This is a genomic window from Deinococcus sp. HSC-46F16, from assembly GCF_024171495.1.
Classification (GTDB): Bacteria; Deinococcota; Deinococci; order Deinococcales; family Deinococcaceae; genus Deinococcus.
On the sequence record NZ_JALJZW010000002.1, the window covers coordinates 110269 to 165861 of the forward strand.

A 55593-nucleotide genomic window follows, 5' to 3' on the forward strand; every position below is an offset into this window, starting at 1 on the left:
GCCGCCGTGAATGCGGGCGTGCTCTTCGCCATCGGTCTGTACATCCTGTTTGAGGCTTACGGGCGGCTGAGAGAGCCGGTCGACGTGGAGACCACACCCATGCTGATCGTGGCGGTGTTGGGCCTGCTGGTCAACGTCGTGAGCGCCCGCATCCTGGTGGGCGGCAGCCAGAACAGCCTGAACATGAAATCCGCCTACCTGGAAGTCATGGGAGACCTGCTGGGATCGGTGGCGGTCATCGCCGGAGCGCTGATTATCCGCTTCACGGGCCTGACCTGGGTGGACCCGGTGCTTGGCGCCCTGATCGGGCTCTGGGTGTTGCCGCGCACCTGGACGCTGCTGAAGGCCAGCGTGAACGTCCTGATGGAGGGCGTGCCCGAAGGCGTGGACCTGGACACCCTGCGCGCCGAACTCACGGCCCTGCCAGGCGTCGAGGACGTTCATGACCTGCACGTGTGGAGCATCACCAGTGGTGAGAACAGCCTGACGGCACACCTGACAGTGAAGCAGGCCCCGCCCGGGCTGCTCGCCAGCGTTCAGGCGGTCGCGGCCAGGCACGGCATCGACCACGCCACCGTTCAACTCGAAGTGCCCAGCGCCCACGCGGGCGAGAAAGGACATCTGCACCCATGAGTGACACTTCTTCCTCTTCTGCCCCCCTCCAGGCCCCTGCCGGGCGTCCCGTCTGGCAGTTCATGCTGTGGGCCCTGCTGGCGGTCACCCTGCTGCTGGGAGGTGTCTGGGCCTACGCCCGCATGAAAAGTCCCTTCCCGTTCTACGGCACAGTGTTCAACGCGGAGGAGGCCGCACCGGCCCTGGTGGGCACCGGAGAGGATGGGCGACCCTTCGCCCTGAGTGACCTGCGTGGACAGACGGTCGCGGTGTTTTTCGGCTTCCTGCACTGCCCCAATATCTGTCCGACCACCCTGGCCTCGCTGGAGCAGGTCCGTCAGGCCCTTCCGGAGAAGGACCGGGCCAACTTCCGCACGGTGCTCGTGACCCTCGACCCCGCTCGGGACACGGTCAGCAAGCTGCGGGAGTATGTGACCTACTTCAGCCCGTCCGCCAAAGGCGTGTTCATTCCGGAACCGGGGCTGGCCGACGCGGCCGCCGCCTGGGGCGTGGGGTACCAGAAGGCCGACATCGAGAACGAGCTGACCTACCAGATCAACCACACCACCGGGGTCTATCTGATCGACCGGGAGGGACGGCGGCGGGTGGTCTGGGATTACACCCAGCTCACGCGGGTAGACCGGGTGACGGCGGATATCCGAGAAGTGATGCAGTAACGGTGCGGGTGCCCGCCCTGCGCTATGGTCAGGATGTGAGAACCGCCTCTCAAGATGACGTGTGTGAGGTCGCCTGCGTCCACCCCAAGGCGGTCGCCCGTGTGCGCGCCACTTTGCCTGACGCGGGAGGGGTGGAGGACGCCACCGCCCTGCTCAAGGTCATCGCTGATCCGACTCGTTTCCGCATCCTCAGCGCCCTGAACGTAGAGGAACTGTGCGTGTGTGATCTGGCAGCGGTGGTCGGCATCAGCGAGAGTGCGGCGAGCCATCAGTTGCGCTTGCTGCGCGCTCACCGGCTGGTCACCTTCCGCAAGGAGGGACGCATCGCCTACTACCGCCTGCTCGACCAGCACATCAACGGCTTGATCGGCAGCGCGGTGGACCACGTGCGCGAGTGAAACCTACGCTGACCGTGGTAGCCGTGGGTGGTCGGTAGCTGACGCCATCAGGGGGATTTATTTGGCATTAAGTGCCCCGGGGTTTCACTTGCCTGAGGCACGGGCCAGAGCAGGCCCCCACCGCGAGCGGTGGGGGCTTGCTCTGCTTGAACTCAGCTTCCAGTCACTGCCGGGCGGACGAAGCGCACCCGGTTGAGCAGCAGGGCATTCACCGTCACGATCACCGTACTGGCGCTCATCAGCAGCGCGGCCCACTCCGGGCGCAGCAGGATGCCGTAGCTCGGGTATAGCACCCCCGCCGCGAAGGGAATCGCTAGGACGTTGTAGATCGCCGCCCAGAAGAGATTCTGCTTGATCTTGCCGCGCACCCGCCGGGCGAGGTCGATGCTGCCCGCAACGTCGGCCGGATTGTTCTTCACCAGGATCACGTCGGCCGTCTCCACCGCCACATCCGTACCCGCCCCGATGGCGATGCCCACATCCGCCTGAGCCAGCGCGGGCGCGTCATTTACGCCGTCGCCTACCATCGCCACCGTGCGTCCCTGCCCCTGAAGCTCACGTACCTTCGTCGCCTTGTCTCCCGGCAGCACGTCCGCAATCACGGTGTCCATCCCCAACTCCCGCGCCACAGCCTCAGCCGTGCGGCGGTTGTCTCCCGTGAGCATCACGGTCTGCACCCCAGCCGCATGCAGCGCCTGCACCGCGGTCCGGGCCGACTCCCGGATGGTATCCGCCACCGCCACCACCCCCAGCGCTTGCCCATCCGCCGCCACGTACATGGCCGTCTTGCCATCCGCCGCCAACCGGTCCACCTGCTCCGGCAGGGCCCTCACCTCTACCCCCTCCCGCGCCATCAACTTGCGGTTCCCGATCAGGACCCGCCGGCCCTGCACCGTGGCGACCACGCCATGTCCGGGCACACTGTCAAACGTGTCAGGCCGCTGTACCACCAGTCCCCGTGCCTGTGCCCCCTTCACGATGGCCTCGGCCAGCGGGTGCTGCGAAGGTTGGTCCGCAGACGCCGCGAGGTGCAACAGGTCCGTCTCGCTGGTTTCAGGTGCAGGCACCACGTCCGTCAGGGCCGGCTTCCCTTCTGTGAGGGTGCCCGTCTTGTCAAACACCACCGTGTTCACGCCCGCCGTGGCCTCCAGGGCCGTCGCGTTCTTGAACAGCACACCTTCCCTCGCACCCTTCCCGACGCCCACCGTAATGGCGGTGGGCGTGGCGAGCGCCAGCGCGTCCGGGCAAGCGATCACAATGGCCGACACCGCCGCCGTGAGTGCGAACACCACACCGGCTCCCAGGAAGTACCAGGTCAGGAAGGCGATCAGGCCACTGCCCAGCGCCACGAATACCAGGTACTTCCCGGCGGTGTCCGCCAGCCGCTGCGCGGGTGCTTTACTCGCCTGGGCGTTCTGAACCATCTGCACGATGCGCGACAGCGCCGTGTCGGCCCCCACCGCCGTGGCCCGGAAGGAGAAGGCCCCGTTCTGGTTCACTGTGCCGCCCGTGACCCGGGCACCCGCCGTCTTCTGAACGGGGATAGGCTCGCCGCTGATCATGCTCTCGTCGACGTAACTCTCCCCCATCAGGACCTCCCCGTCCACAGGCACGCGGTCACCAGGACGCACCGCCAGAACGTCACCCACGACGACCTGCTCAAGGGGAATCTCCTGCTCCTGACCATCCCGGACGACGCGCGCCGTAGAAGGGGCCAGCTTCAGCAGGGCCTCCACCGCCCGCCCCGTAGCAAAGCGTGAGCGCATCTCCAGCCAGTGCCCCAGCAGCGACAGGGTAGTCAGCATCGCCGCCGCCTCGAAAAACACCTCGCTCCCAGCCAGAAAGAAGGTGGCATAGACCGAGAAGACCCAGCTCACCAGGATGCCCGTGGCGATCAGGGTCATCATGTTCGCCTCGCCCCGCCGCAGGGCACGCCAGGCCGCCGAGATAAACGGCCAGCCGCCCCACCACACGACAGGCGTCGCAAGAAGCAGCCCGAACCAGGCCATCGAGAGGCCGAAGGGCGGCATGGCGGTAAAGCCGAACGTCTCGCCAATCGGGGAGTACAGCACCACCGGCACGGTCAGGACCAGGCTGACCACGAAGCGGCGCAACATATCGTTCACCATGTGCGCGCCGTGCCCTGCGTGCTCGTCATGCTGGCCTTCCCCAGACCCGTCATGGCCACCGTGCGTCATGGCCGCGTGGTCGTGCGTCCCTGCCATGGACGCACTGGCCATCCGGTGAGCCTGAGCTTGGCTCGCCTGCCCCTGGTCTGGACCGGGGGTATGGACGTGATGGTCATGGGTGTGGGGCTCCTGGCCCACCGCCGGATGCCCGGGCTGGGCCGCAGACGGCGTGCAGTCCTCGCAGGCACAGGCGTAACCCGCCGCATGCAGATGCTGGCGTACTTCGGCTTCCGTGATGCGAGCGGGATCGTAGCCGAGGTGCGCGACCGCACGGGTCCGGTCGAGGTGCACGCTCTGCACTCCTGGAACCTGCGCGAGACTCCGCTCCAAGTCCGCGAACTCGGACCCGTCATAACAGTTCTGGAACGACACCTCCAGAATCCGGGAAGAAGGAGCGCTGCTGTGGCCGTGGTGTGCCCTGTGTGCTTGGGTCATGTCTCCCTACCTTTCTGCTGGGGTGCGCGTGCGCGGTTGCTGTCGCCGCTCACTCCCCCCAATGTCGTGTGTGCTGGCAACCCGCTACGAAAAGCCGCCGCGCGTGCGGATCCCGTCCAGTGAAGATGCGGTATGGCCCTGGTGCAGTTCGACGCTTACCCCCGGGGGGGCTTTCGATGGCCACCGCGTGGTCAGGAGCATCTCGGGTATCAGGGTCTCTGTCCCTGAACCCGGACCCTGGGCCGGGGGGTTCGGAGCCAGGGCTGGCCTCATGCGGCCTGATCCACCGTGTCCGGCATCCCACCCAGGACCACTCCTTCGGTTGTTGCGCGGATGGTCCCCCATGACTCCTCCCTGCCCAACGCTATACCCTCCCCTGGGGGGTGTCAAGGCCAATACTGAAATTTCCCGCTAGGTATGTCGGGGGATGGAGACCGATTGGTCAAATCCCACCAGGGGGGGTGAGGCTCGTTACGCCCGCTGTGCCGTGATCCGAGGGGAGCGTGACCGCGCACCACTCAACCCACAGCGCTAAGACCAATGGAGCACCGCAGGCAACCCTGGGAGGCATGCTGGGGCCAGACATCATGCCTGTGAGACTGGGTCCCTGCCCACCAGCATGCGCACCCTGGAGAACAGGGCCATGGATTGCGAAGGGTCGCCAACGGAGTCACGTCACGGTCCATGAACCGACCCAGACCTTGGCCCACCCTTCCCGTGTGGCCTGGGCCAGAACTCCATCACCGATGCCCCGCACACGCTGCGGCACGCCCTGGAAACCCAGACGTGAGCCGCACGGGGCCACACGCTCCGCCCGGCCTCTGGTTGTGCACCAGCCCCCGCTCCTGCCGACTACAGCAGACCCACACCACTTCGCCCGGTGACCACCCTATCCACCCAGACTTGACCCGTGGGACGGCAAATAAGGACTCCCACGATGGCTGGCCTTGCTAGGCTCGTTTTCCCAGGAGGAGCTCTTGTCAGTACGAGTGAACTTCGTCTCCCCACGGCAACACGGCGGCCGAATCACCCTTCACAGGAACGTGCTCGAGCAACTGGCCCGTTCGGATAGCGCCCTCACCGGATGTACAGCTCGCCCTTATCACCAGGGCCGTACAACGGGAACCCTCCTGGAACATCCCGAAATCTCACCCGTGCTGGTGGTCAGCAAACCTGGAACACCTCCAGCCGATCTGGAGCATGTGCTCTGGACAGAAGGTGGGGCGATCCCCTCCTCCCCCGAGGACGTGGTCCAGCTCAAGGCCCGTTGGCTCAAGCCGCGGTTTACCCGCCAGATGCCCTTGCCGGAGGGGCTCCGTGACCACGTCCTGGCGTCCTGGTCTGGAGCCTTCCACTTCGCGGAAGAAATGGAACTCGGGGATGGCCGCCTGCAACCCGGCCTGCGACCGCCCCAGATCGGGGCCCTGCATGCAGCGCTGGCCCACTGGACGGTGAGCTCCGAGCCGGCCACCATCGTCATGCCGACCGGCACCGGCAAGACCGAAACGATGTTGGCCCTCCTCGTCCAGCAGCGGATTCCACGTCTGCTGGTGGTCGTTCCCAATGACGCATTGCGCACGCAAATCAGCGAGAAGTTCCTGACGCTGGGCCTGCTCCGCACGGTCGGCGCCCTGGGAGACGGGGCGCTGCTGCCCGTGGTCTGCAAACTCGAACACGCCTTGCAGAGCGCGGCGCAAGCCCAGGACGTCTTCGGCCCCTGCAACGTGGTGGTCACGACCATGGACGTTCTTCGTCTGTGCAGTGACGAGGCCAAGCGCCGCATCGTGGCGCTCTGCTCCCATCTGTTCATCGACGAGGCCCACCATATCCCGGCCAAAACCTGGCAGCAGACGCGGGCTCTGTTTCTGGACCGCACCATTCTTCAATTCACCGCCACCCCATTCCGCAGTGGCCGCGAGCTTGTCCCAGGCAAAATCATCTTCAACTATCCCCTCCGCAAAGCGCAGCAGGAGGGATACTTCAAACCCATCCGGTTTCACCCGGTCTCCGCCCTCGACCCAGTACAGGCGGACCGCTTGATCATCGCCAAAGCCCTCGAGCTTCTTGGTACGGACCTTGAGCCCAGCCCCGCGCGTCCAGAAGGCCTGGATCACCTCGTGATGGCCCGCGCCAAGACGGTGGACCGTGCCCAGGCGCTGCACGCCCTATACAGCGAAGCCTGCCGTGGCAAGCCGTATGGAGCGGTGGTGGTGTACCACGGGATGCCGGCGACTCAAAAACGTGCAGCGCTCGACGCCCTGGCACGGCGGGAAGCGCGGGTGGTGGTGTGCGTGAACATGTTCGGTGAGGGGTTCGACCTGCCCAACCTGAAAATCGCCGCGATGCACGACATTCACAAAAGTCTGACCATCACCCTGCAGTTCACCGGGCGCTTCACCCGTGCCAGCCGGGCGCTCGGGAACGCGGCGCTGATCGCCAACGTGAGCCTGGCCGAAGTGCGGGACGAGCTGCGGGACCTGTACGCCGAAGATCCCGACTGGAACGTGTTGCTGGAGACCCTGAGCACCCAGGCCTCAGGGCGCCAGGAACAGGTGATGGATTTCCTGGACAGCTTCCAGAAAGAAGAGCAGGCGCTGCCGATTCAAAACATTTCCCCCAAGATGAGCGCGGTGGTCTACCAGACCAGTTGCGTCATGTGGACGCCGGAGCGCATCACCGACGAGGTCAAAGAACACCTGCTGTACGCACCGCCCGCGATCAGCCACCGGGAACGGGTGGCCGTCTTCGTGACCCGGCAGCAAACGCCGATCGCCTGGGGTGACATCCTCCAACTGCAAGACGTGACCTGGGACGTCACCATCCTGCACTGGGACCTGGATCGGCACTTGCTGTACGTGCACAGCTCGGATCTGGACAGCACGTCCGACAAGCTGGCTCAGGCGGTCACGGGTGGAACGGCGGTACGGGTCATGGGCGAACAGACCTTCCGGTGCTTACACGGGATTGAGCGCCTCACCCTGACAAACCTTGGGCTGAGCAGCACCATTCGCGGCGCGGTGCGCTTCACGATGTTCATGGGGTCCGACATTGTCTCGGGCCTTGCCGAAGCGTCCACCCGGGACCGCACCAAATCCAACATCTTCGGCTTTGGGTATGCGCATGCCGAACGCGCCAGCGCCGGGTGCTCCGCAAAGGGCCGACTCTGGTCCTACCAGATCGCGGACACCATCTACGACTGGATGACCTGGTGCCACGACCTCGGCGACAAACTGCTCGACGACACCATTGACGTGAGCCAGGTGCTCCAGCGCGCCATCAAGTGGCAGGTGGTGGATAGACGCCCCCCCGCCGTTCCCCTGGCCATGGAGTGGGATGAGGACATCCTCGCGCGCTCAGAGGACGCCATTACCTTCGACATAGGCGGCCAGACGTCCCACCTCTACCAAACCGGGCTGGCCATCACGACGTTCCAGGAGACCGGTCCTCTCCGGTTCAAGGTCTTCACGGAAGACCAAGCGGCCGAGTACGAGATCGAGTTCGGGACGGACGTGGCTTACCGGCCGGTGAGCGGTGTGGAGGTGCTCGTGACCATGGGCAAGGCAGAAAAGAACGCGCGTGTGCCCTTGTCCCAGTGGCTGCTCCGTTACCCGCCCACCACGTACTTCCACGACCGATCCGTGTTGTGGGGGCACTTGATCGCCATCCCCTCACCCATCCAGTCGCCCTTCCCCAAAGAGCGGGTCGAGACCTGGGACTGGAGCCGCACCAATATCCGCGCCGAATCGCAGGGACCCCACCGGGACCCCACGACCATTCAATTCCAGGTGATCCAGAAGCTTCTGGCCCAGGACTTCGAGCTCGTCTTCGACGATGACGATACGTGGGAAGCCGCAGACGTGGTGGCCATGAAGGTGCAGGACGACCGGCTGATCGTGCACCTCTACCACTGCAAGTACTCCAGCGAAGACGATCCTGGCGCGCGCGTCGCCGACCTGTACGAGGTCTGTGGTCAGGCCCAGAAAAGCGTGCACTGGCGTGCAGATGTGGAGGGGCTCCTGAGCCACCTGCTCAAGCGGGAGGGTGAACGTCAGTCGAGGCACGGCACGACCCGCTTCGACCGGGGAGATGCAGCGCTGCTCCATACACTGACCCGCAAGGCACGGCACCTGCGCCCGGAGTTTCATGTGGCCGTGGTGCAACCTGGTGTCTCCCGGCGCCGAATCTCCCCTCCACAGCAGCACCTCCTGGCGGTCACGGAACTGTACCTGCAGGAAACCTACGGCATCACCTTCGCCGTGATCACCAGCGAATGACGGTGCGCCTTCGCGATCTGCTCATCGTCCTCCCTGTCAACGTCTGTCCAATCAAAACCACGTGTGGTGGGCACCGCCCGGCTCCTATGCCGGATCAGCGCTTTGATCGGTTGCTTGGTGATGGCTGCCAGTGTAACCCCCCAATCTCTTGCTGCTGAGAGCGCGGCAGACCGGTGTAGCGCTGTCCACACCAAACAAGCTGACCCTGACGGGCCAGCTATGTTGTACGGCGATCACATCAGCTCCGGGTACGCAACCAATCCTTGAAATCGTGCATCTCCCCAGCTTGGGTCTTCATGATCTGCTCGGCCAAGTCCAACACCACAGGGTCTTGAGACTTCTGAAGGGCCAAATTAGCCATGTCGTTCGCGCTGCCGTGATGTGGGATCATCATTTCCAAGAACATCCGGTCCGGACTACTGGCCGTCCTCAACATCTGGGCCATGTCCATCATCCCCATGCTCCGCTGCATCGTGGTCTGCCGCGCCATATCCGCTCCGCCGATGGTCCTCAGGTGGGCCTGCATTTCGGCGATCTCCTTGCGCTGATCGCTGATGATCTTCTGCGCCCAGGCACGCACCTGCGGGTCCCGGAGTCTGGGCAACGCCGCCTGACTCATGTCAATGGCCGACGCGTGGTGCGGAATCATCATTGAAAGAAACGCTCGATCAAACGCCCGCCCACTGAGCCGCTCGAGATCCGCCATCATCGGGCGCATCATGGTCCGCATATGGGTGGCCATGGCGTCCGAGCTCATCGGCATGCTCATGGTCATCGGTTCGTTGCCGCCGGCCAGAGCCTGGGGCATACCGGACAGTAGCGCCAGCGTGAGGGTCAGGACCAAGGGCTTCATGCCGTCATCCCCGCCAGCAGCGCTTGGCAGGCCTGCTCGCAGCGGCGGCAGCTCTCGGCGCACACCGCGCAATGCTGCATGTTCATGTCCCGTGCATGCATCTCGCACTCGCTCCCGCACGCCTGGCACGCTACCAGGCAAGCCTGAAGCTGAGCGCGTACCACATTCGGATCAGGCTGGGTCAAGCGCGACAGCACCCGGCCCGTTGTTCCGCAGACGTCGGCACAGTCGAGGTTCAGGCGAATGCACCGCACCAGGTGTGCCAGGTGGCCTTGTTCACCCAGGCAAGCGTCGGCGCAGGACGTGCAGATCTGAGCGCACTCGAAGCAAGCTTCGATGCACGCGCGAAGTGCCTCCTGATCGAACAGGGTGCTGGGCTGCGGGTGGGTTTGCAGCATGGCCTGAAGATGGTGCGTCATGGCGGATCCTCCTGGAAGCGAGTGAGGCGGTGGACGAAAAGCGGCGTAAAGACCAACAGTGCTGCCCAACCACGTGCCAAACAGGGCGTGGCCTCAGCGGGCGCCGTCCCCGGCGGTTGGCCGTGAGGTCAACGTGTCAGCCGCGTGTAAAGGTTTCCTGAGAGCGGCGTTCTTAGGGAGATCACGCGAGTCCCATGCGGCCTTGCCGCGTCATGGGATAGCCACGGAGACTTAACACAACGGCAACACAACTCCTCTACCGTTGGGCACGTGAAGCCCCTGCGGATCCTTCTGCCCGGCGCACTCCTCGGCTCAGCCGTTGCCGCGCCCTACAGCCAGCAGACCAGCTTCGGCCGTCCGTCTCCCCTGATCCAAGCAGCGCAGCGGCAGACGGGCGTTCCGTTCAGTTGGCAACCCCTGCCCGGCGCCGGGCAGGGGTCATGGGAAGGCCCGGTGGTCGAAGTCGCGCCCTTCAACGAGTTGATTCCCAGCTGGAACGTGACAGGCCCGGCCACCAGTGCCGTCGCCGTGCAGGTTCGCGTACGGCGTCCAGACGGCCGCTGGACGCCGTACTTCAGCTTCGGGACTTGGAGCGCGGCAGGAGCCCGCGCGAGCGCCCGGGTCAGCCGCACGGCCGACGGCACGGTAAACACCGATACCCTCACCCTGCCCTTCCGTGCCACAGCCTTTCAGTACAAGGCCACGCTCGGTCCAGGCCTGAAAGCTCACCTGCTGTCCTTCAACACAGCAGATACCGCCCTGCGGTTCGGGGGGCAGGGACAGGCAGGACAGGCCCAGGTTTGGAACACCGTACTGAAGGTCCCCGGTCTCTCCCAGATGATCTACCCAAATGGTGGCCCTATCTGGTGCAGCCCGACCAGCGTCAGCATGATCCTGGGCTTCTGGAACCGGCCCGTGCGGGTGCCGGACGCGGCCCGGGCAACGTACGACCGCACCTACGACGGGTTCGGTAACTGGCCCTTCAATACCGCGTACGCCGCCACACAGGGCCTCCAAGCGCTCGTCACGCGCCTGGGCAGCCTGCGCGACGCAGAAGCCTACATTGCCCAGGGACTCCCCCTGGCGCTGAGCGTGCGCTTCAAGGCGGGCGAGTTGCCCGGCGCGCCCCTCTCCTGGTCGAACGGCCACCTGCTGGTCCTCACCGGGTTCGACGCCCAGGGCAACCCCGTGGTCAACGACCCCGCCGCCAGAAACGACGCCGGCGTCAAGCGGACCTACCCGCGCGCCGTGTTCGAGCGGCTATGGCTCAACCATGCGGGCGGCATGGCGTACGTGATGGCGCCCCGCCCCTGACGGTGATTGCGAAAGGTTCGACCATGCCTGACCTTCTCCGACTTGCCCTGCTCCTGGCCTGTTCCACTGGCGTCGCCGCGGCTCAGGCACCGCAGAACAACCAAGAGCCCCTCTCCATCGAGCGCATGCGCGCCCGCTCGTACCCTGGCAGTGCCCTGACGACCCGCCAACCACTCTCGCCCGGCGCCAACTACCGGCGCAGCGTCGTGTCCTACCAGTCTGACGGTCTGCGCATCAACGCGCTGCTCACGGTGCCCAGCGGGACCCCCCCGAAGGGAGGTTGGCCCGCCATCGTCTTCAACCACGGCTATATCCCCCCGCAGCAGTACCGCACGACCGAACGGTACGGGGCCTACGTGGACGCCTTTGCACGTGCGGGATTCGCCGTCCTGAAGCCCGACTACCGGGGGCACGGCGCTTCCCAGGGCGAGCCAGCGGACACGGCGTACTGGTCCCCCGAGTACACCACGGACGTCCTGAACGCGTTCGCCTCCCTCCAGAAACTCAAGGGGGTGAACCCGGAACGGATCGGGATGTGGGGTCACTCCATGGGCGGACATATCACCTTGCGGGCCATGGTGATCAACTCCGGCATCAAGGCGGGCAACATCTGGGCAGGCGTGGTGGGGCCGTACGACCTGATCTTTAGGGACCTGCCTCGTTGGGGAAGCGGCTCCACCCGGGATGATCCCCGGGCGCGGATGCTCGCCAAGTACGGCACGCCGGAGCGCAGCCCAGCCCTCTACCAGGCCATCTCCCCGAACTTCTTTCTCAAGGACCTGAGGGGGCGTCCCTTGCAGCTGCATCACGGCACGGGCGACACGCATGTGCCCATCAGCTTCTCGCAGTCGCTCGCGGCAGGGTTGAAGGCCGCGAAGCAGCCTTACACGTTCTTCTCCTACCCCGGCGATGATCACAACCTCAGCCGGAACCTTGGCGTGGCCCTCCAGCGGTCCGTGGAATTCTTCAAGAAGACCCTTTAACGCGGCCACAGCAGATACGGCCGCAGTCAGGAACACCCATGAACCAGCCACACGCCAAGCCCAGCGTTCCTCCTGTGCCCGGCCTCGTGCGCGCGGCGTGCCTTGTGGCGACCGCCCTCCTCTTCGGGACAGCCAACGCCTACACCGTCAAGCCAGGCGACACGCTCTACCGTCTCGCGCAGCTTCACGGGACGACCGTCGCCGAACTCATCCGCCTCAATAGCCTGACGAGCACCACCCTGGAGGTCGGGCAGACCCTTCGCCTTCCGGGCGTAAGCACCGCGACAGCCAACGCGTCTGTTCCGGGTACAGTGCCTTCCCGCATAGGTGGGGTCACCGTCAACGCGCCCGCCACCCTGCGAATGGGGGACGCGTTCATCCTGCGGCTGAGCGGTCCGGGAGCTGCGCAGGCCACCGTGCGCTTTCCCAGTGAGGCAGGCGAGGACGTACGTCTGCCGGGAGAGCGTCTGACGCCCATCCCCGCAGGAAATGAATTCATCGTATTGGGGCGCGTCGTCCTCGGGAAAAACACCCCCGTGGTGTACGAGATCCAGGTAGGGCAGGACGTGATGCAAGGCCGCATTCCCGTCACTGGACTGCCGCAGCCTCTGCAACGGCTCAACCTGCCGCCCCGCATTGCCAGCAAGCTCGAAGACCCCGCCCGAAAGGCTGAGGACGCCGCCGTCGAACAGGCCTATGCCCGGCGGACGGCGCAGGCATGGTCGCGGCCCTTCCAGCCCGCAGCGGCTGTGCGGGCGCAAAGCAGCGCCTTCGGACAACCGCGGACCTATGTCGCGAACGGGCCGGTCGCGTACCACTACGGCACGGATTACCTGGCCCCGGCAGGAACGACCGTGATGGCCGTGAACGATGGAACGGTCGTGGTGGCGGGCATGTACCCGGTGCGCGGGGGTCTGGTGGTCATCGACCACGGGGCGGGACTGACCAGCCTGTACTTTCACCAGCGTGCTGTGACGGTCAAGGTTGGGCAGAAGGTCACCCGGGGGCAGAAGGTGGGCGAGGTGGGCAGCACCGGACTGAGCACAGGTGCCCACCTGCACCTGGAGATGCGGGTGCGCGGTGAGGGCACAGACCCAGCTGGGTGGATGAATCGTCTCTGGCCAAAGTAAGCAGGAGCGGGAAGGTAACAGAGGAGGCTGAGCCAGTGGCCCCATGCTGGAATGGGGCATGGCCCGCGCCTCCCGTACCCTGAACCCCCTGCACTTCGAGGATCTGGAACCCCACCGGTTTGAGGACCTCGTCCGGCAACTCGCCTACGATTACCGTGTCTGGAGCAGTATCGAAGCCACCGGACGTGGGGGCGCGGACGACGGCATCGATATCCGGGCCTTCGAGAGCAGCGTCGTGCCCGAGGTGCTGGATGAAGAGGAGGACGAAGCTCCTCCTGGGTTGCCCACGCCAGGGCGCCTCTGGATCTTCCAGTGCAAGCGGGAAAAGCGCATCACGCCGAAACAGGTCGAGCGGTATGTCCAGGAGAGCATCACAGGGGAGCAAGTGCCCTACGGTTTCATCCTGGCTGCGGCCTGCGACTTCAGCAAGAAGTCCTATGACGCTTTCCGCGCTGCCCTGATAGGGACAGGCGTGCAAGAGTTCCACCTGTGGGGGAAGGCAGAACTGGAAGACATGCTGTTCCAGCCGAAAAACGACCCCCTGCTCTTCGCCTATTTCGGGATCAGTTTGCAGACGAGGAAACGGTCACGTCAAAGTGAATTGAGGGCTGTCCTGGCCTGGCGCAAACGGGTTGGCAGAATTCTTGGCAACCCAACGGACATCCTCCAGAAGGAGATCCTCTTTCGTGACGCGACGGATGAAGCGTATCCCTTGACCGAGGAAGTGGCAGACTTTGAACAAAATCCAAGGTGGGCGATTTACCGCGTTCGCTACTTTAACGCGCGCAACGCCCTCATCCTGGAGATCCGCTCTCACCTCGCTTTTCATGACCCTGAAACTGGCGAGTGGGATATGCTCCCTGAACCTGTTCCCAATGACCTCGACAACCAGCTCTGGGGAAAAGAGAGCGAGTCCAGTGATATGCACTGGCGTAGACAGCACGCCTGGCAGCGCACTGTTCCTGAAAAGCACCGAGCGGAACTCGTGGTCTTGAACACGATTTCGCTCGAACGAGTGCTGGCGGTGGACGAGCTGGGCGATCTGGCTCATCCCCTGCCGATCTTTTATGTTGAGCCCCTTTCCTCAGGGAAGCTGCTGGATGCGGAAGATGAGTTTCACCTCCTCACCTCAGCTGGATACGGCTTGCATAAGCCGGAATACGATGCGGATCCTGAAAAACGCATCCCCTACTTCAAGGAGTTCAAGCTTGAAGCAGGGGATGAACAACACACCTGACCCGTTGAGTCACCGTCTGCATGTTGAGCCCAGGGCAGCACCGGTGACCGGGGGTCTATAGGTTGAGCTCTTCCGACAATTTGCCAGTTGCCCGAGGCCGCCGATGGTGATCAGGAGAGGGGACAAGCCCCCGAACCCGGGCGCGGGCCACACCGCAAGGGTGGCCCGCGCCTATGGCCTGTACCGCTCAGGTGTACTTGAGCGCTTCCATCAGTTCCTCGACGAGCTCCACGCTGTCACCCCGGGTCGAGGCGGTGGCGACGTGCGCCTCGAGGTGCCCGCGCAGCACGACCTCGCCCGCGCCTGAAAGCGCACCCTGCACGGCCTTGATCTGCCGGAGTACGTCCACGCAGTAGGCATCGTCCTTCTCGAGCATGGCCACAATGCTGTCCAGGTGCCCACGGGCAATCTTGAGGCGCCGGGCTGCGCGTTTGCGCGCGTCCTCCGGCATGCACAAGTGGCTGGAGGACGTGCCGGTGTGGCAGGTGGTAGGGTCGGCTTTCGCGGCGGTCACGTTAAGCGCGGACCTGAGCCCCGTAGCCTTCCTCTGTGACGGCGGCGACAAGCGCCTGCGGATCAGCGTCGCCCTGCACGGTCGCGGTACCGTCCTGCAGGTTGACACGGACATCCTGGACGCCCGGCACACTCTTGAGCGCATTCTGAACGGCCTTCTCGCAGTGGCCGCACGTCATGCCGTTGACGGTCAGTTCGGTGGTCATGCCTCAACTGTAAACCCTATGGGGGAGGGTGTCAAGGCGGTCTGGCGCAGCCCCTAGCTGTCTTTCCCCTTGACAGTGGGCGAGAAAGGCTTGCTTCAGCTTGGACGCTGGCTTATGCTTTCTCCGTACCCCCCGGAGGGGGATAGGAGCGACGATGAGGAAAACGATTGAACTCGGCGTCCAGGGCATGACCTGCGCCTCGTGCGTGGGCCGCGTCGAGCGGGGCCTGAAGAAAGTCGAGGGGGTCGAGGGGGCCAGCGTGAACCTGGCCACGGAACGCGCGACCGTCACGTTCGACCCGGCGCTGACCACCCCGCAGGCGCTGCTGGACAAAGTGAAGGACGTTGGGTACGAGCCAGTGATCAGCGAACTCCAGTTGGGCGTGCAGGGTATGACCTGCGCGTCCTGCGTGGGACGGGTCGAGCGGGCCCTGAACAAGGTGGACGGGGTGCTGGACGCCTCGGTGAACCTCGCCACCGAACGGGCCACCGTGCGGTATTTGCCGTCCAGCGTCAGTCCGGGGCAACTCAAGGCCGCTGTAAAGGCCTCTGGTTATGAGGTGCTCGAGAGCGAGCCCGGCAAGGACCGCAGCGACCTGGAGCGTGAAGCACGTGAGCACGAAGTCCGCAGCCTGCGGCGTGCCGTCACCTTCAGTGCGGTCTTCGCCATCCCATTGGTGATCCTCGCGATGGTGCCGATGCTCTACATGCCGTTCCACATGTGGCTGATGGAGTACATGAGCGAGCGGACCATGACCTGGATCATGCTGGCGCTGGCCCTTCCCGTACAGTTCGGTCCCGGACTGCGCTTCTACCGCCTGGGCTGGAAGGCCCTGAACAATCGCTCCCCCGACATGAACTCGCTTGTCATGATTGGCACCTCGGCCGCCTTTTTCTACAGCCTGGCCGTCACGTTGGCACCCCAAATTTTCCCCGAGGGCACCGCCCACGTGTACTACGAGGCCAGCGCCGTGGTCATCACCCTGATCCTGCTCGGCAAGTATTTCGAGGCCCTTGCCAAGGGGAGGAGCAGCGAGGCGATGAAGAAGCTGCTGAGCCTCCAGGCCAAGACGGCGCGGGTGGTCCGCAGCGGGCAGGAACTCGAAGTGCCCACTGACGAGGTGCTGATCGGCGACCTGGTGTCCGTACGCCCCGGCGAGAAGGTGCCGGTGGACGGCGAGGTCATTCAGGGCAACTCCTTCGTCGACGAGTCCATGATCACCGGTGAGCCCATCCCCGTCTCCAAACAGGCGGGCGCGGCCGTCGTCGGCGGCACGATTAACCAAAATGGCGCGTTCCAGTTCAAGGCCACCAAGATCGGGGCCAACACCGCGCTGGCCCAGATCATCAAATTGGTGGAAAGCGCTCAGGGCTCCAAGCCGCCCATCCAGGGGCTCGCGGACAAGGTCATTTCGGTTTTCGTCCCGATCGTCCTCGGGATCGCCGCCCTGACGTTCCTGATCTGGCTGCTGGTCGGCGGGACCACGGCCCTCTCATTCGCGCTGGTCACCACCGTGGCCGTGCTGATCATCGCCTGCCCCTGCGCGATGGGTCTGGCCACACCGACCAGCATCATGGTGGGCACCGGCAAGGCGGCCGAGCTGGGCGTCCTGTTCCGCAACGGTGCGGCGCTCGAAGGCCTGCAGGGCGTGAATGTGGTCGCCGTGGACAAGACGGGCACCCTGACCAAGGGGAGGCCCGAACTCACCGACCTCGTGACCGCCGCCGGCTTCGGGCGCACCGAAGTGCTGCAACTGGTCGCGGCAGCGGAAGAGCAGAGCGAACACCCCATCGCCCGCGCCATCGTGGACGCGGCGAAGAAGGAGGGCGTCGCCATCCTCCCCCTGGAAAGCTTTGAAGCGGTGCCCGGGTACGGGCTGGAAGCGCGGGTCCAGGGCCGCCTGGTGCAGGTCGGTGCCGACCGGTACATGCACAAGGTCGGGCTGAACGTGGGTGACTTCGCGGCCCAGGCCGAGCGGCTCGGGGACGAGGGCAAGAGCCCGCTGTACGCGGCCATTGACGGGCAGCTCGCCGCCGTGATTGCGGTGGCTGATCCCATCAAAGACGGCAGCCCGGAGGCGGTGAAAGCGCTTCACCGGCAGGGCCTGAAGGTCGCGATGATCACCGGGGATAATGCCCGGACCGCGCAGGCCATCGCCCGCCAGCTCGGCATCGACGAGGTGCTGGCTGAGGTGTTGCCCAGCGGCAAGAGCGACGCGGTCAAAGAGCTCCAAGCGAAAGGCCAGAAAGTGGCGTTTGTCGGGGACGGGATCAACGATGCTCCGGCGCTCGCCCAGGCAGATGTGGGTCTCGCCATCGGGACCGGCACGGACGTGGCCGTCGAGACCGCCGACGTCATCCTGATGAGCGGCGACCTGCGCGGTGTGCCGAACGCCCTGGCGCTCTCCCGCGCCACCCTGCGCAACATCAAGCTCAACCTCTTCTGGGCCTTCGCGTACAACATCGTGCTGATTCCCGTCGCGGCGGGCGTGCTGTATCCCGCCTTCGGCTGGCTGCTCAGCCCGGTGCTGGCCGCGGCAGCGATGGGCTTTTCCAGCGTATTCGTGCTGAGCAACGCGCTTCGCCTGCGCTCCTTCCGCCCCCCCGTCCGCCCTGGCCCCGCCCCTGTCCGGGCGGCGCCCACCACCATGGCCCAGGCCTGAGCTGCCGGTTCACTGCCCCAAAGGAGACACCATGACCAAACTCACCGTAGGCCCCTGGATTGCGGCGCAGAAACTTCCCAGCCGGAACGCGGCGCGCGACCGCTTGGCGTTCCTGGAACGCACCCGGGTCCGGCAGGCCACGCCCACCGTCGCGGGCTTCCCGCTCGTCGGGCTTGGCGGAAGCTGTGGCAAACCGTGCTTCGCCCTCCCGTACACCCTCACCTGGGACGACCAGAACACCCAGGCGCTGGAAGCGCTTGCCGGGGAGTTCGGCTGTTATGTGGAGTACGGCGTGTACCCGCACCTCAAGCTGCACGAGAACGACCAGGAAATCGCAGCGGTGCAGGATTGGACGACCTTCGCCACCGTCTACCTGCGTCCCGGCTACGACCGCGCAGAGGAACTTCTCGTGCGCCTCGCGGACACGTTCCGGCCAGCGGGCAACTGACCCGAATTTCCCGGGGGCGGCACGCTCACGTGCCGCCCCCGCTCTCCACTCCAGAACCCTAGTGACGCCGAGGCGCCGACCTTCCACGCTTGACCTTGACATGCTGGAAGGGCTCAACCTGAACGGATGATGCACATCAGTGAGTTCTCACGGCAGAGCGGCATCCGTCCCCAGACGCTCCGGCGGTATCACGCTCAGGGTTTACTCGTGCCCGAGGTTGATCCGCACACCGGTTACCGCTGGTACTCCAGCAGCCAACTCCACACGGCCCGGTTCATCCAGAGCCTCAGGGGCGCCGGGTGCAACGTGGCCTTGATCAGGGCCATGCTGCACCCCAGCGATGTTCCAGACCTCCTTGGGCAGCTTGAGGCACACGCACTGACCCTCCGCTCCCAGGCCACGCACCAACAGTCCCTGGCCATGACCATCGAAGGGTTCCTGCGGCACTGCAAGGACGCGGCACTTCCCGGCGTCCACGAGCTCTGGAATTCCCTGTGGTTCACTCCGGCTGACGCCCGCCTCAGGGTCGCCTTCGTGGGCTTGAAGGGCGGCGTGGGCCGTACCACCAATGCCATCTACACGGCCACACTCCTGCAGGCCCTCGGGCGGAATGTTGCGGTCGTTGAAGTCTCCGGCCACGGCGACGGGGCGCTTACATGGGCCAGGCAGGCCAGCCAGCGGGATGAGCCTCTGCCGTTTCCCGTGTATACGCTCCGTCAATACCCGGATATCGCGAAGGATGCTGACGTCATTTTCGACAGCACACCGCGGGTCGAGGACTTCACGGCGGCGGCGCTGCTGGCCGACCGCCTGGTGCTGTGCGTGGACTCGGGCGGTTTGATGCACCACACGCTTCAGCTGGAGTTGTCGCTCCTCCAGAGACTGGGAGTCGGCTGCTCAGGTTCCGCCTTCGGGGTTCTCCTGACTGGGGCGGCCGATCCCCTGACGCCGCTTGAACCTTCTGAAGAACTGACGGCACAAGAGGTGCGGGATTGGCGCGAGGAGTGGAAGCAGATGCAGCAGCTTGTCGCGGAGCTCCTGCAAGAACTCAGCGCCATGAATCTCCCTGTATTGGGTGTCATTCCCCACCGGGAAGTGCACATGGCTGCGGGCTTTACCTGCCCCCAGTTTCTGCAAGATCACCACCGGGTGCTCGGCCGCTTTCTCGGGGTGGACCACCTCATGCCGTCCCACCGCTCGCCCTCAACATTGTCCCCGTAGGCAGCGGGCTCATGACTGGAGCACAGGCTGTTCATGGCCGTCCGGGGAATGCTCCCTCGCCGCATTGCTGAAAGTGACCGTGCCAGCAGGCTGCCACCACGCCTTCACGGAGACGCATTCACATGGAGCCTCTTGGCCGTCCATCGGGTCCCGTATGTTCAGGTGTGCAGGTGGCCTAGGCTCCACCTTTGACGCCCTACCCACTCAGGACTCAGTACAAGCTGAAGGGATGAATGGGTTGTCCCTGATACGTGACGCGGTAATCCAAATGCGGCCCAGTGCTGTTCCCGGTACTCCCCACCCGGGCGATGACCTGCCCGGCCTCCACCCGGTGACCCACCGAAACCAGATTTGCTGAATTGTGACTGTATCGGGTCTGCAATCCGTTTCCGTGATCCACCAGGACCGTCCAACCCCATCCGCTCTTGCTGTCGAAGTAGGACTGCGTCACCACGCCCGGCGCCGCTGCGCGAATAGGCGTACCCGTCGGTGCCGCGAGATCCACGCTCAGGTGTCCTTCCCGGTACGGCGTGGTGACGCGGCCCGAAACCGGCATGACCGCTGTGACGCGAATGGACACTGGACGGGCGACCGCTCCTGCGGCGGACCGGGGAGCCGCAGCAGCCCTAGGCATAGGCAGGAACAATTTCTGCCCGATCATCAGGGGCCGTTGCGGATTCAGACCGCGGTTGGCGGCGACCAGCGCGGCGACCGTCGTCTGTTCTCGCTGCGCGATGCCAGACAGCGTATCGCCCGCCCGTACGCTCCACACGCGCGCGGCGGTGGCCGGGAGCGTTACGCGGGTCCCGGCACGGAGGGGGCCCTGCGGCAGAGACGGATTGGCCCGCGCCAGAGCCTGCGTGGTCGTGCCGTACCGAATGGCCATTCGCTGGAGGGTGTCGCCCGCCTGTGCATTCACCGTCGCTGCAGCAGCAACACTGAACCCCATCAGGGCGAAGGTAAGCAAAAAAGGCAGACGCATGAACGTGGGTCAGCTTGTCCTGATTGTGTAAAGATCGTGTAAAGGCCTCGTGACGCTGACGGTTGAGAGCTCGCGGCCTCAATGCAGCGCGTGCCGCCTGACAGGCGGCACGCGTTAGTGTGTAAGACTTAGAGACCGCGTTTCAGCAACCACAGGCGGAAGTCATGCACCTCCGCCGCCTGATCCTGCGTGATCGTGCGGGCAAGCTTCAGCACGCGCGCGTCACTGCTCTTCTCCAGAGCCATCACTCCCATCTCAATGGCTGATATGTGATGAGGAATCATGCCTTGTACGAACGCAACATCAGGATTCTTGGCCTTTTTGACCATGTCAGCCATGCCGCTCATGCTCTTCTTCATCATGTTCGCCATAGCTGCGTCACTGCCGCCATAGCTCTTGAGCAGCGTGTTCATCTGCTTGATTTCGCTTTCCTGGGCTTTGATGACTGCATTTGCCCAACGTTTGACCGTTGCGTCTTTGCTGCGCGGCAACACCGCACGTGCCATATCCACGGCCATCTGGTGGTGGGGGATCATCATGCTGAGAAACGCCCGGTCGAATACCTTGCCTTTCAACTTCGCCGGAGCGCTCATGTCCATCGTCATGGACGAACCGCTCTGACCGGACATGCCGCCCATGTTGCTGTGATCCATGCCGCCCATGCTGCCCTGCGCGAGGCTCATGCCGGACATGCCCAGCACAGCCATGATAAGAAGGTTCCGTTTCACGGCTGGAAGATAAACCCAGCCTGTAAAGTTCGTGTAAAGTCCGCTCACCGCCCGCTCGGCAAGCTTTACAGCACCTTTACACACCCTGCATACCGTTGCCGGGGCGAAGACAGCTTGGCCCACGCGGAGGCGAAATGAACCCGGTATTCCTTCAGATCGGCAATTTCACGATTGCCTGGTACGGCGTGCTGATCACGCTGGGCATCGTCCTGGGGCTGCTGGTCGGCACCCGGCTGGCCCGTCAGCGTGGGCTGAACGTGGACCTTTTCAACGACATGGTGCTGTGGGCGATCATCTGGGGACTGGTGGGCGCCCGCATCGTGTTCGTGGCGACCTCGTGGGAACAGTTCGCGGGCACGCCCATGCCCCGGCTGCTGCTGGACATCATCAACCTGCGCCAGGGCGGCATCTCGATTCACGGCGGGCTGATCGGCGGGATTCTGGTGCTGGTGTATTACGCCCGGCGCTACCGGCTGAACTTCTACCGGTACGCCGACCTGTTCGTGCCCGGCGTGGCGTTCGGCATCATCGGCGGGCGCATCGGCAACATCATGAACGGCACCGACACGGTGGGCCGGGTGACCGGGTGGCCGGTCGGCTACCGCTGGCCCGACAGCGCCCGCGCCTTTCACGAGGGCATGTGCATTCCCAACCCCAACCCCGACATGGACCTCTCGCGCTACTGCCAGGAGATCGGCGGGCAGCTCGTGATGACGGCGCCCGTGCACTTCACCCAGCTGTACGGCGTGTTCATTGGCATCGTGCTGAGTATCGCTGCCTACTTCTGGCTGCGCTCGCACAAGGCGGGCTGGGCCTTCTGGCAGTTCTGGCTGTGGTACTCCATCCTGCGGGCCGGGCTGGAGGAGACCTTCCGCCTCAACCCCCTCGCGATCAAGACCTATCTCAACCAGGGCCTCGACGCCCCCGGCATCGGTTTGTGGACCGACACGCACCTCATCAGCGTGCCGCTGATCCTGCTGAGCATTTACATGCTGCTCAAGATCCGGCGGCAGCCCGATTCGGTCACTCCTGTGGCGGCCCCGGCAGTTCCCCAGCCCGACGTGCGCTGAGCAAACCGGAGAACAGACGGGGGGCGGTGGCGCGGGACAGGCCACCGCCCCTCGCCCTGTCTGCCCCACTCCGGCTGAGCGCCCCGGCAAGGCCCCTTCATGCGCCTCGCAACCAGGGCCGGGGCCGGGCGGGGGACACTCGGCGGGCAAGGAGGCACCAGCCATGAAGAACAAGGACACCCATCTGGACCACGTCGACCAGCTTCGCAAGGCGGCCAAGAAGGGCCAGCACAACCTCGAGCGCGAGATCACCCAGGCCGTGATGAAGCAGCACGCCGAGACCGCCGCCCTGATCGCCCGCCAGCAGCACGACATCCGCGAGCTGCAGGGCGAGGTCACGGCCCTGCGGATGCAGAAAAAGGGCGGGGGCGGCTTCCCCTGGACCCTGGTGCTGCTGGGCGGCGCGGGCTACGGCGCCTACATGCTCTACCAGAAGAATCCCAGCCTTCAGCAGCAGGTGCAGGGCCTGCTGAAGCGCGTCAACCCCGGCCCAGAAGGCAACATGGCCCGCGCGGGCGACGCCGTGAAGACGGGTGTGTCGGACATGACGCGCGGCGAGTCGCCCGCGGCCGCCTTCCAGACCGCCGGGGGCGAACTGCGCCGGGGCGGCGAGAAGCTGGTGGACCGCGTGGAGAGCAACCTGCGCGATGGGGAGCCAGGCCGCTGAACCCTGCCGGAACCCAGGAGCCGCAGCCGACGCGCTGCGGCTTTTTGCTGGCGACTGGAAGCTGGTGGCTTTCCCGTACACTTCTGAGCGGACAGGTGAACTTGAATGACACAGATTGAACGTCCGCTGGACGTGGTGATTCTCGCGGCGGGGCAGGGCACCCGCATGAAATCGGAGCTGCCCAAGGTGCTGCACCCGGTCGCCGGACGCCCGATGGTCGCGTGGGCGGTGCGGGCGGCGCAGGCCCTGGGAGCGCGGCGCATCGTCGTGGTGACCGGGCACGGGGCCGAGCAGGTGGAGGCGGCCCTGCAACAGCCCGGCGTGGCCTTCGCGCGGCAGCACGGGCAACTCGGCACCGGGCACGCGTTTCTTGCGGGGGCCGACGCGCTGTCTGACGAGGGCGACGCCGACATCCTGGTGCTGTACGGGGACACGCCGCTGCTGCGCCCGGAAACGCTGCGGGCGCTGCTGGACGACCACCGCGCCCACGCCTCGGCCTTCACGATCCTGACGGGCGAGTTGCCTGACGCGACCGGGTACGGGCGGATCATCCGCGACGCGGCGGGGAACGTGGAGCGCATCGTGGAGCAGAAGGGGGCGACTCCCGAGGAACAGGCCGTGCGCGAGTTCAACTCCGGCGTGTACGTGATGGACGGCCGCGCCCCCGCGCTGGCCCGGCGCATCACGAATGACAACGCGGCGGGCGAGTACTACCTCACCGATCTGCTGGCGCTGTACCGCGCTGAGGGCGCCAGTGTGCGGGCCTTCAAGCTGGACGACCCCGACGAGGTGATGGGTGCCAACGACCGCGCGGGGCTGGCCGAGGCCGAGGCGATCCTCCGGCGCCGCCTCAACGCCGGGCACATGCGGGCCGGGGTGACCATGCACGACCCCGACTCGGTGCGGATTGAGGACACCGTGCGAATTGGCCGTGACGTGACCCTGGAACCCGGCGTGATCCTGCGCGGCGACACCCGCATCGCGGACGGCGTGACCGTCGGCGCCTACAGCGTGCTGACCGACTCGGTGCTGGAGGAAGGCGCGGTCGTCAAGGCCCATTCCGTGCTGGAGGGTGCCCACGTCGGCCCCGGCAGCGACGTGGGGCCGTTCGCCCGCCTGCGCCCCGGCACGGTGCTGGAGGGGGGCGTCCACATCGGCAACTTCGTGGAGACGAAGGCGGCGCGGCTGGGGCCGGGCGTCAAGGCGGGGCACCTTGCCTACCTGGGCGACGTGGAGATCGGCTCGGAGACGAATGTGGGGGCCGGGACCATCGTCGCCAACTTCGACGGGGTGAACAAGCACCGCTCTACCGTCGGGGCGGGCGTCTTCATCGGCTCCAACTCCACCCTGATCGCCCCGCGCGTGATTGGCGACGCGGCCTTTATCGCGGCGGGCAGCGCCGTCCACGAGGACGTGCCCGAGGGCGCGATGGCGGTCGCCCGGGGCAAGCAGCGCAACGTGGAAGGTTGGAGCAGGCGCTACTGGGGCGGCATGCGCGAGAAGGTCGGGCAGAAGCTGCCGTGGCTGGCCGGGTGGCTGGAGCGGCAAGGCTAAACCACCACAACAGAAGGAAGCCCGGACGCTGATCCCGTCCGGGCTTCCTTTGTGTTCCATCTACCCCCCCCGCGCCGCCGCCAGCCCCTCCACGTAGTCGCGGTCTTCCACCCGCTGCACCGTCGGGTTCAGCAGTTGCACGGCGCAGATCAGCACGACGAGCAGGCCCATGCCCGCGATCACCGGGCCAGGGGGCAGGCTGGTGGACAGGGCGCTCACGAAGGCCATGCCCAGCGGCACAGTCACGCGGCCGACCACGCGCTGCACAGCGAACACGCGGCCCTGTAACTCACGCGGCACCTGCGACTGCCAGATGCCCGCGCTGTGCGAGCGGGTGATCGGCATGACGAACACCGTCAGGGCGAAGGCCGCTGCCGTCAGGTACAGGTTGCCCGACAGCCCCATCAGCACGAGTCCGGCGCCCGATACCAACGCGGGCAGCAGGATGCCCAGGATGCGCCGCCGCTTCAGCCCGCCCCAGGTGCTGATCGCCAGTCCACCCAGGAACATGCCCAGGCTGGTCACGGTCTGGATGATCGCCAGAGTCGCCGGGAAGCTCAGGCCCCGCGCGGTGCGGTCGGCCTCCAGCGTGAAGGTGGTCAGCAGCGTCTGGTACACCGGAATCGCGGCGGTGGCGAAGTTCAGGGCCGCCGCCACGATCAGCAGTTGCAAGAGCGGCGGGCGGCGCAGCAGGTAGGTCCAACCCAGGCGGGTGTCGGCCTTGAGGTTGGCCGCCGCACTCCCGTGGCTCTCGGCGGGAGGCGGGCTGGGAATCGCCAGCCGCGCGAGGATCAGCGCCGCCACCAGGAAACTCACCCCGTCCACCAGCAGCGCGAAAGGCACCCCCTGCGCCAGCGGCGCGAGGCCCCCGCCCCAGCCCAGCAGCGCGGGCACCCCGACGAGCAGGGTCGCCAGCGTGGGCGCGAGCAGGCTGGAAAACTGCCGGGTGGTCTGCATCATGCCGTTGGCGCGGGTGAGCTGCCCCTCGGGGACGATCATCACGTAACTGCTTTCCAGCGCGGCCTCGTGAAAGTGGCTCAGCGACTGCGTGACGATGACAAAGGCCAGCAGCAACCAGAAGGGCACCGTCATTCCGAACATCAGCGCGGCCATGCCCAGCGTGAGCAGGCCCGACACCACGCCCGCGAGCAGCATCACCCGCTTGCGGTCGGTGCGGTCGGCCACCGACCCGGCGACCGGCGCGAGCAGCACCGCGCTGAGGGTGGACGCGATGGCGAGGGCGCCGAGCGCCAGGGCCAGCGGCGCTTTCTGGTCCTCGCCGGGGTAGAGCACCTGCGCGACATACACGTTCAGGGCAAACCACGCCACGTAGGACCCGATCAGGCTCACCGACTGCGATCCCCACAGCAGCAGAAACGTCCGCCAGCCCGCCGGGGCGTGTTGGGATGGTGTTGGCATGATGCCCGGCAGTGTAGAGGCTGACCTGTGATCGGGTGAGGAGATTCTGGGAGGTGGGCGGGGTTGATTAAGACGGGGTTTTGGTCAGGCGGCTCTGGAGCTCTCCAGCAAGGGCTGCCGGGGCTGAATCAAGCCGCGAGCACTCTGCCGGATGGCGGGGCAACGACCAGGCCACCCTACCCTGCACCCATGCTGACTGAACTCCCCATCCTGACCCCCGAGGCTGGGGACCTGCTGGCCCGCGCCATGTTTCCCGACCCGGAGCGCATCGCCCGCACCCTGGAGGCCTACCGGACAGCTCCCGAGCGCCGGGTCTTCGTCTGGCTGGAGGGAGGCCGGGTGGTGAGCGCAGCGGGCCTCCGGATCCAGGGCGCTGAGGTTGAGGTCCTGCACCTCGCCACCCGGCCCGGCGAGAAAGGACGCGGGCACGCGCGGGCGCTGCTGCACGCGCTGGCCGAGCACCTGAATGCCGCGCGGCTGGTCGCGGAGACGGACGACGGGGCGGTCGGCTTCTACCGCCGCGCCGGATTCGAGGTCACGCCCGCCCCGCCGAGGGGAGGCCGCGCCCGGTACCGGGTCACGCTTCACCGGGGGGAGAGGGAGGAGGCTGGATGCTGAACGCCCCCCACGCGGCCCGCAGGTCGGGGTGGGGAATTAGGAGGCGGGCCGGGGGCGAGGCCAGCCACGCCAGCATCCACCGCGCTCCTGCCCGCAGCCCGCCGCCGTCCAGCGCCCACCGCAATTCCGCGCCGTAGGGCGGCACCCCGCCCTGATCCCACTCCAGCTTGTCGGCCAGAAAGACCGTGAGGTCGAGCGGCGTGGGCCGCGCGTGCAGGGTGGTGTGAACGCGAATGGCCTGAAGCACCGCCGGGTCGTGGACCCCGTAGCGCCGCCGGGCGATGACCACGCTCAGGCCCGCGTGCAGCAGCAGGGGCACCCGCCGCTCCTCGGGGCACACGGGCAGCCCCAGCCGCTCGGACAGGGGCACCATGACCTCGCGGGGCACGATGCCTCCCAGGTCGTGCAGCAGGGCCGCCTCTTGCGCCGCAACGGGGTCAACGCCGAACCGCCGGGCCAGCGCCTCCGCTTCCCCGGCCACGCGCGGCACATGCTCACGGATGACTGCCCTTCCGCAAGCGGCGAGCAGGGCGTCCACGTCGGCGGCGAGGTCGGTCAGACGGTGTCCCCGGTACGGCGCAGCCTCCCGCAGCGGCTCCGGCCAGAGGTCTTCCCAGGTCATCCTCACCCGAACCGGAGCTTCTTGCGCTCCTCCACGGCGAGTTTGTCCACCCGCTCGTTCTCGCCGTGCCCGTTGTGGCCGCGCACCCACACGAAGGTCAGCGCGTGCGTCTGCGCCTGGGCGATCAGTTCCTCCCACAGGTCCTTGTTCTTGACCGGGTCGCCGCCCGCCGTCTTCCAGCCGTTGCGCTGCCACTTCAGAATCCAGCCGTCGGTAAAGGCCTTGCGCAGATACTGGCTGTCGGTCACCACCCGCACCTGACAGGGCCGCTTGAGGGTTTTCAATCCCTCCAGCAGCCCGCGCAGTTCCATGCGGTTGTTGGTGGTGTCGCGCTCGTGGCCGCTCAGGACGAGTTCCTGGCCCTTGTAGCGCAGGATGGTCGCCCAGCCGCCGTGCCCGGCCCCGGTGTCGCAGGCGCCGTCGCTGTAGAGGTCCACTTGCTCGCCCGCCACCGGCACCGCAGGCTGAATGCCCGCCTTGATGGGCAGGAGGTCGCGGGCCGCATCCTGCGCCTTCTGGGCGGCGGATTTCCTGAAGTGCGGCTTCCCGCCGGGGCGCGTCATAACCCCGGAACTGTAGGGAGCCCTGCGGCGTACTGTCAACATGACCCTCCCCGACCCGCGCCTCTCCCCTTCCGCGCCCGCGCCGCGCGGCGATCCCGGCGTCATTCCGGAGCCCGAGCGCACGCCCGCGCTGCTGCTGCACCTCTCGCCGCTGCTGGGACTGGTCCTGCCAGGGCTGGGCAACGTGCTGGGGCCGCTCGCCGCGTGGTTGGGGTACCGCGACCGCTCGGCCGTGCTGGACGCGCAGGGCAAGGAGGTCGTCAATTTCCAGATCAGCGTGTGGCTGTACTCGCTGCTCGCGGGCCTGCTGTCCTTCGGCCTGTTCAGCCTGGGGCTGATCGGGGGCGCGGCGGGGGCGGCGGCGGGCAGCCCGGACCTGGGAGCCTTCGCGCTGTTCGGCAGCCTCGCGGCCTTTTTCGCCTTTTTCATCCCGGCGAGCCTGGTGCTGTGGGCGTTTCCGCTGGTGGTGATGCTGCTCGCGGTGATCCGGGTGAACCAGGGGCGGACTTACCGGTATCCGCTGAGCCTCCGCTTTCTCCGGTAACACTGTCTCCGGTAACAGGTTCTCCCCACCGCCCACAGGCCCTATTCTCTCCCCCATGCGACTTATGGCCGTCTTTGCCCACCCCGACGACGAGATCGGCTGCATCGGCACCCTCGCGAGGCACGCGGCGCGGGGGGACGAGGTGCTGCTGGTGTGGACCACCCTGGGGGAACTCGCCAGCCAATTCGGGGACGCCCCGCATGAGGAAGTCACCCGCATCCGCCAGGAGCACGGGGCGTGGGTGGCGCAGAGGATCGGGGCGCGGCACCACTTCTTCGACATGGGCGACAGCCGCCTGACGGGCGGGCGCTCCGAGGCGCTGCAACTTGCCCGCCTCTACGCCCGCTTCCGGCCCAACGCGGTGATCACCTGGAGCGACGACCACCCCCACCCCGACCACCGCATTACCGCCAAGATCGCCTTTGACGCCGTGACGCTGGCCCGCATCCCCAAGATCGTCAACGAGTCGGGCGGCGGGGCGCTGATGCCTCCGGCCCCCGACCTCAGCGGCGACGAGGCGGTCGAGAGCGGCGAGGACGTGGCCCGGCTCGAAGCGTGGCGCGAACCCGTGCGCTTCTACCAGTACTACGCGCCCGCCTCGCCCTACCCCGAGGTGTTCGTGGACACCTCCGAGACCTTCGAGGTCGCGGCGGACGTGGCCGGGTACTACCGCGACTTCTACAAGTGGGCCTGGTCCGCCGAGCAGTTCCGCGAGACGCGGGCGCAGATCGGGCGGCTGGCGGGCGTGAAGTACGCGGAGCGCTTCACCCTGCGGGCCAGTCACCTGCGGGCGCGGGAGTACCTGGACTGAGCCTGGACGGAGGGCGCGGGACGTGCGGCGCGGCGGCCCGCGCTACAGTGACCCCGACATATGGCCGAGGACATCCACATCAGGCAGAGCATCGTGGTCAGGGCGCGTCCGGACGTGCTGTATCGCCTCGCGCTGGAACCCCGGCGCCGCGTCCGGTGGGACCCCAACCTCGCGCGGGCCGAGTACGAGGGCGGCGAGAACACCCGGCTCACGCCCAATGTGCGGGTGCGCTTCAAGTTCTCGCGGCGGCTCTTTGGCCTGAGCTTCACCGCCAAATACGGTCAGCTTCAGGCCCCGCTGCGGGGCGGCTGGGAGAGCGTGCGGCACGTCGGCCCCTTCGAGCGGCTCACGCAAAGCTGGACCTTCAAGGCGATGCCCGGCGGCACCGAGGTCACCTTGGGCATGAACGGCCGCATTCGCTACCGTTGGGTCCACAAACCCGTCGAGCGGCTGATGCACAACCTCGTCATCAGCACCCTGACGGCCCTGCAGCGGCAGGTCGACGCCCCCGGCGCCCAACTCATGGAAGACATGGGCCGCGAGATGCAGCGCAAGCAGAAGGAAGAGCAGAAGGCGGCCAAGGAAGCGGCCAAGGCCGCGCGGCGGCGCCGGTAGGAGGCAGGGGGGGGCATGGACCTCTGGGACCTGCGGGACGCGACCGTCTTCCGGGACCCGGAGTTGCGCCTCACGCTGGGACGGCACCCGGAGACGGGCCAGCCCTACCTGCTGTTCATGGTGCAGCGCGGCATCGGGGAGTACCCGGCCCGGCTCCCCATTGCTGAGGAGGACTTCCGGCGGTTTCTGGCCGATCCTTTCCTGACCCTGCCCCTCACCGACCCGTATCAGGGACTGGACTGCGAGCAGGTGCGGGCGGCAGGGGCCGAGTGCTGAGGCCGCCGGGCCGGGCTGCTCTGGCTTTGACCCTGCTGCTGGGAGCGGGGCTGTGGTACGTCGCCCGCACCCCGCAGATCGCGGAGAGGAGACCGGACATGACCGAACCGAGCAGCCGCATGACCCTCCGGCAGGACTGGCAGCAGCCCGTGACGGGCGAGCGGGTGACCCTGGCCTTTGAAGGGGGCGTGGCCCGGCTGGAGCGCGGCGGGCGAGTCAGCGAGGTCGTTCAACCGCCCTTCGACGAGGCCGCCGTGCGGGAGGACACGCGGGCGCAATTTCAGACCTGGGGCTGGAATCCGTTCGAATTGCGAATCCTGCGCGACATGGCGCAGGCGGGCACCCTGCGCGAGAACGGTCGGCCCCTGCGCGTGGAAGACCTCGGCTTTCCGGCCCGGCTGTGGGAGGAACTGGACGCCTTCGAGCGGGAGACAGGGATGAAGGACCCGCCGACGGTTCCGGCGGAGTACCGCTCAACTTTGACCGTTCACACCGACGATGGGGCGTTTGCGGGCACCCTTTCCTCCGAGGACACCCCCGCCGATTCCCTGCTGTGGCACCCCACGCCGCCGATGCAGGAGCGGTTCGCGGAATTGATGGCGGTGATGGCGGAAAACGTCCAGATCGCCCCGTCCCCCGCCGAGATGCCCTTCGAGGAGCAGGGGCGGGAACTCGCGCGGGAGGGCTTTGTGCGAATGAGCCCCCGCTGCCCTGACGGCTCGCTGTGGCTGCCGCCCGCGCCGGAGGAGGAGCGGGAGCGGCTGGAGCAGTGGGCGTGGCCCGTCGTGCGCCCGGTGGTGGTGCCCGGCACGCCTGCCCCCTGGGACAGCAAGCTGGGAGGCGTTCCCTACCGCCCCAGGGGAGCGGCGTGGCCCACCCAGCCGTCCGGCAGCCCGCTCTACTTCGTAGCGCAGATCGATCTGACCGCAGCCAACGCCCAGGGCCACCTGCCGGAGTTGCCGCGCCGGGGCCTGCTGCAATTGTTCGTGGCCAATTCGGACGCCTCTTACGAGGAGATGGTCGCGGACCCGGAGAGGAGCAATCCGGTCGCCCGCGTCCTGTACTGGCCGGAAGTCGTGCAGGACGAGGCGGCGCTGACCCGCGAAGTTCCCGCCTTCACCGACGAGTTTCAGGCCGAGACGTTCACGCCGCCGGAGCGTGTCCTGGCCTTTTTGAACGACCGCGAGTTCCCGTCGGGGATAGATCGGCGCCTGGAGTGGCTGGAGGAGACGACTCCGGAGAGCGGGATGACCGAGCTTCATGTCAACGGGCACCGTCTGGGCGGTCACGCCATGCTCATCAACGCGGCTTTCCCGCCTGCCGAGGACTGGCGCCTGCTCTTCCAGTTCGACGGCGACGACGTGGGCGGGCAGATTTACGGCGAGTTTGGCGGGCTGGGCGGGTGGATCGGGTTCTTCATCAGGGCAGAAGACCTCGCGCGGCGGGATTTCTCGCGGGTGAGGGTCGAGCTGGACGCCTTCTGAAGCGGCCCGCGTTCCCTCACTCCCCCGGCACCGCCACCACCCGCGACCCCTCCCCCTGGCCCAGCAGCAACCGGTCGGGGCCGAGCCACTGCACGGTGTCGGGCACGTCGTAGCGCTGCCACCAGACCACCCGGCTCTGCGGGCCGTCCGGTGCGGCGCGGGTCACCACCACGCACTCGCTGCGCCAGCCGCCGCACCCGTCGAACCCGGCAGAGGCCAGCGCCGTTCCCGCCGGGTTCCAGTCGAGCGCCCGCACCAGCCCCCGGTGGGGCCGGGTCCGCCACACCTCCCGCCCGGCCGCCACGTCCCAGACGGTCAGGGTTCCTTCCCCCCACCCGGCGGCCACCCGCGCCCCGTCCGGCGTGAGGGCGAGGCTGTAGGGTCCCTCCTCGCCGCCGAAGCGGAAGCGTTCGGGACGGGGCTGGCGCGTCCGCAGGTCATAGAGAGCCACCTCGCCCCGCCGGGGGCTGTAGGCCAGCGTGGTTCCAGCCGCGTCCACGCTGCCGCCCGCCTCCCACCAGCACGCGAAGGGCGCCCGCCACACCACCGCCCCGTCCGACCAGCGCCGCAGGGTGAGGCGCACGGGCCGGTCGCGCCCCGGTCCCGCCGCGTCGGTGAGCAGCAGGCCCTGGGGCAGCGCGGCAAATACGCAGGGCTGCCATTCAAAGGAGCGCCACTCCCCCCGCACCCCTCCGCTGGCCGCGTCCAGCGCGGTCACCCGGCCCTCGTCGTCGTGAATCCAGACCGTGCGGCTGTCGGGGGACCAGACCAGATCGTTCACGCTGCGGAAGTCGGCCGTGGGGAGGTCCGTCGTCCAGCGCCGGTCCATCGTGGCCGCCTCCCAGAGCGCCACCCGCGCGGTGAAGCTGTCGCCGTATTTGCGGCTCCCTCCAATCGCCACCCAGCGGCCGTCCGGCGACTGCGCGGCGTGGTCGAGGCCCTCGTAGAGGCCGCCGCCCCGAAGGTAGACGGGCAGGCCGTTCTGCTGCGCCCGCCACGTCTGCACCGGCCGCGAGTCCCACACGGCGCGGGCGATGCCCACGAGGTTGAAGACCAGCAGCGGAACCATCAGCACCGTCAGCACGCGCTGAAGCCGGGTGGGACGGGGGCGCTCGGGCGCGGCGGTCATGCCCCGACTGTAGTGCCCCAGCGAGGACCGCCCGGCCGCATCTGCCCGCCGCCCTTGAGCCAGCCCTGAGACAACGCCCCGCCGGAGCCGCCCCGCCAGGCCCGCGCGTATGATGCCCCCTAGATGAGCCGGGGGGCTGGAACCGCTTCCGCATCCCTCCCCGTGCCGGGAGGCTGTTATGAAACTCGGAATGATCGGGCTGGGCAAGATGGGCGGGAACATGGTGCTGCGTCTCGTGCAGGGGGGGCAGCCGGTCGTCGGCTACGACCGCAGCGAGGAGAGCGTGGCCCTGATCGAACAGGGCGGGGCACAGGGCGCCCGCACGATGGACGAGCTGATCGCCGCGCTGGGCGAACCCGGCCAGCGGGCCGTGTGGGTGATGGTGCCTGCCGGGACCATCACGCAGGCGGTGATCGACGATCTCGCGGGGAGGCTCGCGCCCGGTGACATCGTCATTGACGGGGGCAACTCCAATTTCAAGGACACCATGCGGCGGGCGGAGGCCCTGGCCGAGAAGGGCATCCAGATGGTCGACGTGGGCACCTCGGGCGGCATCTGGGGCCTGAAGGAAGGCTACGCGATGATGGTGGGCGGCCCAAGTGAGGCGGTGGAGCGCCTGCGCCCCTTTCTGGAAGCCCTCGCGCCCGCGCCCGACAAGGGCTGGGGCCGGATGGGGCCGTCGGGCTCCGGGCACTACGTCAAGATGGTCCACAACGGCATCGAATACGGAATGATGCAGGCCTACGCCGAGGGTTTCGAGCTGCTGCACGCCCGCGAGGACTACGGGCTGGACATGGCCCAGATCGCCGAACTGTGGCGGCACGGCTCGGTGATTCGCTCGTGGCTGCTTGACCTCACCGCCGAGGCCCTCGCCAACGAGGCCGACTTCTCGCAGCTCTCCGACTACGTGGCCGACTCGGGCGAGGGGCGCTGGACCGTGATCGACTCCATCGAACTCGGGATTCCCACGCCGGTCATCACGCTGGCGACCCAGATGCGTTTCCGCTCGCAGCAGGAGGTCAGCTACGCCGGGCAGATGCTCTCGGCGATGCGGCGGGCCTTCGGTGGGCACGCGGTCAAGATTCTGGAGTCCACCCGGCAAGAAGCCGTGGTGCCCGAGGTGCAGCCCGGCGAGCATCCGGCGGCGGCGGCCCCGCAGAACATCGACGCGGGCGCGGCGCAGCCCCAGAGCAGCGGTGAGGAAGCGCAGCAGCTCGGCGAGACGGGCCAGACCCGCGTGACGGGAGACGGCGCGTGACCGCAGGCCAGAACACCCAGGCCCCCGGCGGGGACGGCCCCGGAGCGGATGGACACAACCCCTTCCGGACCGCCATGCGCCGCAGCCGCGCTCCCGAGCCCGCCACGCTGGTGATCTTCGGCGCGACCGGCGACCTCGCCCGGCGCAAGCTGCTGCCCGCCGTGTTCGGGTTGTGGCAGGACGGGCTGCTGGGAAGTGCCTTCAACATCGTCGGGGTGGGCCGTCAGGAGATGACGGACGAGCAGTTCAAGGATTACGCGCTCGAGGCCCTCCAAAGCAGCAAGGAGACGGACGCCCCGCAGCCCGGCAGTCTGGAGAAATTCCGCGAACTGCTGTACTACGAATACGGCGACTTCGGCGGCGACGAGGTGTATGACCTCGTGCGCAAGGAACTCGACCGGGCCGAGGAGGCGCACGGCGGGCGCAAGAATGCCCTCTTTTACCTCTCCACGCCCCCCAGCCTCTTCGAGCCGATCTCGAATGGCCTCGGAAGGCTGGGCCTCGCGGACGAGTCGGAGGGGTGGCGGCGGCTGGTGATCGAGAAGCCGTTCGGGCGCGACCTCGATTCGGCCCGCGAGCTGAACGGGGCCATTCACCGCGTCTGGGACGAGTCGCAGGTCTACCGCATCGACCACTACCTGGGCAAGGAGACGGTCCAGAACCTGATGGCGATCCGCTTCGGCAACGCGATTTTCGAGCCGCTGTGGAACCGCGCCATGATCGACCACGTGCAGATCACCGCCGCCGAGGACCTGGGCCTGGAGGGCCGCGCCGGGTACTACGAGGAAGCCGGGGTGATCCGCGACATGCTGCAAAACCACCTGCTGCAACTGTTCGCGCTGACCGCAATGGAGCCGCCCGTCGCCTTCGACGCGGGCGCCATCCGCGACGAGAAGGTGAAGGTGCTGCGGGCGGTGCGGCCCATTCCGGCGGGGCGCGTGCCCGAGGTCGCCGTGCGCGGCCAGTACGGTCCCGGCACCCTCTACGGCGAGGCGGTGCCCGGCTACCGCGAGGAACCCGGCGTGAAGGAAGGCAGCCCTACCCCGACCTACGTGGCGGTCAAGCTGGAGGTCGACAACTGGCGCTGGCAGGGGGTGCCCTTTTTCCTGCGGACGGGCAAGCGGCTCCCCAAAAAGGTCACTGAGATCGCTGTGGTCTTCAAGCGCCCGCCGCTGGGCATGTTTCCCGGCGGGCTGGAGCGCAACGTGCTGGCCTTCCGCATCCAGCCCGACGAGGGGGTCAGCCTGAAGTTTTCCTCCAAATCGCCGGGGCAGGAGATGGTGCTGCGCGAGGTGGTCATGGACTTCCGCTACGACGCCTTCGGGGCACCGCTGGAAAGTCCCTACTCCCGGCTCCTGCTCGACGCAATGCTGGGCGACGCCACCCTCTTTCCCCGCGAGGACGAGGTGGACTGCGCGTGGCAGCTCGTCTCCGGCCTGCTGGAAACCGCCGAGGGCACGCCCCCGCAGGACTTCCCCAACTACCCCGCCGGAACCTGGGGACCGGAGGCGGCGGACGAGTTGATCGGACCGGACCGGCGCTGGAGGCGGCTGTGAGGGCGCTCCGCGCCGGGTCGAGGAGTCGAGGCGTCCAGAAGTCGAGGAGGACTGGCTCTCGGCTGTGCCCCGACCTCTCGACCTCTCGACCTCTCGACCCCCCCGCAGGTGCCCCATGACCTCCCCCACCGACCTTCCTGTCCTCGGCCCGGTCGAGACCTCCGTGCGGGAGGCGCAGTCGGCGCTGGACGACCTCTGGGCACAGACGCAGGTGGAGACGCGGGCCTATACCGGCAACATCATCGCGCTAACCGTGGGGCGGCACCTCGCGCGGGTCGAGGAGGCGCTCGCCGGGCTGGAGGGGCGCTACGCGGGGCGGCAGATTATCGGGGTGATGGACGCGCCGGGCGGCGAGGTGCGGGTGCAGGTCAGCCTGGTGCCGCAGCCGGGCGGGCTGTATATCGAGCGGCTGCGGCTCTCCGCCGATCCCGAGGGCCTGCAAGGGGCCATCCTCCCGCTGCTGCGTCCAGCCACCGTCAACCATGTCTGGTGGGGGGCCGACACCCGCCCCGGTGGGGTGCTGCTCTCCGAACTCACCGAAATTGCCGATCAGGTCATCGCGGACAGCCTGACCCTCGACATTCCCCCGGCGCGGCACTACGCGCTGGCCGACCTGGGGTGGAGCCGCTCGGCGGGCTGGCGCGAGGGGCTGGCGCAACTGTTCGACAGTCCCGACGCCGCGCGGCAACTGGGGCGGGTGCGCGAGCTGGAAGTGACCTACGTGGGGGAAAACGACCTCCCCGCCCGCCTGTTTGCCGGGTGGGTGGCGAGCACGCTGGGCTGGCCCGACCTGGGGGACGTGACCTACCGTCCCGGCGACTGCGGGCGCGAGAACGGGGACCTGTGCGGCCTGGAGCTGCGCGGAGATGGGGTGCGGTTTACCCTCGTCGCGGCCGGGGGGGACCTCGTGCGGACCGGGTGCGAGTGGCCGGGCATGACCCGCCGGACCGAACTCAACGTCCCCCGCATGACCCTGGCCGAGGGCCTCGCCCGCGTGATGGCCCGCCCCGAACGCCGCGAGGTCTTCGAGCGGGCCTGGTCGCTGGCCCGGGCACAGTTGGAGGCAGAACGGGGGAGCTGAAGCTCTCTTTCGCGGCGGGCGGCCCGTGGCACACTGCCTTCCGTGAACGCCGCCGACACCCTCTCCGACCTCGCCGTCTCCCTCGGGGCCGACGCGGTGGGGTGGGCACCTGCCCAGGTTCCGGCCCCGGCGGTGGCCGAATACGCGGGCTGGCTGGCGGCGGGGCGGCACGCGGGGATGGAGTACCTGGAGCGGCAGCTTCCGGCCCGCTCGGACCCGGCCTCGCGGCTGGAGGGCGCGGGCAGCGTGCTCGTGCTGGGCGTGTCGCACGCCTTTGCGGACCCCGGCCCTCCGCCCGGCGGGGTGCGGGTGGGCCGGGTGGCCCGCTATGCCTGGACCCCCGACTACCACGACCAGCTTCAGCCTGTGCTGACCCGGCTGGAGGAGGAGGCCGCGCGGCTGGGCTTCCGGGCACGCGGCTACGTGGACCACGGCCCCGTCATGGAGCGCCTCTTCGCGGCCGGGGCCTTCCTGGGCTGGCGCGGCAAGTCGGGCATGACGGTCAGCACGCGGCTGGGGGCCTTCGTGACGCTGGCGGTGCTGCTCACCGACCTCCCCTTTGAGGGGACGGCCCAGGCCCACCCCGACCGCTGTGGCCGCTGCTTTCGCTGCGTGGCGGCCTGCCCGACGGGGGCCATCGGGGACGACCGCAAGATCGATGCCCGGCGCTGCATCTCCTACCTCACCATCGAGCACCGGGGGCCGCTGCCGCACGACCTCCGCCCCGGCGTGGGCGACTGGCTGTTCGGGTGCGACGTGTGCTCGGAAGTCTGCCCGTGGTCGCAGAAGGCAGGTCCACTCGCCGGGCTCCTGAAGCCCGACCCGGAATTGGCGCACCCGGACCTCTCGGCCTTTTTCGGGGTCAGCGAGCGGGGGTTCGAGCGCCGCTTCGCAGGCACCGCCTTCCTGCGCCCGCGCCGCAAGGGGATGGCCCGCAATGCCCTCACCATCCTGGGCAACACCCGCGCTTCCCAGGGCTGGCCCCTCCTCCTCGCCGGGGCGGAGGACCCCGCCTGGGAGGTGCGGGAGGCGGCGGCGTGGGCGCTGGGGCAGTGGAGCGAGGGGGGCCACATGCGCCCGCTGCTGGATGACCCCCACCCGGCGGTGCGGGAGACGGCCGCGCGGGCCTTGACCCTGGCTTCATGAGGGCAACTCTGAGGCTTTTCCCACTCGTCACTGTCCGGCGGACGTGATGAGGTGGGAGGCATGGCGACCCTGACCGAACAGTTCATGCAGGCCCTGCGGACCACTGAGGACCGCCGCGATCCCACCCCGCTCGTGGAGCTTTTCGCCGAAGGCTGCACCCTGCGCAACATGACCACCCAGGAGTGGAGCGGGCTGGACGGGGCGCGGGACTTCTGGACCCGTTACCTGGAGAACTTCAGCACCATCCACAGCGAGTTCTTCCACCACGCCGACGACGGGCGCACGGGAGTCATGGAGTGGGAGGCGACCGGGCAGCTCGCGGGCGGGCACGACATCGCCTACCGGGGCAGCAGCGTGATCGAGCACGACGGCCAGAAGGTGCAGGCTTTCCGCACCTACTACGACTCGGCCGCCTTCGTGAAGCCCGCCGTGGAGGGCCAGGAGCAGGGCTGAACCCCACCCTTCCCCACCGCCCCGGTCCTCGCCTGCGGAGCCGGGGCTTTTCTTTCGGCGTTAAAGGCGAACTCAAGACGCGCCCGTCATCCGGCGCCGCTAGCATGGGCCTATGCGCCCCCGCTTCCCCCTGCTGCCCCTCCTCGCGGCGCTCCTGTCCCTCTCGGTCACGGCGGAGGCCGTGCAGACGGCCGCGCCGCCCGTACTGAAGCCCAGTGTCACCGCCCGCTACCCGCATGACCGGGGGGCCTTTACCCAGGGCCTCCAGTACCTCGGCGGGGGCACGCTGCTGGAAAGCACCGGGCAGGTGGGCGAGTCGGGGGTGCGGCGGGTGAGCCTGCGAACCGGCCAGGTGCTGCGGCAGGTGCCCACCCCTATCGCCAGCGCCTTCGGGGAGGGCGTGACGCTGCTGGGGGACGTGGCCTACCACATCACCTGGCAAACGGGCGTGGCCTTCGCCCTCGACGGCGAGACGCTGCGCGAGCAGGGCCGCTACCGCTACTCCGGCGAGGGCTGGGGGCTGACGCACGACGGCCGCTCGCTGATCATGAGTGACGGGTCCTCCAACCTGTTCTGGCGCGACCCGCGCACCTTCGCGGTGACGCGAACCCTGCGGGTGACCGACCGGGGACAGCCCGTGAAGAACCTCAACGAGCTGGAATACGTGCAGGGCCAGATCTACGCCAACGTGTGGCTCACCGACCGCATTGCCCGCATCGACCCGCGCACGGGCCGGGTGACCGCGTGGCTGGACGTGGGCGAGCTGCTGGAAGAGGCCAGCGACCGCGCCGACCGCACCGGGCGCCCCCTTACCTTCGACGACGTGCCCAACGGCATCGCCTACGTGCCCGAGCGCGGCACCCTGCTGCTGACGGGCAAGCGCTGGCCGGTGCTGTTCGAGGTCAAGGTGCCGGGCGTGACGGCGGTGGCGGCCAAGCGGTGACCCGGCCCCCCCAGCTCATCGTCCTGCGCGGCAATTCGGGCAGCGGCAAGAGTTCGGTCGCCCGCGCCCTGCGGGAACGGTACGGGTACGGGATGGCCTGGGTGGAACAGGACGACCTGCGCCGCATCCTGCTGCGCGAACACGACGTGCCGGGCGGCAAGAACATCGAGCTGATCGCCCTGAACGTCCGCTACGCGCTGGAACACGGCTATCACGTCGTTCTGGAAGGCATCCTGACAGCCCGGCATTACGGCCCGATGCTGGAGCGGCTGCACCGCGAGCACGGGGAAGCGAGCCACTTCTACCGCTTTGACCTCCCCTTCGAGGAGACGGTGCGGCGGCATGCCACCCGGCCCCAGGCGCGGGAGTTCGGCGTGGACCTGATGCGCGGCTGGTATCAGGAACGCGACGGGCTGGCGTTCGTGGCCGAGCGGCTCATTCCCGCTGGCAGCACGCTGGAAGCGACCGCCGAACGGCTCTGGAACGAGACGGGCTTACAGCACGCTCAGGACGCGGTCGGCTGACGCCCCTGCGTGAGCTTCTCTCCCACCGCCCGCCAGATCGCTTCTGCCAACTCGGCCTCGTCCCGCGCGGCGTCGAGGATCAGAAAGCGCCCTGGCTCCTGTTGGGCGAGGTCGAGAAAGCCCTGCCGAACCCGCTGGTGAAACGCGAGGTCGGCCTGCTCCAGCCGGTCCGGCTGGCCGCGCTGCGCTGCCCGGCTGAGTCCCAGCGCCGGGTCGAGGTCCAGCAGCACGGTGAGGTCAGGGGTCAGGCCCCCGGTGACCTCCTCCGTGACAGCCCGCAACAGGCCCGAATCCAGTCCTCGCCCTGCCCCCTGGTAGGCGAGGCTGGAGTCGGCATAGCGGTCGCACAGCACGACCTCGCCCCGAGAGAGCGCCGGGCGCAGCACCTCGCGCACGAGCTGGGCGCGGCTGGCCGAGTACAGCAGGAACTCGGGGAGGGGGTCCATGTCGAGCGCGGGGTCGAGCAGCACCTCGCGCACCCGCGTGCCGAGCCCGGTGCCCCCCGGTTCGCGGGTGACCGTGTGGGCGACCCCCGCCGCCTCCAGCCGCGCCGCGAGCCGCCGGAGCTGCGTGCTCTTGCCCGCGCCCTCGGGACCCTCGAAGGTGAGAAAGAGGGGGGTCATGGGGCACCTGGAATGTGGTCAAGAAGTCCACAAGTCGAGAAGTCGAGGAAGACCAGCGGGCCAGCGGCCCTCGACCACTCGACCCCCCGACCTCTCGACCCAGCGCTGGGCGCCGTCACAGTCCCGTCGGATGGTGCAGGAACTGCCACGCCAGCCCGAACTCGTCCTCCAGCCGGGCGGCGAGTGCCCGCACGCCGAAGACCTCGGTCTCGTAGTGTCCGGCGTAGACCACGTTCACGCCGTACTCGAAAGCGTCATGGAAGTGCTTGTGCTCGGGTTCACCCGTGAGCAGGGTGTCGAGGCCAGCGGCGGCGGCCTCCGCGACGGCGCCCGCCCCGCTCCCGCTGAGGATGCCGAGGCGGTGGACCTCGGGGTTGCCGCCGCCGTGGACGAGGCAGATTTCGCCCGTCAGCTTCTGCACCCGGTCGGCGAAGTCCTGCAACGACTGGGCGAAGGGCAGCTCGCCCGAGAGCCCGATCTTGTGCCCCTGCCAGTCCCCGAAGGGCCGCGTGTTCTGGAGGCTCAGGGCACGGGCCATCATCGCGTTGTTGCCGACATCGGGGTGGGCGTCAAGGGGGATATGCGCGGCGTAAAGGTTCAGGTCGGCCATCAGCGCCGTGCGGACGCGCTCGCGGTGCGGCCCGGTGAGGGGCAGCGGGCGGCCCCAGAATAGGCCGTGGTGGACGAGCAGGAGGTCGGCCCCGCTGTCGGCCGCCGCCTGAAGCGTCTTGACGCTGGTGTCCACGCTGGCCGCCACCCGGCGGATGGTCGGCGTGCCCCCGATCTGGAGGCCGTTGAGGCTGGGGTCGGGGTAGGCACCGATCTGGAGGTACTCGTTCAGCCAACGCACCAGCGCGTCCCGGTCGATCTCGCCGCGCTGGGTCTGGAGGGTCGCTTCGGTCATGGGGGGCATTGTAGGCGCGGGGCCTGATCGCGGTGCTCCGTTGCGTTGAAGGGACAAACAGCGTCCCCTCAACTCCTCTCCGGCCGCTCTCCATGACGGATGCCCGCTCCACTCGGGCCGGACCAGTCGAGGGCAAACCGATCCACTGGTCCGGCCACCGCTGTCAGGCCGGAACGTCCCGGACCACGCTTTCGTGCCTTCCCTCGACCACCTCCAGCCGGTTGCCGAAGGGGTCACGCAGGAAGACGCGCGGCACCCCGGCCTCGGTGTCGGCCCGGTACGTCACGCCGTGGGCGCCGCAGTGGGACTGAAAGGCGGCGAGGTCCGGGCAGCGCAGCGCCGGGTGCCCCTTCTCGCGCGGCACGAAGTCGGGCGTCACACCGACATGCAGTTGCCGCCCGTCGGGGAGAGCGAACCACGTGCCGCCCCGCGCCCGCAGCGCTTCCGGCTTGAGCAGTTCGGGAAGTCCCAGGAACGCACCGAAAAAGGCCCGCGCCGCTTCCTCGCACCCGGCGGGCGCTTCGATCTGCACGTGGTCGAGGCCGGAGATCAGGGAGGTCATGGCCCGAGGGTAAGACCCAGAGCGGCCGAGCACATGTCTCTACTCTGGGAACAACGACTTCCCCCCGGTCGGGGGTGCCGAGGTGGATGGCGTTCCTGCCGTCCGGTCGAGTCTGCCTGGGCCAGCCTGCCCGCAGGGTCCCTTCACGGTCAGGCCGTCGCCCGGCAGGCCGACTCCTACGGATTCCGGTCCAGCAGTGACACACCCTGTTCACCCCGAGTGGACTGGCAAAGCTGCGGAGCAAAGCGAGCAGGAACACAACGGTGACCGGGAAAGGAGTTCCCCGGTCGGCGCTCTCCCGGTTCGAGAACGGGTTGGACGGAAACCGTATCAGCCGTACGCCCATCCGCGTCGCCGAAGCCCCCGCCGCGCTGGGAACTGAAGGCCGCGTGTTCAGGCAGGCCGCTTGAAATAGTGCAGGGTGCCTCAGGTCCCGCTGTAGGTCCAGCCCTGCGCCTCCAACTCCTTGCGGACGCGCCCGGCCAGCACTCCGGCCCAGCAGCCACAGAACCAGCAGCTCCACAAACTGTCCCCCCGAGCGAACTGAGAAGGAGCAAAACGGTGGCCGGAAAAGGAGTCCTTCCATCGGGGGCGCCTATGGGAGGACGAATTGGACGCAAACCGTGTGGGGCCCTAGCCTCCTCAAGTCTCCTCACCTCGCCAAGCCACTCCCCGTAGAAACGTGAGGGACCCGTGCTACACGCGCACGGGTCCCTCACGGGTGCCTCTTGGTGGCGATGCCCGGACTTGAACCGGGGACCTAACGATTATGAGTCGTTCGCTCTAACCAGCTGAGCTACATCGCCTTGAAAAGTGCCCCGCGCAGTGGCGGGGCCTTTTGGTGGAGCTGAGGGGATTCGAACCCCTGACCTTCTGAATGCCATTCAGACGCGCTCCCAACTGCGCCACAGCCCCGAAGGCCCGGTTAGATTACAGTGGCGTCCCCGACTTGTCAACGCCCGGCCCGGCACTGCGGGCGGCCAGCCCCACGTACCCCTCGATCAGGTGCACCACCACCGGGTTGTGGGTGTGCACCCCATGCGCTTCTCCGCTCCCACCCTCCTCGATAAAGTGCGCGATCACGGCAGCCTCGCCGTCGCGGGCCAGGAGAAAGGGGCGCTGGCCCCCAGCGGCGATGGGCGGCAGGCCCGTGAGCGCTGCGCGGCGCAACTCCACCCCGCGCGGGGTCAGGCGCTCCAGCCGCTCGGCCAGTGGGGTCTCCCCCGCCATGTAGACCCGCTGCCGGGCATTCAGGGTGAGGTCCTCGCACAGGCTGCGGATGGCCGCTTCCCCGTAGAGGTGGTAGACGGCCTCGGGCGCGGGGTCGGGCGCGAGGCGCGAGAGGTCACGGTCGAGTGCCCCGAGGCGGTCGTCGAACGACCGCCTCGCCCGCGCGAGGTACTCGCGGGCACTCAGCGGGGCGTACTCGAGCGGATTTTGCCCCACCCGCGCGGCCAGGCCCCGGCCTTCGAGGCGTTCCAGCGTCTCGTAGATCTTGGGCCGGGGAATGCCTGCCTGCCGCGCCACGCGGGCGGGCACGGCGCGGCCGAGGGCAAGCAGGGCGGTATAGGCACGCGCCTCGTACTCGGTCAGCCCCAACGCTTGCAGGTGAATCACGGCGCTCATCTGGGTTCAGCATACGGGAAGCCCGGCGCGGAGCGAGCCCCGCCGGGCGCGTGCCGCCGCCGGACCCGCGCGGGCCAGCTTCAGGAAGCCTCAAGGGTCAGGCAACCACGGACAGGACCGCTGGCGGAAACTTCGGACGGGGTGGGAGGCCGAAGCCCACTTCGCCCCGCTCTTTCCAACCAGTCTGCCCCCCCAGATGGATTGCGGATTACCCGTTGCGGCCCCTCCGCTCTGCTGCGCAGCTTTGCCAGTCCCGCCGGTCGCGGCTCACCGTGACTCCATCCCTGCCGATCCGGAATCCTTCTCATCTCATCCGCTGGCCCTGCGACGCGCGGCCGAAACGAGGCTTTCCATGCGTACCCTGCTCCTGCTGACCACCCTAGGGCTGCTCCTGACCGCCTGCAAGACGGATCAGGCGGCCACGACCTCGGCCGACACTTCGGCGCAGGAGGGTGCCACTGCGGGCGCCGCCGCCCCGCCCACCCGGCAAGAAGGGGTCTTGCAGGTCGCCATGGAAGGCACCTACCCGCCCTTTACTTTCCGTGACGAGGCTGGGGAACTCACGGGCTTCGATGTGGACATCGCGCGGGCGCTGGCGGGGGAACTGGGGCTGCGGCCCGAGTTCGTGCTGACCGAGTGGAGCGGCATTCTGGGGGGCCTGCAGGCCGACAAGTACGACGTGATTCTCAACCAGGTGGGCATCACGCCCGAGCGGCAGGAGAGCATCGGGTTCAGCGAGCCGTATGCCTACAGCCAGCCGCAGATGATCGTGGCGGAGGACAGCGACTTCGACCCACAGAGCCTGGAAGACCTGCGGGGGCGGCGCGTCGGCGTGGGCCTGGGCAGCAACTTCGAGCAGCAACTGCGGGCCGTGGAGGGCATCGAGGTGGTGACCTATCCCGGTGCGCCCGAGTACCTTGCGGACCTCGCCGCCGGGCGCATTGACGCGGCCTACAACGACCGCCTGCTGGTGGGCTACCTGATCACCCGCGACAACCTCCCTGTGCGGGGTGCAGGCGTGGTGGGCGACCCCGAACCCGTGGGGGTGGCCTTCAAGAAGACCAACACCGAGCTGGGCGAGGCGGTCAACCGGGCGCTGGAGGCCATTCAGGCGAACGGCACCTACAGCGAGATCAGCGAGCGGTGGTTCGGAGAGGACGTGAGCCAGCCCTGAGGGGGACGACCCGCCCACCCGCCGGGGGCGAGGCCCCATGACCGAGACCCTGGCGAGGATCGCGCAGAGTGCCTGGGAAGCCCTGCCCACGTTGCTGGCGGCGGCTCCCATCACCCTGGGCTACGCCCTGGCCGCCATGCTGTTGGGGTTGCCGCTGGCCCTGCTGGTCGCCCTGACACGCATCGCGGGTCCGGCCCCCCTGCGGACCCTGGCGGGCCTGTACGTGTCGTTCATGCGCGGCACGCCCCTGCTGGTGCAGATTTTCATGCTGTACTACGGCCTTCCGGCGTTCGGGGTGCAGGTCAGCCCGCTGGTGGGCGGGGTGCTGGCCCTGACCCTGAATGCCGCTGCCTACCTCTCGGAAACCATGCGGGCCGCGATTCTCAGCGTGCCGCGCGGCCAGTGGGAGGCCGCCGCCAGCCTGGGCCTGAGTCGGCGGCAGACCCTGCGGCTGATCGTGCTGCCGCAGGCCGCGCGGGTGGCGCTGCCCAGCCTGGGCAACACGCTGATCGGCCTGGTCAAGGACACCTCGCTGGTGTCGGTGATCACGGTGGTCGAGCTGCTGCGCGGCGCCCAGTTGGTGATCGCGCGGACCTTCGAGCCGTTCGGTCCTTACCTCGCCGCCGCCCTGATCTACTGGCTGATCAGCAGCCTGCTGGCGCTGGCCCAGCGGCGGCTGGAGGCCCGACTGGCCCGCCAGGGGTAGCGGGCGGGTTTCAGTCGGCCCCGTCGGGCACCGCCTCCTCATCCGGGCGGGGGGCGAGTTGCCCGATGCCCAGCAGCAGCAGCCCGATCACGACCGTGGCTGCGCCCCGCAGCAGCCCGCCGAGGTCACTGACGTCCAGCAAGACCAGCTTCAGTGCCCCCACCCCGAATGCCGCCAGCCCCACCCACCACCGCAGGGGACGGCGCAGCCCCCGCGCCTGCACCAGCAGCGCCACCGCTCCGGCCAGCAGCGCGGCGGTGGAGGCCAGCGTGAGAGACCCCTGACCTCCCAGCAGGTACTCGGCGGTGCGGCCCGCGAGCGCGAGCAGCCCCAGGGTCAGCGCCGGCAGGACCACGTCCCGCACGGGCGGGGGGCTCAGGAGGCGCCCCACCCGCGCCCGGTCGCCGCGCGGGTCTGGCCCGCGCACCAGCCACCGCCAGCCCCCAGGGGTGCCCAGCAGGGCCAGAGCCGCGCCCGTCCCGGCGGCCCCCAGCAGACGCCACCCCTCCACGCGGGTCGCCGCCGGACCCTCCAGCATCGCCCCCGCGCTGGCGAGCAGCGCCACCCCCAGCACCGGCCACGCCCGCCAAAAGCGCCGGGTCTCGCCCGGCAGCGCCGCGACCCCCACCGCGAGCAGCGCGAGGAGGGGAGCGGCGCGTTCCCCCGCCCCGTCCAGCTCCGGCCCGGTCAGGAGGCCCAGGGCGGCGGCCCCCACGGCCACCCCCTCCAGCCCCTGCCGCACCCGGACGGGGAGCAGCGGCCGGTGCAGCCTGGCGAGGGCGTACAGCAGCCCCCCCGCGAGCAGACTGTGCCCCGCGAACACCGCGCCGCTCCCCGCGGAGGCCGCGCCCAGCAGAATCAGGACCGACCCGCCCGCCACGGCCCCCCACACCAGCGTGCCCGCGAGCCGCCCCCACCCGGAGCGGGAACGCGCCGAATGGTGTAGGGCCAGGGTCCCCGCCGAGAGCAGGGCGACGGTCCCGGCCGCCGCAAGGAAGCGCGTTCCCGCGCCGAGGTTCCCCAGCAGTCCCCCCGGCACAGACAGCCCGTGCATCAGCGTCACCGAGGCCAGGCCCGCGACCACGGCCCCCGCCCGCCCCCCCAGCACGAGGCCCCCGCCCAGCGCCAGGGCCGCCACGACGGGCGACGACGGCCAGGGATTAACCAAGTGGTCGGCCAGGACCAGGCCCAGCCCGGTGGCCCCCACCCCGCGCCACACCGGGGAGCGCAGCCCCGCCCCCAGCAGCGCCACCCCCGACGCCAGCCCCAGCAGCCGAGTGGAGGTCCGCCAGCCGTCCAGCCCGAAGGCCAGCGCCCCGCCCAGCGTGCCCACGCCGACGCCCAGCACCGCGTCCCGCAGCGCGGCGGCGCCCGGTCCCCGGCGGTGCAGCCCCAGCGCCAGCCCCCCGCAGATGGCCCCGAGCCCCAGCAGCGCGGCGACCACGGGGGGCCGCGCCGCCCCCGCCCCGCCGTTCAGGGCGCTCAGCAGCGGCGCCGCACCTGCCAGCCCCGCGAGCAAGACCCCGGCGGCGCCCAGGGTGACGCGAGCCGGGAGCCACGTGGGGACCGAGGAGGCCGGACCCTCCTCCTCTGCCCGCACCTCCTCGGTCCGCAGAGCGACCGCCAGCGCAGCGCACACCGCGCCCAGCAGCAGCCCGCCCCACAGCAGCGGGTGCCCTGCTTGCCCATGAAGCTGGGTGGTGACGACCAGGCCCAGCAGGCCCACCGCGGGGAGGAGGGCCAGCACGCCGCTTCCCGCTGGCCGCAGCCGCCGCTCCGCGAGGGCCGTCGCCCCCGCGATGCCCAGCCCGGCCAGCCCCGCAAAGGTCGGTTCCCCCAGATTGTCGGCCAGCAACCAGGTCGCCACGCCCGCGCCCGCCAGCGCCGTGGCCGTGCCCAGCAGCCGCCCCCGCGCGGCCCCGTGGACGGCCACCGCCAGGCTCAGGGCCAGAATCGCGGCCAGGACGGTGCCCGCCGAGGCCACCCCCGCTCCCACCAGCGCCCCCAGGCACAGGGCGAGCAGCCCATACCCCAGCCCCCGCATCGCCTCCCCGATGACCGGCGCGGCCCGCCCCGCCGCCGCGTACAGCGCCACGGCCAGCGCGGCGGCCAGTCCCAACAGCACCTCGCGGGTCAGGACGCCGCTGCGGGCCAGCGCCGCGAGGAACCACGCGGCTCCCACCAGCGTGACCCCGGCCCCCAGCACCGCGAACACCGTGCGAGACGGGATGGGAGTGGTGCGGGCCGGGTAGAGCGCTTCTCCTGCACCCGGATCTTCCGGCCAAACGGGGGGCGGGGCGGCGGCCGGAGGGGGGACGGGCTCCGGGTCCGTGGTGACCGCCGGGGCTGGCGGGGGGACGGGCACCCGCGCCCTGACCTGCGCCTCCAGCGCCTCTAAGCGGGCACGCAGCCCCCGCACCTCCCGGCCCAGGGCCGACAGGCGGACCAGCACGGCGAGGCCCAGCAACAGCAGCGCGAGCAGCAGCAGGGACATGGAGGCAGCGTACCCGGCGGCGGGGGGCGTGGGCCGCCGGGATGCGGCGACTCCTCCGTGGTCAACGAAAAAACCCCGGCTGAGCCGAGGTTTCTGTCTGGTGGGCGGTATAGGATTTGAACCTACGACCCCTCGCGTGTGAAGCGAGTGCTCTACCGCTGAGCTAACCGCCCGAACAAGCTTGTGGTGGGCCCTGCCGGATTTGAACCGGCAACCAATCGGTTATGAGCCGACTGCTCTCACCGTTGAGCTAAGAGCCCTTGGGCCAGCGAGCGAGAGGAAGTGTACCGGGGGGGGCCGCCGCTTGTCAAACCTGGGGGCAGGCCGGGGTGGTAGCGTGCGGGTCATGCATGTCCTGCACGTGGCGTCCGAGGTCTACCCCTATTCCCGGTCGGGCGGGCTGGGCGACGTGCTGGCGGCCCTCCCGGCCGAGCAGGCCAGGCTGAGAGCCGAGGTGACCGTCCTCTCGCCGTGGTACGCGGCCCTGGCAGGCACGCCGCAGGAAGTCTGGCGCGGCGACGTGCCCGGCGTCGGCCCTGTGCGAGTGGGTGAGGTGCGGGTGGGCGAGGTGCGGGCGGGCGGCGTGCGCTTCCTGTTCCTGGGGCTGCCCACCTTTGACCGCCCCGGCCTCTACCACCCGGACGACGTGGAGCGCTTCTGCGCCTTTGGGCGGGCCGCGCTTCCGGTGCTGGAGGCGCTGGGCCTGCGCCCGGACGTGCTGCACGGCCACGACTGGCAGGCGGGGCTGGTCGTCGCGCAGGCCCATCTGGCGGGCCGCCGCACCGCCTTTACCATTCACAACCTCCAGTACCAGGGCCGCTGGAATCTGCCCGAGGCCCGCGCGTGGACCGCGCTGCCGGAGTGGACCTTTTCCTCCGAGGGGGTGGAGTTTCACGGCGACCTCAACCTGATGAAGGCGGGGCTGACCTTCGCGGACGCGGTGACCACCGTCAGCCCGACCTACGCCCAGGAGATCACCACGCCCGAATACGGCGAGGGGCTCGACGGCCTGCTCGTGCGCCTGACGCTGGAGGGGCGGCTGAGCGGGATTCTGAACGGGCTCGATCAGGACCGCTGGAACCCGGCGACCGACCCCGACATCGTGCCCTTCCGTGACCCGGCGGGGAAAGGTCCCAACGGCGAGCGCCTCCGCGCCGAGTTCGGGCTGGACGCGGCCCCGATTCTGGGGGTGGTCAGCCGCCTCGCGGACCAGAAGGGCATGGACCTGCTGCTGATGGGCCTGCCGGAGCTGGTGCGTGAGTGGAACGTGGTCGTGCTGGGGGGCGGCGATCCCCTCCTGACCGCCGCGCTGACGGGGTGGGGCCATCACCCACGCGTGGCCTTCGTGGCGGGCATGAACGAGCCCCTCGCGCACCGCATCTACGCGGGGGCGGACGCCTTTGCGATGCCCAGCCGCTTCGAGCCGTGCGGCCTGTCACAGATGATTGCCCTGCGCTACGGCAGCCTGCCCGTCGTGCGGGCGACCGGGGGGCTGGTGGACACCGTGCCGGGCGACGTGGGCTTCCTGTTCGGAGAGGCCACCCCGCAGGCCCTGACCGCCGCGTGCGCCGAGGCCCGCCGGGCGCGGGAAGACCGGGCCGAGTGGGAAGACCGCATGGCACGCGGCATGGAGCTGGACTTCGGCTGGGAGAACCCGGCTCGGCACTACCTGGAGCTGTACGGGCGGCTCAGCGCAGGAACTTGAGCAGCGCTGCGTTAAACGCCTCCGGATTGTCGAGGTTGGAGAGGTGGGCGGCCCCCGGCAGGACCCGCAGCTCGCCGCGCCCCGCGTCCGCGATCTCCTGCGCGAGTTCCACGGGCGTGATCTCGTCGGCCTCGCCCACCAGCACGAGGAGGGGCACCTCCAGCCCGCGCAGGGTGTCGCGGTGCTCGCCCCGCACCGCCATTGCCCGCAGCGCCCCGGCGATGCCCTCACGGGAGGCCGACTCGATCATCGGGCGCACCCGGCGGAAGGTCGCGGGCGAGTGCTCCTTCTCGGCAGCCTCCACGATGAAGTCGCGGCCCTCTTCCTCCACCCGGTCGGCCTGCTCGCGGCGGTCTTCGGTCTTCTCCGGGTCGTCGGCCCGCAGGGACGTGTCGGCCAGCACCACGCGGGCGAACCTCTGCGGGGCCTGCCGCAACAGCTCCAGTGCCAGGTAGCCGCCCATGCTCAGGCCCACCACGGCGAGCGGCCCGCCCTCCGGCAACGTTCCGAGCAGGTCGCGGGCGGCGCCCTCCAACGTGGTGATCGCCCCCGCCTCTCCCCCAAAGCCGGGGAGGTTGGGGGCAATGACCCGGAAGCCCTCGGCCTCCAGCGCCGCCCGCTGGTCGTCCCACATGGCGGCGGAGAGGGGATAGGCGTGGAGGAGCAGGACAGTGCGGGGCGCGGGGCCAGTCATGGAGTCAGGCTAGGGTGCCGGGGGCGGGAGGGCCATTGAGCCGGCCTTGATAGGCTGCCCCATGCCCGTCACGGTCACGCCCGCACAGCCACTGGAGTTGCTGCCGCAGTTCGCCACGCTGTACGGTGCTTCCGAGGACGACTTTCGCCCGGTGGCCGCCAGATTGGCCGGGGCCTGGGCCGCTCGGGACGGGGCCGGGAAACTGGTGGGCGCCTTGGGCCTGCGCCCCAGTCCGCACCACGGGACGGAATTGATGGGTGGGGCGATGCCGGGGCCGGAGCAAGGGGAGGCCGCGACCGCCCTCGCCCGGATCGCGCTGGAAGCAGTGGGGCGCACCTACGCCTTTGCGGAGCCTCACCTTTTCCCGGCGCACGCGCTGGAGGCGGTGGGCTACCGGGTCGCCGGGTTCTACCGCCTGCTCTGCGGCCCCACGCCGAGCGGATCGGCACAGACGCCGGACGGGTTGCGGCTGTTGCCCCTCGCGGCCGTGCCCGATCTCTCCACCCGTATGGCAGGCCTCGCCACCTACCAGGACCGCATCGGGCACCACACCCCGGCCCCCGAACACGCCAAAGACGGCGCGGGCGGCTCCGACCCGGCCCTCAGCCTGATCGCACTGGACGCGGATGGGCGGGCGGCGGGGCTGTGCGTGGCCGGGGTCAGCGGGGATCAGGCCCACATTGGCTCGCCGGGCGTGCGCCCCGACCTGCGGGCCACAGGACTGCGCCGCGCCCTGCTGCTGGGCGTCTGTGCCCTGGCGCGGGAACGTGGCCTGGAACGAATCCGGGTGGAGAGCTGGGGCGACACGCCGCAGGAGCTGGCCGACGACCTCGCGCTGGGACTGGAGGTGGAAGAGGAAACCGCCATCTATGCGGCGGGCTGAATCCCCTCCCGCCGCGCTACCATCCTCCCCGTGAATCTCGCCGTCGTGCTCGTCTCCCCCAAAACGCCCGGCAACATCGGCTCGGCGGCCCGCGCGATGCTGAACATGGGCGCCCGCGACCTGCGGCTGGTCGCCCCGCGCTGCGACCACCTCGACTCGCAGGCGGTGGCGATGGCGGTCCACGCGGCGGACCTGTTGCGCGAAGCCCGCGTCTACCCCACCCTCCGCGACGCCCTGGCCGACCGCGACCTCAGCGTGGGGACCTCGGCCCGGATTCGCGCGGACCTGCCCCCTCCCCGGCACCCCGCGCAGGTGCGGCCCCTGGTGCGGGCGGCCTCGGCCCCGGCGCTGGTGTTCGGGCCGGAGGAGACGGGGCTGGTGAACTCGGACCTGGAGCAGTGTCAGGTGACCGTGCGGGTGCCCACCGGGGACTACGCCAGCCTGAACCTCGCGCAAGCCGTGCTGCTGGTGTGTTACGAGTTCTTGCAGGCGCAGGACGAGGTGCCTGCGAATGAGCGCAAGACGGCGACCCGCGAGGAGATGGAGGCGATGTACGGCCACCTGCACCAGACCATGCACCTGATCGGCTACACCGACGCGGTGCGGGCGCGGCACACGCTGCGGCTGTGGCGGGCGATGCTGGACCGCTCGCTGATGAGCAGCGCGGAGAGCCGCCTCTTCCGGGGCCTGCTGCGGCAGGTGGAGTGGAAGGTGCGCGATGCGGCGCGGCGCGGCACGGTGGAGGGGACGGTCACCCCCCCGGCGGACGGGTCCACTCCGGACTGAAGCCCACGGCGCCGGGCATTACGGAGCGCGGGGCCACCCCCTCCCTACACTGTCCCCATGACCGAGTTGCCCGCCTCCCTGCCTGCCGCACCGCCCACGTCCCCTCCCCGGGACTGGCCGCTGTCGCGCCGGGTGCGGCTGCTGCGCAACGTGCTGCCGCCGCTGATCGTGCTCGTGGTGGCGGTGGTGGAACTCTTGATCGCGGGCCTTCAGAATCCACGGGCCGAGATCTGGGCGCACCTGCTGTTCTACGGGCTGGTGGGACCCGCAGTGACCTTTTTCAGCGTGGAGTGGATCGCGCAGGGCACCCGCGCCCGCGAGCGGGCCGAGCTCGAACTGCGGGCCACCTACGCGCAGCTCAGCGCCTCGCACGGGCAGCTTCAGGCGGTGCAGGAACTGATGCGCGACCTCAGCGGGGCACCCGACCTCGGGGCGGTGGTCGAGGTCGCTGCGCGGGGCGCGGTTCGGGCGACCGGGGCCGCGCACGCCACCCTGACGGTGCCGGGGGGCCTCAGCGCGGCGGCGGCGGGCGAGGGGGACGCTGGAGAGGCCCGCTTCCCGCTGCGGGTGCCTATCCCCGGCGGGGGGGCGCTCGCGCTGCATTTCGCGGACCCCCCGACGCCCCAGACCGAGGCCCTCGCGCAGGCCATCGCCGCCGAGGTCGCCACCGGGGTGGAGGCCGCCCGGCAGCGCACCCTGGACCTGATGACCCTCTACAGCGTCGACCAGTCCATCCGCGCCGAGCGCAACATGCGCCGTCTCCTCGCCCGCGTGACCCGCAACATGGCCGAGCGGGTGCAGGCGGGGGCGCGGGCCGCCTACCTGCGCGATCAGGACGGGCTGCTGCGGCTGGAATACGCCGAGGACTGGACCGGCGAGCGCGGCGGGCGCGGCTCCCTGGCCCCCGCCTTCGTGGAGCGGGTGGCCGAGGCGGGAACGCCCCTGGTCGCGGCCGAGGCCGAGGCCGCCGAGGTCTTCCCCGGCGCGACCTCCGCCCTGGGTTTTCCGATGCGCGACGAGCAGGGGCTGGTGGGCGTGCTGGTGCTGGGGGACGAGCGGCCCGGCGCCTTTGAGGACGCCCGCCTGCCCCTCCTTGCGCTGCTGGCCGCGCAGGCCGCGCTGGGCGTGCGCAATGCCCGCGCCTACCTGTACTCGGAGGAACTCGCCATCAGCGACGAACGCGCCCGCATCGCCCGCGAGATTCACGACGGGGTGGCGCAGTCGCTCGCCTTCGCCGCCCTCAAGCTCGACGTGGTGGCCCGGCAACTGCGGGGCGAACCGGACAAGGCCGAGGAGGAGGTCCGCGCGGCCACCGTCCTGCTGCGCGAGCAGATCAAGGAAGTCCGGCGCTCGATCTTCGCCCTGCGGCCCATCGACCTTGAGCGTTACGGGCTGCTGGAGACGGTGCGGCGCTACGTCGAGGACTTCGGGCAGCAGAACAACATTCGCACCACGCTGAACGTCACCGGGGATATCCACCTCGCGCCGGGGGACGAGGCGGTCGTGTTCCGCATCCTGCAAGAAAGCCTCAACAACGTCGCCAAGCATGCCCGCGCCCGCGAGGTCACCGTCAGCCTGCACGGGGGCCACCGGGTCACCCTGCGCGTGCAGGACGACGGCGCGGGCTTCGACCCTGAGCAGGTGTCGGGCCGCGTGAGCAGCGCCGGGGGCCTGGGCCTGATGCAGATGCGCGAGCGGGTGGAGAGCCGGGGCGGGAAGTACCGCGTGCTCAGCGAACCGGGGCACGGGACGCTGGTGGAGGCGGAGGTGCCGCAGGCGTGAGGGCCTGCCAGAGCGGCCATGCCAGACTGCCAGATGGTGTTTGCCTTCCCCACTCCCGAGGACGACTTCGAGCGCGAACTGCTCAGCAGCATTCAAACGCATGGCTGGTCCGTCCTCAAAGTGCCTGCGGACGAGGAAGGCCCGGGGTTCGCCTTCACCCTGGGTCTGTGGGGCAACTATGGCCACCCTGAGGTCATCATGGTGGGACTCGATCTCGACCTGATGCATCAAATCCTCAACCTCATTGGGGATGCTGTAAAGGCGGAACAACAGCGGTTTGAGGACGGTCAACACTATGCGGAACTGCTAGAGGACCTTCACTGCGCTTTTGTCGAGGTCGCGGCGAACCATTTCATGGAGTATCTGGGCACTGCCCTGTGGCTCTACGGGCAACAACCTTTTGAGGCCCTGCAATGCGTGTGGCCGGATAGAGAGGGACTGTACCCCTGGCAAGACGGCTTCAACCCCGAGTGGCGCGAGCTTCAACCCCTGTTGAGCACCCCCTAGTTCAGCGTCCGCCCCCCCGCCTCCCCCACCAGCCCAAACGCCGGAATCGGCACCCGTGCCCGCACCCCCCAGGCGTCCTGCATCACGTAGTGGCCGCTCATCTGGCCGGGCGGGTCTTCCAGGGTGACGAAGGAGTCGTAGACGAAGACGCCGCCGGGGGCCAGCACGGGCTGCTCGCCCACCACACCCTCGCCGTCCACGACCGTGTGGCGGCCCGAGCCGTCCACGATGTCCCAGTGCCGGGCGAGCAGTTGCCAGGTGTCGTCCGAGTGGTTCTCGATACGGATGACGTAGGCGAAGAGGTGCCGCCCCGCCGCCGAATGCGCGGCGAGGTAGCTCACCTCCACGCCCACCCGCACGTCGGGGGCCGGGGCGTAGGCAGGATGGCTCATGGGGCGAGGATAGCCGGGGAGCCTAGACTGGGCCGCGTGACCCAGGACAATCCGACCAGCAGTGCCCCCGCCACCATCAACGAGGACTTCCTGTTCGCCCTGCTGCGCGAGGCCGCCCCCAGCGGCTGCGAGCGCCGCGCCGCCGACGTGTGGAAGCAGGAGGCGTCCACCTTCGCCCGCGTCTCGGAAGACCACTACGGCAACGTGTACGCCGAACTCGGCCCGGAAGACGGCCCAACCATTGCGCTGATGGGCCACCTCGACGAGATCGGGCTGATCGTCTCGCACATCGGGGACGGCGGATTGATCAGCGTGCTGGGCGTGGGCGGCTGGGACCCGCAGGTGCTCGTTGGTCAGCGCATCCGCCTGCTCGCGCCGGGCGGCGATCTCTTGGGTGTGATCGGCAAGAAGGCGATTCACGTGATGGAACCCGAGGACCGCAAGAACGCCTCGAAGCTCGAAGACCTCTGGATCGACGTGGGCCTGAGCAAGGAGGAGGTGCAGCAGCGCGTTCCGGTGGGCACCTACGGCGTCATCGAGCAGGGGCCGATCCGGGTGGGCGACAAGATCGTCAGCCGGGCGCTGGACAACCGGGTGGGCGGCTTTATCGTGCTCGAAGCCCTGCGGGCGCTGAAGGGCGCAGAGCTGAAACACCGGGTGGTCGCCGTGGGCACCAGCCAGGAGGAAATCGGCGTATTCGGGGCGCACGTCAGCGGGCACCGCCTGAACCCGGTCGCGGGCGTGGCGGTGGACGTGACCCACGAGACGGGGCAGCCCGGCGTGTCCGAGAAGAAGTACGGCACCGTGCCCTTCGGCTCGGGGGCCAACCTCAGCGTGGGGCCGATGACCAGCCCCGCCATCCTGCGCCAGATGCAGGACGCCGCCCGTGAGGAAGGCATCCCCTACACCCTCAGCGCGAGCGGGCGCTACACCGGCACCGACGCCGACGCCCTGACGCTGGTGCGCTCCGGTGTCCCCACGGCGGTCGTGAGCATCCCGAACCGCTACATGCACTCGCCCTCCGAAATGGTGGACGTGCGCGACGTGAAGGCCTGCACCGACATCCTCGCGGCGTGGATTCGGCGGCTGGAGGGCGGGGAGGAGTTCCTGCGCTGATGGCGGCGGCCGCATAGCGTTTTGG

The 55593-nt window shown here is 68.8% G+C and carries 53 protein-coding genes, 4 tRNA genes and 1 pseudogene (1 of these 58 only partly in view); 36 read left to right on the forward strand and 22 right to left on the reverse strand.

Annotated elements, in window-relative coordinates; genetic code table 11:
- The 3 genes in view from L1280_RS05855 to L1280_RS05865 are tightly spaced (at most 35 nt apart) and all read left to right on the forward strand, a layout consistent with a single transcriptional unit that may run on beyond the window.
- Positions 1 to 633: the 3' portion of a cation diffusion facilitator family transporter gene (locus L1280_RS05855; RefSeq protein ID WP_253581179.1), read on the forward strand. Its footprint begins 258 nt before the window's first position; only the last 633 of its 891 coding nucleotides appear in the window; the start codon falls outside the window, past its left edge; the stop codon is at positions 631 to 633.
- Complete coding sequence (locus tag L1280_RS05860; protein WP_253581180.1) at positions 630 to 1289, forward strand: SCO family protein; 660 nt, start codon at positions 630 to 632, stop codon at positions 1287 to 1289. Before L1280_RS05855 ends, L1280_RS05860 begins: the two co-directional genes overlap by 4 nt.
- Positions 1290 to 1324: 35 nt before the next feature.
- A complete protein-coding gene (locus tag L1280_RS05865) occupies positions 1325 to 1687 on the forward strand; it encodes a metalloregulator ArsR/SmtB family transcription factor (RefSeq protein ID WP_253581181.1) in 363 nt (120 codons plus the stop codon).
- 152 nt (positions 1688 to 1839) lie between these two features.
- Here the strand turns inward: L1280_RS05865 and L1280_RS05870 are convergent, their stop codons facing one another.
- Positions 1840 to 4311 (reverse strand): heavy metal translocating P-type ATPase, encoded by a 2472-nt coding sequence (locus tag L1280_RS05870; protein WP_253581182.1) that lies wholly within the window; start codon positions 4309 to 4311, stop codon positions 1840 to 1842.
- Positions 4312 to 5354: 1043 nt separating this feature from the next.
- Here L1280_RS05870 and L1280_RS05875 point away from each other — a divergent pair.
- Entirely contained in the window at positions 5355 to 8585 is a 3231-nt protein-coding gene (locus tag L1280_RS05875) for a DEAD/DEAH box helicase family protein (RefSeq protein ID WP_253581183.1), read from the forward strand.
- A gap of 238 nt (positions 8586 to 8823) precedes the next feature.
- On the opposite strand, the gene L1280_RS05880 is transcribed toward L1280_RS05875, so the two are convergent.
- Positions 8824 to 9438 (reverse strand): DUF305 domain-containing protein, encoded by a 615-nt coding sequence (locus L1280_RS05880; protein WP_253581184.1) that lies wholly within the window; start codon positions 9436 to 9438, stop codon positions 8824 to 8826.
- On the reverse strand, positions 9435 to 9857 hold the full coding sequence (locus tag L1280_RS05885; protein WP_253581185.1) for a four-helix bundle copper-binding protein: 423 nt from the start codon (positions 9855 to 9857) through the stop codon (positions 9435 to 9437). Before L1280_RS05885 ends, L1280_RS05880 begins: the two co-directional genes overlap by 4 nt.
- 270 nt (positions 9858 to 10127) lie before the next feature.
- On the opposite strand from L1280_RS05885, the gene L1280_RS05890 reads away from it, so the two are divergent.
- From L1280_RS05890 to L1280_RS05905, 4 genes are read left to right on the forward strand one after another with little or no spacing between them, the layout of a single operon-like run.
- Positions 10128 to 11171: a C39 family peptidase gene (locus L1280_RS05890; RefSeq protein ID WP_253581186.1), complete on the forward strand. Its 1044-nt coding sequence runs from the start codon at positions 10128 to 10130 to the stop codon at positions 11169 to 11171.
- A 23-nt stretch (positions 11172 to 11194) separates the two neighbouring features.
- Positions 11195 to 12154, forward strand: coding sequence for a S9 family peptidase (locus L1280_RS05895; protein WP_253581187.1), 960 nt, complete (start codon positions 11195 to 11197; stop codon positions 12152 to 12154).
- A 38-nt stretch (positions 12155 to 12192) separates the two neighbouring features.
- A complete protein-coding gene (locus L1280_RS05900; RefSeq protein ID WP_253581188.1) occupies positions 12193 to 13284 on the forward strand; it encodes a peptidoglycan DD-metalloendopeptidase family protein in 1092 nt (363 codons plus the stop codon).
- Positions 13285 to 13342: 58 nt separating this feature from the next.
- Positions 13343 to 14521: a restriction endonuclease gene (locus L1280_RS05905; RefSeq protein WP_253581189.1), complete on the forward strand. Its 1179-nt coding sequence runs from the start codon at positions 13343 to 13345 to the stop codon at positions 14519 to 14521.
- Positions 14522 to 14708: 187 nt separating this feature from the next.
- Here L1280_RS05905 and L1280_RS05910 read toward each other — a convergent pair whose 3' ends face one another.
- Together L1280_RS05910 and L1280_RS05915 are read right to left on the reverse strand one after the other, a co-directional pair.
- A complete protein-coding gene (locus tag L1280_RS05910; RefSeq protein ID WP_092265738.1) occupies positions 14709 to 14972 on the reverse strand; it encodes a metal-sensitive transcriptional regulator in 264 nt (87 codons plus the stop codon).
- A gap of 64 nt (positions 14973 to 15036) precedes the next feature.
- Positions 15037 to 15240 (reverse strand): heavy-metal-associated domain-containing protein, encoded by a 204-nt coding sequence (locus L1280_RS05915; RefSeq protein WP_104992418.1) that lies wholly within the window; start codon positions 15238 to 15240, stop codon positions 15037 to 15039.
- 154 nt (positions 15241 to 15394) lie between these two features.
- Here L1280_RS05915 and L1280_RS05920 point away from each other — a divergent pair, with 154 nt between their 5' ends.
- From L1280_RS05920 to L1280_RS05930, 4 genes and pseudogenes are all read left to right on the forward strand, one after another.
- Complete coding sequence (locus tag L1280_RS05920) at positions 15395 to 17902, forward strand: heavy metal translocating P-type ATPase (RefSeq protein WP_253581190.1); 2508 nt, start codon at positions 15395 to 15397, stop codon at positions 17900 to 17902.
- 31 nt (positions 17903 to 17933) lie between these two features.
- Positions 17934 to 18350: a hypothetical protein gene (locus L1280_RS05925; protein WP_253581191.1), complete on the forward strand. Its 417-nt coding sequence runs from the start codon at positions 17934 to 17936 to the stop codon at positions 18348 to 18350.
- Positions 18351 to 18479: 129 nt separating this feature from the next.
- Positions 18480 to 18620 (forward strand): annotated as a pseudogene (locus tag L1280_RS15805) (MerR family DNA-binding transcriptional regulator); the annotation flags it as partial.
- Between the two features lie 150 nt (positions 18621 to 18770).
- Positions 18771 to 19571, forward strand: coding sequence for a hypothetical protein (locus L1280_RS05930; RefSeq protein WP_253581192.1), 801 nt, complete (start codon positions 18771 to 18773; stop codon positions 19569 to 19571).
- A 211-nt stretch (positions 19572 to 19782) separates the two neighbouring features.
- Here the strand turns inward: L1280_RS05930 and L1280_RS05935 are convergent, their stop codons facing one another.
- Positions 19783 to 20553 carry a M23 family metallopeptidase gene (locus tag L1280_RS05935; RefSeq protein ID WP_253581193.1) on the reverse strand — a complete coding sequence of 257 codons (771 nt, stop codon included), beginning with the start codon at positions 20551 to 20553 and terminating at the stop codon, positions 19783 to 19785.
- A gap of 128 nt (positions 20554 to 20681) precedes the next feature.
- On the reverse strand, positions 20682 to 21281 hold the full coding sequence (locus tag L1280_RS05940) for a DUF305 domain-containing protein (RefSeq protein WP_240319445.1): 600 nt from the start codon (positions 21279 to 21281) through the stop codon (positions 20682 to 20684).
- Positions 21282 to 21415: 134 nt separating this feature from the next.
- On the opposite strand from L1280_RS05940, the gene lgt reads away from it, so the two are divergent.
- From lgt to glmU, 3 genes are all read left to right on the forward strand, one after another.
- Entirely contained in the window at positions 21416 to 22351 is a 936-nt protein-coding gene (lgt, locus tag L1280_RS05945) for a prolipoprotein diacylglyceryl transferase (RefSeq protein WP_253581194.1), read from the forward strand.
- 163 nt (positions 22352 to 22514) lie between these two features.
- Positions 22515 to 23018: a hypothetical protein gene (locus tag L1280_RS05950; protein ID WP_253581195.1), complete on the forward strand. Its 504-nt coding sequence runs from the start codon at positions 22515 to 22517 to the stop codon at positions 23016 to 23018.
- A gap of 105 nt (positions 23019 to 23123) precedes the next feature.
- Complete coding sequence (gene glmU / locus L1280_RS05955) at positions 23124 to 24572, forward strand: bifunctional UDP-N-acetylglucosamine diphosphorylase/glucosamine-1-phosphate N-acetyltransferase GlmU (RefSeq protein WP_253581196.1); 1449 nt, start codon at positions 23124 to 23126, stop codon at positions 24570 to 24572.
- 60 nt (positions 24573 to 24632) lie between these two features.
- On the opposite strand, the gene L1280_RS05960 is transcribed toward glmU, so the two are convergent.
- Positions 24633 to 25991 carry an MFS transporter gene (locus L1280_RS05960; protein ID WP_253581197.1) on the reverse strand — a complete coding sequence of 453 codons (1359 nt, stop codon included), beginning with the start codon at positions 25989 to 25991 and terminating at the stop codon, positions 24633 to 24635.
- A 189-nt stretch (positions 25992 to 26180) separates the two neighbouring features.
- Here L1280_RS05960 and L1280_RS05965 point away from each other — a divergent pair, with 189 nt between their 5' ends.
- Positions 26181 to 26609, forward strand: a complete 429-nt coding sequence (locus L1280_RS05965; protein WP_253581198.1) for a GNAT family N-acetyltransferase — start codon at positions 26181 to 26183, stop codon at positions 26607 to 26609.
- Here L1280_RS05965 and yqeK read toward each other — a convergent pair.
- Complete coding sequence (yqeK, locus tag L1280_RS05970; RefSeq protein WP_253581199.1) at positions 26569 to 27231, reverse strand: bis(5'-nucleosyl)-tetraphosphatase (symmetrical) YqeK; 663 nt, start codon at positions 27229 to 27231, stop codon at positions 26569 to 26571. The two genes, L1280_RS05965 and yqeK, sit on opposite strands and share 41 nt — an antisense overlap.
- Positions 27232 to 27233: 2 nt before the next feature.
- A complete protein-coding gene (gene rnhA, locus L1280_RS05975) occupies positions 27234 to 27794 on the reverse strand; it encodes a ribonuclease HI (protein ID WP_253581200.1) in 561 nt (186 codons plus the stop codon).
- Positions 27795 to 27834: 40 nt separating this feature from the next.
- Between rnhA and L1280_RS05980 the strand changes: the two genes are divergently transcribed.
- Genes L1280_RS05980 through L1280_RS06000 form a run of 5 tightly spaced genes read left to right on the forward strand, consistent with a single transcriptional unit; the run spans position 27835 to position 31524 of the window.
- Complete coding sequence (locus tag L1280_RS05980; RefSeq protein WP_253581201.1) at positions 27835 to 28338, forward strand: DUF4870 domain-containing protein; 504 nt, start codon at positions 27835 to 27837, stop codon at positions 28336 to 28338.
- 55 nt (positions 28339 to 28393) lie between these two features.
- On the forward strand, positions 28394 to 29149 hold the full coding sequence (locus L1280_RS05985) for a PIG-L deacetylase family protein (RefSeq protein ID WP_253581202.1): 756 nt from the start codon (positions 28394 to 28396) through the stop codon (positions 29147 to 29149).
- A gap of 60 nt (positions 29150 to 29209) precedes the next feature.
- The gene (locus L1280_RS05990; RefSeq protein ID WP_253581203.1) at positions 29210 to 29764 is read left to right on the forward strand and encodes an SRPBCC family protein; all 555 of its coding nucleotides are present in this window, start codon (positions 29210 to 29212) and stop codon (positions 29762 to 29764) included.
- Positions 29765 to 29779: 15 nt separating this feature from the next.
- Complete coding sequence (locus tag L1280_RS05995) at positions 29780 to 30040, forward strand: hypothetical protein (protein WP_253581204.1); 261 nt, start codon at positions 29780 to 29782, stop codon at positions 30038 to 30040.
- A gap of 26 nt (positions 30041 to 30066) precedes the next feature.
- On the forward strand, positions 30067 to 31524 hold the full coding sequence (locus L1280_RS06000) for a YwqG family protein (RefSeq protein WP_253581205.1): 1458 nt from the start codon (positions 30067 to 30069) through the stop codon (positions 31522 to 31524).
- Between the two features lie 16 nt (positions 31525 to 31540).
- On the opposite strand, the gene L1280_RS06005 is transcribed toward L1280_RS06000, so the two are convergent.
- On the reverse strand, positions 31541 to 32653 hold the full coding sequence (locus tag L1280_RS06005; protein ID WP_253581206.1) for a WD40 repeat domain-containing protein: 1113 nt from the start codon (positions 32651 to 32653) through the stop codon (positions 31541 to 31543).
- Between the two features lie 178 nt (positions 32654 to 32831).
- Between L1280_RS06005 and gnd the strand changes: the two genes are divergently transcribed.
- From gnd to L1280_RS06040, 7 genes are all read left to right on the forward strand, one after another.
- On the forward strand, positions 32832 to 33911 hold the full coding sequence (gene gnd / locus L1280_RS06010; protein ID WP_253581207.1) for a phosphogluconate dehydrogenase (NAD(+)-dependent, decarboxylating): 1080 nt from the start codon (positions 32832 to 32834) through the stop codon (positions 33909 to 33911).
- Complete coding sequence (zwf, locus tag L1280_RS06015; protein WP_253581208.1) at positions 33908 to 35467, forward strand: glucose-6-phosphate dehydrogenase; 1560 nt, start codon at positions 33908 to 33910, stop codon at positions 35465 to 35467. Before gnd ends, zwf begins: the two co-directional genes overlap by 4 nt.
- Before the next feature lie 115 nt (positions 35468 to 35582).
- A complete protein-coding gene (locus L1280_RS06020) occupies positions 35583 to 36548 on the forward strand; it encodes a glucose-6-phosphate dehydrogenase assembly protein OpcA (protein WP_253581209.1) in 966 nt (321 codons plus the stop codon).
- A 42-nt stretch (positions 36549 to 36590) separates the two neighbouring features.
- Positions 36591 to 37694: a tRNA epoxyqueuosine(34) reductase QueG gene (gene queG / locus L1280_RS06025; RefSeq protein WP_253581210.1), complete on the forward strand. Its 1104-nt coding sequence runs from the start codon at positions 36591 to 36593 to the stop codon at positions 37692 to 37694.
- Positions 37695 to 37754: 60 nt separating this feature from the next.
- Positions 37755 to 38147 (forward strand): nuclear transport factor 2 family protein, encoded by a 393-nt coding sequence (locus tag L1280_RS06030; RefSeq protein WP_253581211.1) that lies wholly within the window; start codon positions 37755 to 37757, stop codon positions 38145 to 38147.
- Between the two features lie 112 nt (positions 38148 to 38259).
- Complete coding sequence (locus tag L1280_RS06035) at positions 38260 to 39090, forward strand: glutaminyl-peptide cyclotransferase (protein WP_253581212.1); 831 nt, start codon at positions 38260 to 38262, stop codon at positions 39088 to 39090.
- Positions 39087 to 39614, forward strand: a complete 528-nt coding sequence (locus tag L1280_RS06040) for an AAA family ATPase (RefSeq protein ID WP_253581213.1) — start codon at positions 39087 to 39089, stop codon at positions 39612 to 39614. The genes L1280_RS06035 and L1280_RS06040 overlap by 4 nt, the downstream gene beginning before the upstream one ends.
- Here L1280_RS06040 and tmk read toward each other — a convergent pair.
- The 6 genes from tmk to L1280_RS06070 form a co-directional block, all read right to left on the reverse strand.
- Positions 39596 to 40237, reverse strand: coding sequence for a dTMP kinase (tmk, locus tag L1280_RS06045; RefSeq protein WP_253581214.1), 642 nt, complete (start codon positions 40235 to 40237; stop codon positions 39596 to 39598). The genes L1280_RS06040 and tmk overlap by 19 nt on opposite strands.
- Before the next feature lie 115 nt (positions 40238 to 40352).
- A complete protein-coding gene (locus L1280_RS06050) occupies positions 40353 to 41141 on the reverse strand; it encodes a Nif3-like dinuclear metal center hexameric protein (RefSeq protein WP_253581215.1) in 789 nt (262 codons plus the stop codon).
- Positions 41142 to 41304: 163 nt separating this feature from the next.
- A complete protein-coding gene (locus L1280_RS06055; protein ID WP_253581216.1) occupies positions 41305 to 41703 on the reverse strand; it encodes a glyoxalase in 399 nt (132 codons plus the stop codon).
- A 729-nt stretch (positions 41704 to 42432) separates the two neighbouring features.
- A tRNA-Met gene (locus tag L1280_RS06060) sits at positions 42433 to 42509 on the reverse strand.
- A 33-nt stretch (positions 42510 to 42542) separates the two neighbouring features.
- Positions 42543 to 42618 (reverse strand) — tRNA-Ala (locus tag L1280_RS06065).
- Positions 42619 to 42633: 15 nt separating this feature from the next.
- Complete coding sequence (locus tag L1280_RS06070; protein WP_253581217.1) at positions 42634 to 43329, reverse strand: TrmB family transcriptional regulator; 696 nt, start codon at positions 43327 to 43329, stop codon at positions 42634 to 42636.
- Positions 43330 to 43681: 352 nt separating this feature from the next.
- Here L1280_RS06070 and L1280_RS06075 point away from each other — a divergent pair, with 352 nt between their 5' ends.
- Both L1280_RS06075 and L1280_RS06080 read left to right on the forward strand, forming a co-directional pair.
- Positions 43682 to 44503 (forward strand): transporter substrate-binding domain-containing protein, encoded by an 822-nt coding sequence (locus tag L1280_RS06075; protein ID WP_253581218.1) that lies wholly within the window; start codon positions 43682 to 43684, stop codon positions 44501 to 44503.
- 37 nt (positions 44504 to 44540) lie between these two features.
- Complete coding sequence (locus tag L1280_RS06080; protein WP_253581219.1) at positions 44541 to 45209, forward strand: amino acid ABC transporter permease; 669 nt, start codon at positions 44541 to 44543, stop codon at positions 45207 to 45209.
- A gap of 10 nt (positions 45210 to 45219) precedes the next feature.
- Here the strand turns inward: L1280_RS06080 and L1280_RS06085 are convergent, their stop codons facing one another.
- The 3 genes from L1280_RS06085 to L1280_RS06095 all read right to left on the reverse strand — a co-directional run bounded on the left by L1280_RS06085 (position 45220) and on the right by L1280_RS06095 (position 47963).
- On the reverse strand, positions 45220 to 47703 hold the full coding sequence (locus L1280_RS06085; protein WP_253581220.1) for a hypothetical protein: 2484 nt from the start codon (positions 47701 to 47703) through the stop codon (positions 45220 to 45222).
- 98 nt (positions 47704 to 47801) lie between these two features.
- Positions 47802 to 47876 (reverse strand) — tRNA-Val (locus tag L1280_RS06090).
- Between the two features lie 11 nt (positions 47877 to 47887).
- A tRNA-Ile gene (locus L1280_RS06095) sits at positions 47888 to 47963 on the reverse strand.
- An 86-nt stretch (positions 47964 to 48049) separates the two neighbouring features.
- On the opposite strand from L1280_RS06095, the gene L1280_RS06100 reads away from it, so the two are divergent.
- A complete protein-coding gene (locus tag L1280_RS06100; RefSeq protein WP_253581221.1) occupies positions 48050 to 49408 on the forward strand; it encodes a glycogen synthase in 1359 nt (452 codons plus the stop codon).
- Here the strand turns inward: L1280_RS06100 and L1280_RS06105 are convergent.
- On the reverse strand, positions 49392 to 50102 hold the full coding sequence (locus tag L1280_RS06105) for an alpha/beta fold hydrolase (protein ID WP_253581222.1): 711 nt from the start codon (positions 50100 to 50102) through the stop codon (positions 49392 to 49394). The genes L1280_RS06100 and L1280_RS06105 overlap by 17 nt on opposite strands.
- 61 nt (positions 50103 to 50163) lie before the next feature.
- On the opposite strand from L1280_RS06105, the gene L1280_RS06110 reads away from it, so the two are divergent.
- Genes L1280_RS06110 through L1280_RS06125 form a run of 4 tightly spaced genes read left to right on the forward strand, consistent with a single transcriptional unit; the run spans position 50164 to position 54060 of the window.
- Positions 50164 to 50985, forward strand: coding sequence for a GNAT family N-acetyltransferase (locus L1280_RS06110; RefSeq protein WP_253581223.1), 822 nt, complete (start codon positions 50164 to 50166; stop codon positions 50983 to 50985).
- A 30-nt stretch (positions 50986 to 51015) separates the two neighbouring features.
- On the forward strand, positions 51016 to 51771 hold the full coding sequence (locus tag L1280_RS06115) for a TrmJ/YjtD family RNA methyltransferase (protein WP_253581224.1): 756 nt from the start codon (positions 51016 to 51018) through the stop codon (positions 51769 to 51771).
- Between the two features lie 57 nt (positions 51772 to 51828).
- Positions 51829 to 53553 (forward strand): GAF domain-containing sensor histidine kinase, encoded by a 1725-nt coding sequence (locus tag L1280_RS06120; RefSeq protein WP_253581225.1) that lies wholly within the window; start codon positions 51829 to 51831, stop codon positions 53551 to 53553.
- Between the two features lie 33 nt (positions 53554 to 53586).
- Positions 53587 to 54060, forward strand: coding sequence for a DUF4262 domain-containing protein (locus L1280_RS06125; RefSeq protein ID WP_253581226.1), 474 nt, complete (start codon positions 53587 to 53589; stop codon positions 54058 to 54060).
- On the opposite strand, the gene apaG is transcribed toward L1280_RS06125, so the two are convergent.
- On the reverse strand, positions 54057 to 54452 hold the full coding sequence (gene apaG, locus L1280_RS06130; protein WP_253581227.1) for a Co2+/Mg2+ efflux protein ApaG: 396 nt from the start codon (positions 54450 to 54452) through the stop codon (positions 54057 to 54059). The two genes, L1280_RS06125 and apaG, sit on opposite strands and share 4 nt — an antisense overlap.
- A gap of 36 nt (positions 54453 to 54488) precedes the next feature.
- Here apaG and L1280_RS06135 point away from each other — a divergent pair, with 36 nt between their 5' ends.
- Positions 54489 to 55568 carry a M20/M25/M40 family metallo-hydrolase gene (locus tag L1280_RS06135; RefSeq protein WP_253581228.1) on the forward strand — a complete coding sequence of 360 codons (1080 nt, stop codon included), beginning with the start codon at positions 54489 to 54491 and terminating at the stop codon, positions 55566 to 55568.
- Positions 55569 to 55593: the final 25 nt, after the last annotated feature.

Coding starts and splice junctions, on each gene's coding strand:
- L1280_RS06070 (WP_253581217.1), bottom strand. CDS start 43,329: ATGAGCGCCGTGATTCACCTGCAAGCGTTGGGGCTGACCGAGTACGAG.
- L1280_RS06080 (WP_253581219.1), top strand. CDS start 44,541: ATGACCGAGACCCTGGCGAGGATCGCGCAGAGTGCCTGGGAAGCCCTG.
- L1280_RS05935 (WP_253581193.1), bottom strand. CDS start 20,553: ATGCGTCTGCCTTTTTTGCTTACCTTCGCCCTGATGGGGTTCAGTGTT.
- L1280_RS05905 (WP_253581189.1), top strand. CDS start 13,343: ATGGCCCGCGCCTCCCGTACCCTGAACCCCCTGCACTTCGAGGATCTG.
- L1280_RS05880 (WP_253581184.1), bottom strand. CDS start 9,438: ATGAAGCCCTTGGTCCTGACCCTCACGCTGGCGCTACTGTCCGGTATG.
- L1280_RS05985 (WP_253581202.1), top strand. CDS start 28,394: ATGCGACTTATGGCCGTCTTTGCCCACCCCGACGACGAGATCGGCTGC.
- L1280_RS05965 (WP_253581198.1), top strand. CDS start 26,181: ATGCTGACTGAACTCCCCATCCTGACCCCCGAGGCTGGGGACCTGCTG.
- L1280_RS05895 (WP_253581187.1), top strand. CDS start 11,195: ATGCCTGACCTTCTCCGACTTGCCCTGCTCCTGGCCTGTTCCACTGGC.
- L1280_RS05925 (WP_253581191.1), top strand. CDS start 17,934: ATGACCAAACTCACCGTAGGCCCCTGGATTGCGGCGCAGAAACTTCCC.
- L1280_RS06005 (WP_253581206.1), bottom strand. CDS start 32,653: ATGACCGCCGCGCCCGAGCGCCCCCGTCCCACCCGGCTTCAGCGCGTG.
- gnd (WP_253581207.1), top strand. CDS start 32,832: ATGAAACTCGGAATGATCGGGCTGGGCAAGATGGGCGGGAACATGGTG.
- L1280_RS05990 (WP_253581203.1), top strand. CDS start 29,210: ATGGCCGAGGACATCCACATCAGGCAGAGCATCGTGGTCAGGGCGCGT.
- lgt (WP_253581194.1), top strand. CDS start 21,416: ATGAACCCGGTATTCCTTCAGATCGGCAATTTCACGATTGCCTGGTAC.
- L1280_RS06110 (WP_253581223.1), top strand. CDS start 50,164: ATGCCCGTCACGGTCACGCCCGCACAGCCACTGGAGTTGCTGCCGCAG.
- yqeK (WP_253581199.1), bottom strand. CDS start 27,231: ATGACCTGGGAAGACCTCTGGCCGGAGCCGCTGCGGGAGGCTGCGCCG.
- apaG (WP_253581227.1), bottom strand. CDS start 54,452: ATGAGCCATCCTGCCTACGCCCCGGCCCCCGACGTGCGGGTGGGCGTG.
- L1280_RS06030 (WP_253581211.1), top strand. CDS start 37,755: ATGGCGACCCTGACCGAACAGTTCATGCAGGCCCTGCGGACCACTGAG.
- L1280_RS06050 (WP_253581215.1), bottom strand. CDS start 41,141: ATGACCGAAGCGACCCTCCAGACCCAGCGCGGCGAGATCGACCGGGAC.
- rnhA (WP_253581200.1), bottom strand. CDS start 27,794: ATGACGCGCCCCGGCGGGAAGCCGCACTTCAGGAAATCCGCCGCCCAG.
- L1280_RS05995 (WP_253581204.1), top strand. CDS start 29,780: ATGGACCTCTGGGACCTGCGGGACGCGACCGTCTTCCGGGACCCGGAG.
- tmk (WP_253581214.1), bottom strand. CDS start 40,237: ATGACCCCCCTCTTTCTCACCTTCGAGGGTCCCGAGGGCGCGGGCAAG.
- L1280_RS05950 (WP_253581195.1), top strand. CDS start 22,515: ATGAAGAACAAGGACACCCATCTGGACCACGTCGACCAGCTTCGCAAG.
- L1280_RS05885 (WP_253581185.1), bottom strand. CDS start 9,857: ATGACGCACCATCTTCAGGCCATGCTGCAAACCCACCCGCAGCCCAGC.
- L1280_RS06035 (WP_253581212.1), top strand. CDS start 38,260: ATGCGCCCCCGCTTCCCCCTGCTGCCCCTCCTCGCGGCGCTCCTGTCC.
- L1280_RS06120 (WP_253581225.1), top strand. CDS start 51,829: ATGACCGAGTTGCCCGCCTCCCTGCCTGCCGCACCGCCCACGTCCCCT.
- L1280_RS05920 (WP_253581190.1), top strand. CDS start 15,395: ATGAGGAAAACGATTGAACTCGGCGTCCAGGGCATGACCTGCGCCTCG.
- L1280_RS06055 (WP_253581216.1), bottom strand. CDS start 41,703: ATGACCTCCCTGATCTCCGGCCTCGACCACGTGCAGATCGAAGCGCCC.
- L1280_RS06125 (WP_253581226.1), top strand. CDS start 53,587: ATGGTGTTTGCCTTCCCCACTCCCGAGGACGACTTCGAGCGCGAACTG.
- L1280_RS05860 (WP_253581180.1), top strand. CDS start 630: ATGAGTGACACTTCTTCCTCTTCTGCCCCCCTCCAGGCCCCTGCCGGG.
- L1280_RS06075 (WP_253581218.1), top strand. CDS start 43,682: ATGCGTACCCTGCTCCTGCTGACCACCCTAGGGCTGCTCCTGACCGCC.
- L1280_RS05930 (WP_253581192.1), top strand. CDS start 18,771: ATGACCATCGAAGGGTTCCTGCGGCACTGCAAGGACGCGGCACTTCCC.
- L1280_RS05980 (WP_253581201.1), top strand. CDS start 27,835: ATGACCCTCCCCGACCCGCGCCTCTCCCCTTCCGCGCCCGCGCCGCGC.
- L1280_RS06085 (WP_253581220.1), bottom strand. CDS start 47,703: ATGTCCCTGCTGCTGCTCGCGCTGCTGTTGCTGGGCCTCGCCGTGCTG.
- L1280_RS06020 (WP_253581209.1), top strand. CDS start 35,583: ATGACCTCCCCCACCGACCTTCCTGTCCTCGGCCCGGTCGAGACCTCC.
- L1280_RS05870 (WP_253581182.1), bottom strand. CDS start 4,311: ATGACCCAAGCACACAGGGCACACCACGGCCACAGCAGCGCTCCTTCT.
- L1280_RS05915 (WP_104992418.1), bottom strand. CDS start 15,240: ATGACCACCGAACTGACCGTCAACGGCATGACGTGCGGCCACTGCGAG.
- L1280_RS05900 (WP_253581188.1), top strand. CDS start 12,193: ATGAACCAGCCACACGCCAAGCCCAGCGTTCCTCCTGTGCCCGGCCTC.
- glmU (WP_253581196.1), top strand. CDS start 23,124: ATGACACAGATTGAACGTCCGCTGGACGTGGTGATTCTCGCGGCGGGG.
- L1280_RS06105 (WP_253581222.1), bottom strand. CDS start 50,102: ATGACTGGCCCCGCGCCCCGCACTGTCCTGCTCCTCCACGCCTATCCC.
- L1280_RS06100 (WP_253581221.1), top strand. CDS start 48,050: ATGCATGTCCTGCACGTGGCGTCCGAGGTCTACCCCTATTCCCGGTCG.
- L1280_RS05910 (WP_092265738.1), bottom strand. CDS start 14,972: ATGCCGGAGGACGCGCGCAAACGCGCAGCCCGGCGCCTCAAGATTGCC.
- L1280_RS05960 (WP_253581197.1), bottom strand. CDS start 25,991: ATGCCAACACCATCCCAACACGCCCCGGCGGGCTGGCGGACGTTTCTG.